Source organism: Flavobacterium sp. XN-5, assembly GCF_008033395.2.
In the GTDB taxonomy this organism is placed as follows: Bacteria; Bacteroidota; Bacteroidia; order Flavobacteriales; family Flavobacteriaceae; genus Flavobacterium; species Flavobacterium hiemivividum.
In genome coordinates this window covers 1-57,671 of sequence record NZ_VOGZ02000005.1, presented here as the reverse complement: position 1 = coordinate 57,671, position 57,671 = coordinate 1, and the positions used below count along the sequence as shown (strand labels likewise).

General features: G+C 35.7%; 40 protein-coding genes (1 of these 40 running past the window's edge). 20 read left to right on the top strand and 20 right to left on the bottom strand.

The window, feature by feature from the left end:
- From FQU23_RS10070 to FQU23_RS10015, 12 genes are all read left to right on the top strand, one after another.
- Positions 1–533, top strand: the 3' end of a protein-coding gene (locus FQU23_RS10070; RefSeq protein WP_147673701.1) for a RagB/SusD family nutrient uptake outer membrane protein. The gene continues 877 nt to the left of window position 1, outside the view; the window shows 533 of its 1,410 coding nt (coding positions 878–1,410); the start codon falls outside the window, past its left edge; the stop codon is at positions 531–533.
- Positions 534–613: 80 nt separating this feature from the next.
- Positions 614–1,744, top strand: coding sequence for a TlpA disulfide reductase family protein (locus FQU23_RS10065; RefSeq protein WP_147673700.1), 1,131 nt, complete (start codon positions 614–616; stop codon positions 1,742–1,744).
- Positions 1,745–1,829: 85 nt separating this feature from the next.
- Positions 1,830–4,622: a M16 family metallopeptidase gene (locus FQU23_RS10060; protein ID WP_147673699.1), complete on the top strand. Its 2,793-nt coding sequence runs from the start codon at positions 1,830–1,832 to the stop codon at positions 4,620–4,622.
- Positions 4,623–4,742: 120 nt separating this feature from the next.
- Positions 4,743–6,683 (top strand): protein-disulfide reductase DsbD family protein, encoded by a 1,941-nt coding sequence (locus FQU23_RS10055; RefSeq protein ID WP_147673698.1) that lies wholly within the window; start codon positions 4,743–4,745, stop codon positions 6,681–6,683.
- A gap of 24 nt (positions 6,684–6,707) precedes the next feature.
- Positions 6,708–8,207 (top strand): aminotransferase class V-fold PLP-dependent enzyme, encoded by a 1,500-nt coding sequence (locus tag FQU23_RS10050; protein WP_147673697.1) that lies wholly within the window; start codon positions 6,708–6,710, stop codon positions 8,205–8,207.
- A gap of 141 nt (positions 8,208–8,348) precedes the next feature.
- Positions 8,349–9,479, top strand: a complete 1,131-nt coding sequence (gene hppD / locus FQU23_RS10045; RefSeq protein WP_147673696.1) for a 4-hydroxyphenylpyruvate dioxygenase — start codon at positions 8,349–8,351, stop codon at positions 9,477–9,479.
- Entirely contained in the window at positions 9,476–10,711 is a 1,236-nt protein-coding gene (locus FQU23_RS10040; RefSeq protein WP_147673695.1) for a pyridoxal phosphate-dependent aminotransferase, read from the top strand. The genes hppD and FQU23_RS10040 overlap by 4 nt, the downstream gene beginning before the upstream one ends.
- A gap of 271 nt (positions 10,712–10,982) precedes the next feature.
- Positions 10,983–12,470, top strand: coding sequence for an aminotransferase class V-fold PLP-dependent enzyme (locus tag FQU23_RS10035; RefSeq protein ID WP_147673694.1), 1,488 nt, complete (start codon positions 10,983–10,985; stop codon positions 12,468–12,470).
- A 55-nt stretch (positions 12,471–12,525) separates the two neighbouring features.
- On the top strand, positions 12,526–13,518 hold the full coding sequence (gene trxB / locus FQU23_RS10030; protein ID WP_147673693.1) for a thioredoxin-disulfide reductase: 993 nt from the start codon (positions 12,526–12,528) through the stop codon (positions 13,516–13,518).
- A gap of 434 nt (positions 13,519–13,952) precedes the next feature.
- Positions 13,953–15,053 (top strand): NAD(P) transhydrogenase subunit alpha, encoded by a 1,101-nt coding sequence (locus FQU23_RS10025; protein ID WP_147673692.1) that lies wholly within the window; start codon positions 13,953–13,955, stop codon positions 15,051–15,053.
- An 11-nt stretch (positions 15,054–15,064) separates the two neighbouring features.
- Entirely contained in the window at positions 15,065–15,367 is a 303-nt protein-coding gene (locus FQU23_RS10020) for an NAD(P) transhydrogenase subunit alpha (protein WP_147673691.1), read from the top strand.
- A 7-nt stretch (positions 15,368–15,374) separates the two neighbouring features.
- The gene (locus tag FQU23_RS10015) at positions 15,375–16,781 is read left to right on the top strand and encodes an NAD(P)(+) transhydrogenase (Re/Si-specific) subunit beta (protein WP_147673690.1); all 1,407 of its coding nucleotides are present in this window, start codon (positions 15,375–15,377) and stop codon (positions 16,779–16,781) included.
- An 832-nt stretch (positions 16,782–17,613) separates the two neighbouring features.
- Here FQU23_RS10015 and FQU23_RS10010 read toward each other — a convergent pair.
- The gene (locus FQU23_RS10010; protein WP_147673689.1) at positions 17,614–17,964 is read right to left on the bottom strand and encodes a winged helix-turn-helix transcriptional regulator; all 351 of its coding nucleotides are present in this window, start codon (positions 17,962–17,964) and stop codon (positions 17,614–17,616) included.
- A 98-nt stretch (positions 17,965–18,062) separates the two neighbouring features.
- Between FQU23_RS10010 and FQU23_RS10005 the strand changes: the two genes are divergently transcribed.
- Positions 18,063–18,782 (top strand): NADPH-dependent F420 reductase, encoded by a 720-nt coding sequence (locus FQU23_RS10005; RefSeq protein WP_147673688.1) that lies wholly within the window; start codon positions 18,063–18,065, stop codon positions 18,780–18,782.
- Between the two features lie 117 nt (positions 18,783–18,899).
- Positions 18,900–19,181, top strand: coding sequence for an SOS response-associated peptidase family protein (locus FQU23_RS10000; protein WP_147673687.1), 282 nt, complete (start codon positions 18,900–18,902; stop codon positions 19,179–19,181).
- Positions 19,182–19,387: 206 nt separating this feature from the next.
- On the opposite strand, the gene FQU23_RS09995 is transcribed toward FQU23_RS10000, so the two are convergent.
- Both FQU23_RS09995 and FQU23_RS09990 read right to left on the bottom strand, forming a co-directional pair.
- Complete coding sequence (locus FQU23_RS09995) at positions 19,388–20,638, bottom strand: type II toxin-antitoxin system HipA family toxin (protein WP_147673686.1); 1,251 nt, start codon at positions 20,636–20,638, stop codon at positions 19,388–19,390.
- A 105-nt stretch (positions 20,639–20,743) separates the two neighbouring features.
- Positions 20,744–21,034, bottom strand: coding sequence for a helix-turn-helix domain-containing protein (locus tag FQU23_RS09990; protein ID WP_147673685.1), 291 nt, complete (start codon positions 21,032–21,034; stop codon positions 20,744–20,746).
- A gap of 467 nt (positions 21,035–21,501) precedes the next feature.
- On the opposite strand from FQU23_RS09990, the gene FQU23_RS09985 reads away from it, so the two are divergent.
- Entirely contained in the window at positions 21,502–22,125 is a 624-nt protein-coding gene (locus tag FQU23_RS09985) for an SOS response-associated peptidase (RefSeq protein ID WP_147673684.1), read from the top strand.
- Between the two features lie 114 nt (positions 22,126–22,239).
- Here the strand turns inward: FQU23_RS09985 and FQU23_RS09980 are convergent, their stop codons facing one another.
- The 12 genes from FQU23_RS09980 to FQU23_RS09925 form a co-directional block, all read right to left on the bottom strand.
- Entirely contained in the window at positions 22,240–22,725 is a 486-nt protein-coding gene (locus tag FQU23_RS09980; RefSeq protein ID WP_147673683.1) for a YqiA/YcfP family alpha/beta fold hydrolase, read from the bottom strand.
- An 88-nt stretch (positions 22,726–22,813) separates the two neighbouring features.
- Positions 22,814–23,839 carry a PorP/SprF family type IX secretion system membrane protein gene (locus FQU23_RS09975; RefSeq protein ID WP_147673682.1) on the bottom strand — a complete coding sequence of 342 codons (1,026 nt, stop codon included), beginning with the start codon at positions 23,837–23,839 and terminating at the stop codon, positions 22,814–22,816.
- Positions 23,840–23,853: 14 nt separating this feature from the next.
- Entirely contained in the window at positions 23,854–30,750 is a 6,897-nt protein-coding gene (locus tag FQU23_RS09970) for a PKD domain-containing protein (protein WP_147673681.1), read from the bottom strand.
- 352 nt (positions 30,751–31,102) lie between these two features.
- Entirely contained in the window at positions 31,103–32,149 is a 1,047-nt protein-coding gene (locus tag FQU23_RS09965; protein WP_147673680.1) for an HNH endonuclease domain-containing protein, read from the bottom strand.
- 218 nt (positions 32,150–32,367) lie between these two features.
- Positions 32,368–33,492 (bottom strand): phospholipase D family protein, encoded by a 1,125-nt coding sequence (locus FQU23_RS09960; protein WP_147673679.1) that lies wholly within the window; start codon positions 33,490–33,492, stop codon positions 32,368–32,370.
- A gap of 2 nt (positions 33,493–33,494) precedes the next feature.
- Entirely contained in the window at positions 33,495–35,285 is a 1,791-nt protein-coding gene (locus FQU23_RS09955) for a DUF262 domain-containing protein (RefSeq protein WP_147673678.1), read from the bottom strand.
- Between the two features lie 769 nt (positions 35,286–36,054).
- Complete coding sequence (locus tag FQU23_RS09950; protein WP_147673677.1) at positions 36,055–38,247, bottom strand: DNA/RNA helicase domain-containing protein; 2,193 nt, start codon at positions 38,245–38,247, stop codon at positions 36,055–36,057.
- Positions 38,244–38,582, bottom strand: coding sequence for a nucleotide pyrophosphohydrolase (locus tag FQU23_RS09945; protein WP_147673676.1), 339 nt, complete (start codon positions 38,580–38,582; stop codon positions 38,244–38,246). The genes FQU23_RS09950 and FQU23_RS09945 overlap by 4 nt, the downstream gene beginning before the upstream one ends.
- A 344-nt stretch (positions 38,583–38,926) precedes the next feature.
- Complete coding sequence (gene mobC / locus FQU23_RS09940) at positions 38,927–40,909, bottom strand: conjugal transfer protein MobC (protein WP_147673878.1); 1,983 nt, start codon at positions 40,907–40,909, stop codon at positions 38,927–38,929.
- A gap of 17 nt (positions 40,910–40,926) precedes the next feature.
- A complete protein-coding gene (locus tag FQU23_RS09935) occupies positions 40,927–42,243 on the bottom strand; it encodes a relaxase/mobilization nuclease domain-containing protein (protein ID WP_147673675.1) in 1,317 nt (438 codons plus the stop codon).
- The gene (locus tag FQU23_RS09930; RefSeq protein WP_147673674.1) at positions 42,231–42,620 is read right to left on the bottom strand and encodes a plasmid mobilization protein; all 390 of its coding nucleotides are present in this window, start codon (positions 42,618–42,620) and stop codon (positions 42,231–42,233) included. Before FQU23_RS09930 ends, FQU23_RS09935 begins: the two co-directional genes overlap by 13 nt.
- A gap of 223 nt (positions 42,621–42,843) precedes the next feature.
- A complete protein-coding gene (locus FQU23_RS09925) occupies positions 42,844–43,746 on the bottom strand; it encodes a toprim domain-containing protein (RefSeq protein ID WP_147673673.1) in 903 nt (300 codons plus the stop codon).
- Between the two features lie 155 nt (positions 43,747–43,901).
- Here FQU23_RS09925 and FQU23_RS09920 point away from each other — a divergent pair, with 155 nt between their 5' ends.
- The 3 genes from FQU23_RS09920 (at position 43,902) to FQU23_RS09910 (ending at position 46,401) form a co-directional block, all read left to right on the top strand.
- Positions 43,902–44,195, top strand: coding sequence for a hypothetical protein (locus tag FQU23_RS09920; RefSeq protein ID WP_147673672.1), 294 nt, complete (start codon positions 43,902–43,904; stop codon positions 44,193–44,195).
- Positions 44,196–44,513: 318 nt separating this feature from the next.
- The gene (locus FQU23_RS09915; RefSeq protein WP_147673671.1) at positions 44,514–46,025 is read left to right on the top strand and encodes a MauE/DoxX family redox-associated membrane protein; all 1,512 of its coding nucleotides are present in this window, start codon (positions 44,514–44,516) and stop codon (positions 46,023–46,025) included.
- 100 nt (positions 46,026–46,125) lie between these two features.
- The gene (locus FQU23_RS09910) at positions 46,126–46,401 is read left to right on the top strand and encodes a DUF6520 family protein (RefSeq protein ID WP_147673670.1); all 276 of its coding nucleotides are present in this window, start codon (positions 46,126–46,128) and stop codon (positions 46,399–46,401) included.
- A gap of 103 nt (positions 46,402–46,504) precedes the next feature.
- On the opposite strand, the gene FQU23_RS09905 is transcribed toward FQU23_RS09910, so the two are convergent.
- The 3 genes from FQU23_RS09905 to FQU23_RS09895 form a co-directional block, all read right to left on the bottom strand.
- The gene (locus FQU23_RS09905; protein WP_165425755.1) at positions 46,505–49,084 is read right to left on the bottom strand and encodes an alpha/beta hydrolase family protein; all 2,580 of its coding nucleotides are present in this window, start codon (positions 49,082–49,084) and stop codon (positions 46,505–46,507) included.
- A 65-nt stretch (positions 49,085–49,149) separates the two neighbouring features.
- Positions 49,150–50,577: a RagB/SusD family nutrient uptake outer membrane protein gene (locus FQU23_RS09900; RefSeq protein ID WP_245181103.1), complete on the bottom strand. Its 1,428-nt coding sequence runs from the start codon at positions 50,575–50,577 to the stop codon at positions 49,150–49,152.
- Between the two features lie 16 nt (positions 50,578–50,593).
- On the bottom strand, positions 50,594–53,626 hold the full coding sequence (locus FQU23_RS09895) for a SusC/RagA family TonB-linked outer membrane protein (protein WP_147673668.1): 3,033 nt from the start codon (positions 53,624–53,626) through the stop codon (positions 50,594–50,596).
- Between the two features lie 1,493 nt (positions 53,627–55,119).
- On the opposite strand from FQU23_RS09895, the gene FQU23_RS09890 reads away from it, so the two are divergent.
- Positions 55,120–55,542 carry a helix-turn-helix domain-containing protein gene (locus FQU23_RS09890; protein WP_147673667.1) on the top strand — a complete coding sequence of 141 codons (423 nt, stop codon included), beginning with the start codon at positions 55,120–55,122 and terminating at the stop codon, positions 55,540–55,542.
- Positions 55,543–55,619: 77 nt separating this feature from the next.
- Here the strand turns inward: FQU23_RS09890 and FQU23_RS16240 are convergent, their stop codons facing one another.
- The gene (locus FQU23_RS16240; protein WP_317165201.1) at positions 55,620–56,489 is read right to left on the bottom strand and encodes an IS3 family transposase; all 870 of its coding nucleotides are present in this window, start codon (positions 56,487–56,489) and stop codon (positions 55,620–55,622) included.
- Positions 56,444–56,962 (bottom strand): transposase, encoded by a 519-nt coding sequence (locus tag FQU23_RS16360; protein WP_317165197.1) that lies wholly within the window; start codon positions 56,960–56,962, stop codon positions 56,444–56,446. Before FQU23_RS16360 ends, FQU23_RS16240 begins: the two co-directional genes overlap by 46 nt.
- 310 nt (positions 56,963–57,272) lie before the next feature.
- On the opposite strand from FQU23_RS16360, the gene FQU23_RS09880 reads away from it, so the two are divergent.
- Positions 57,273–57,650 (top strand): hypothetical protein, encoded by a 378-nt coding sequence (locus FQU23_RS09880; RefSeq protein ID WP_147673666.1) that lies wholly within the window; start codon positions 57,273–57,275, stop codon positions 57,648–57,650.
- The last annotated feature ends 21 nt before the right edge of the window (positions 57,651–57,671 follow it).

The following is a 57,671-nucleotide window of genomic DNA, read 5'->3' as shown; positions in this document are numbered from 1 at the left end:
TAACAACAGAGCAAAACGATGTTCCGGTAGAACGCGCTCTACGTTTTGAAACTGGAGACGCACGTTTTATGTCGCGTTGGAAAATAAGAACAGTTGGTACAGAGACTTCTTATAGAAGAACAATGGCCGGAAGTTTTAATTATGGCGGAATTACAACTGTAGAGATTTACTTAATCAAAGCAGAATGTCTAGCCCGTGCAGGACAAATTAGTGATGCATTGAGTTTATTAAACACAGTTCGTAAAACTCGTATACTTCCAGGTTCTTATCAAGATATAGCAACTTCAGATAAAACGACAGCTCTGAATGCTATTTTTAAAACTAAAAATAATGAGCTGATTATGTCAATTGTTCCTTTTGCAGATACTCGTCGATTAAATGCTGAAGGCGTTTACAAAGTAAGTTTCTCAAAAATGGCAAATGGAACCACGTATACTTTGTCTCCGGAGTCTCATTTATGGACCATGCCCTTTCCACAGGGCGCTGTAAAAAACCCAGGAAATGGAACACTAACTCAAAATGTAGATAAATAATGAAACAAAGCTTCCTGATTAGGAATAATTTTCGATAAGGAAGCCTTGTTATAAAAAATAATTAAATACAATTAAAAATCATGAAAAATACAGGTTTAAAATCAGCTTTATTAGCATTAGCACTAGTAAGCACAATCTCATCTTGTTCTAAAAAGGCAGAAGGTTTCACAATCAATGGAAAGTTTTCCGATGTAAAGGATGGAATCGTTTATTTAGAGTTTGAAGATGGGGATAAAAAAATCACAGATTCAACTAAAATTGTTGGAGGAAGTTTTACTTTTAAAGGAAAAGTAGATGAACCTCTATTATATAAAATAAAACTTAAAGGTTCTGAAACAGGAGTTGTTTTTTTATTAGATAACGAAAATATTGCTTTCGAAGCCAAAAAAGATTCCATGTATTTGGCAAAGGTTTCGGGGGCCACTCAGGATTCTATTTATAAATCTTTTTATAAAAATGAATTCAAAAAAATATCTGGTATAGCAGGTCCAATCTATAAAATTTCAGATTCTTTGACTCATGGCGGAAAAGTAGAAATGACTGCCGAGCAAAAAATAATGATGGATAAACGTTGGGATGATATACAAAAATTTGCAGATGATCTAACAGGCAAATTTATTAATTCACATAAAGATAAACTGGCAGGAGCTTTAGTAACTCAAGATCGAATTGCTTCTTATGGTACCCCTGAACAGCTTAAAAAATACTTTGCTATTTTGACTCCAGAAGTGCAAAAATCATTTTATGGTAAAAAGTTAAAAGCAACAATTGCCCTTAATGATAAAACGGCTGTTGGTGCTGTCGCTCCTGAGTTTTCTCAAACAGATGTAAATGGAAAAATCATAAAATTATCCGATTACAAAGGGAAATATGTTTTAGTTGATTTTTGGGCAAGTTGGTGTGGCCCTTGTAGAAAAGAAAATCCTAATGTAGTACTAGCTTATAAAACTTTTCACGATAAAGGATTTGAAATATTAGGGGTTTCTTTAGATGATAAAAAGAATCTATGGGAAAAAGCCGTCGAGAAAGATGGTTTAACGTGGACACATGTTTCGGATTTAAAGGGTTGGAAAAATGAAGTAGCAATTTTATACGGTGTAAGTTTGGTTCCAACTAACTATTTAATAGGACCTGATGGTAAAATTGTGGCTAAAAATCTTCGCGAAGAAGCACTTCAAACTAAATTGAAAGAAATTTTCAGTAAATCATAACACTGTTCTTAGGTGTAAACTATAAAGCGATTGTTAAAATGATGATCGTTTTATAGTCTTAGATATAAATCTCTCAATCATAAAAATGAAAAAAAATATTTTTGTGGGCATTTGCTCACTAGCATTCTGCACTCTAATTTCTGCACAGGATAAATCAGTTAATTTTAAAAAAATCAAGGAGTTAGGTGGTATAGAGGAATATTTGTTCCAGCCAAACGGCATGAGTCTACTACTTTTGCAGGACAATGCATCGCCTGTCGCAACTGTGCAGATTGTATATCGCGTAGGTTCTAAAAACGAGGTTTTAGGTAACACAGGTTCTACACATCTTTTGGAACATTTGATGTTCAAAGGAACGACTACTTTTAATAAAAAAAATGGTAATGATATTACCAATTCTTTGCAAAACACTGGAGCGAAGTTAAATGCTACAACTTGGTACGACCGAACTAATTATTTCGAAACATTGCCAAGTGATAAAATTGAATTAGCACTTCAAATTGAAGCCGATAGAATGCGAAATTCTTTATTACTTAAAGAGGATAAAGATGCTGAAATGACGGTAGTTCGTAATGAGTTTGAACGTAATGAGAACGATCCCAATAGTTTATTAAATAAGGAAATTTGGTCAGCGGCCTATATTGCACATCCGTATCATCATTCTACCATTGGTTGGTTATCAGATATTGAAAAAGCACCAATTGAAGTTTTGCGTAATTTTTATAATACCTATTACTGGCCTGATAATGCAACTTTAACTATTATTGGAGATTTTAAAAAAGACAATGTTTTCGAATTAATCGAGAAGTATTTTGGAAAGATTACCAAAGCGCCTAATGTAATACCACAACCCTATACTGAGGAGCCTGTGCAATATGGAGCTCGTAAAATTGTAGTTAGAAAATCAGGGGAATTGGGAGTTATAAACAAAGCGTATAAAATCCCAGGTGCTTTGCACGAAGATTTACCAGCATTGAATATTTTGGGTCAAATTATCGGATCTGGTCCTTCAGCTATTTTAAGCAAAACTTTTGTGGATAGCGGGATGGGGATTTATACCTATGCATCCGCTACTAATTTTAAAGAAGTTGGCCTTTTTTCTATTGGAGTTGGCTTTCCAACCACATCAAAACATGAGGATGTCGACGCTAAAATAAGTGAGGTTATTGCTAAAATTCAAAAAGAAGGAGTAACTCAAGAAGAAGTGAATCGTGTAGTTGCTGAAATTAGTGCACAAACGATTTTAAGCCGCGATGGTTCGGGAGTTATTTCTTCAAGTCTAAACGAAGCCATTGCCTCTGGTGACTGGACAGATTATGTTACAGGAGTTGACAGACTTAAAAAAGTTACACCAGCAGATGTTTTACGTGTGGCTCAAAAATACTTGATAGAAGATCAAAGCACGACTGGGTATTTTATTCCGAAACAAAGCGGTACACAAGGCCAAGGTGTCGCACATGCAAATAATGTCATTCCTGAAAATGCTCCGTTTTACTACAGACATCCAGAGGGTGGACATTCAGGCGATGGAATTTTGTCAGCTGTTTCAATGGAACAAAAAAACAATGCGACAGAAATAGCATTAGATGAAAATGTAATTAAAAAAAGTACTTCGTCATATAAACGAGAAAAAGTCGTTGGTATTGATGTAGTTTCAATTAAAACTTCGGCTAAAGATTTTGTAACGGTAGAGGCTAGCATTTCGTTAGGAAATTTTGTCAATGAGAATAATAACTCGATGATTCCATCTTTGTCCATTTCTATGTTATCAAAAGGAACTACAAAAAACAACAAATTTAAATTCTCTGAAAAACTGCAAAAATTGGGAGTTTATCTTCAGCTTGATGCCTCTACTAGCAAGATAAGCATTGGTTTTAAATGTTTGAAAAAAGATTTAGATCAGGTAATTGCTTTATTAGCAGAAGAATTACGCTATCCTTTATTTGATGATAAGGAATTTGAAAACTTAAAACAGCAGTTTATTGGAAACACGAGACAAAATTTAAATGATCCTAATCAAAGAGGACGTATAGCTTTATCTCAAGCAATTTATCCAAAAGGAAATCCAAATTACAATTTAAGTGTTGAAGAGGATTTGGCCAATATCAAAAATGCGACCCTTGATGAAATAAAGGCTTTTCATAAGAAATATTGCGGTCCAGCATCCATGCATTTAGTAATTGTTGGAGATACGGATGGAGCTAATTTAAATACTTCTTTAAAAAAATCATTTAATAATTGGAATGGTGGAGTTTCTGAAGAATTAAAATCCGATGAAATCAGCAAAGCAGAAGTAAAAACAGAAGTAGTTACCATTGCAGAAAAACCAAGTGCCGAATTATTCATTGGACAATACACCGGTTTAAAAAAAGCAGATGCTGATTATATTCCATTTTTCATTGCCAATTATACATTAGGAGCTGGTTTTGCTGGTCGTTTGATGCAAACCGTTCGCGATATTGATGGTTTAACCTATAGCATTTCATCAAGTTTAGCCGGAAATATTACTACTGGTGGCTATTGGTTTGTAAATGCATCTTTCAATCCAAAATTATTCCAAAAAGGATTAGACGCGAGTATGGTTCAAGTAGAGAAATGGGTAAAAGATGGAATAACTGAAGAAGAATTAAAAAACAAAAAAACTAATTTAATTGGGAGTTTCAAAGTAGGTATGGCCACAACAACTGGAATGGCTAGAGCAACTCTAAGTTTTGTTGAAAGAGGTTTAGATCCAAGTTATATCGAGCAATACCCAAAGGATATAGAGAAAGTGACATTGAAACAAGTCAATGATGCTATCAAAAAATACATTCAATTGGATAAAATGATCATTATCAAGTCAGGTTCAATTGATCAGGACGGCAATCCGTTACAATAAATTTTAGTAGTTGTCTTTCATTATTTTTCATTTTAGAATTGAATTAGTTATTATTTCTGTGAAAGACCTAAAAGAGCTGTTTGCCGACAGCTCTTTTTAATAAACAAAAAAAAAAAAATCATGAAAAATAGTCTAGTTACCTTACTATTATTGCTTAGTTGCAGTATGTTTGGACAAATGTACCATCCAGTGAAATGGAGCACTTCTTTTGAGAAAATTTCTGAAAAGGAATATATTTTAAAAGCAGAAGCCACGATACAATCAGGATGGCACTTGTATGGCCAATATATTGAAGAAGGAGGACCATCAAGAACGATTTTTACTTTTAAAAATCCAGAAAAAAGTTTCGAACTTATCGATAAAACTACCGAAGAGCAAGGACATGAAGTAGTTGATAAGATTTTCGATATGAAAATTAAATATTTTGAAGATAAAGCACTCTTCACACAGAGAATAAAATTTACTTCTAACGATATTACCAACATTGCAGCCGAAGTTGAATTTATGGTTTGTGATGACACCAATTGTTTGCCGCCATCTTCGGAGGAATTAGCGTTTAAATTTCCAAATGCTAAAAAAGTAACAGTTGTTGAAACATCGGATGCAAAAGGCGCAATAGAAAAGCCTCAAAAGAGCTCAGGAGGATTAATTAACCTTTTTATTATAGCCTTTTTATCGGGTTTTGCAGCCTTATTAACACCATGCGTTTTCCCGATGATCCCTATGACGGTAAGTTTTTTTACGAAACAAAGCAAAACTAAAGCAGCAGGAATTAGAAATGCTTTGATTTATGGCTTTTCTATTATCATTATTTACGTTTTATTAGGTTCGATTGTAACTGCTGTTTTTGGAGCCGATTCGCTCAACGCACTTTCAACGAATGTTTGGTTCAATATCATTTTCTTTATTTTGTTGGTGGTTTTTGCCTGTTCGTTTTTGGGAGCTTTCGAAATTATGTTACCAAATGCTTTAGCGAACAAAGTAGATTCGCAAGCTGATAGAGGAGGACTTATCGGTATTTTCTTTATGGCTTTGGCATTGGCAATTGTTTCTTTCTCTTGTACAGGACCTATTGTAGGGACTTTATTAGTAGAAGCAGCTTCGAAAGGTGGTATTGCTCCAATTATTGGAATGTTGGGATTTTCATCTGCTATTGCTTTGCCTTTTGCTTTATTTGCTGCTTTCCCAGGTTGGCTGAATTCATTGCCAAAATCAGGAGGCTGGTTGAATACGGTTAAGGTAGTTTTAGGATTTTTAGAATTGGCTTTGGCTTTTAAATTTTTATCTAATGCTGATTTAGTTCTACAATCACACCTTTTAGAAAGAGAAGTGTTTTTAGCAATTTGGATAGCGGTTTTTGGAATTTTAGCCTTTTACTTATTCGGTAAAATTACACTGCCACATGATTCACCAATCAATCATATTTCCGTAGGAAGATTAAGCTTCGGACTATTAGTTTTAACTTTTACCATTTATCTGATTCCGGGACTTTGGGGTGCGCCTCTTAAAATAATTAGTGGATTTCCGCCTCCAATGCATTATAGCGAATCGCCTAATGGTCTAGGTCAATCCAACAATCAAGGAGTGGGATCAGCTTCAGATTTACCTGAAGGCGCTGAATATGGAGCTCAAAACATAATCACTTTTCATGATTATGATAAGGGAATGGAGTTTGCAAAAAAAGAAGGAAAACCAGTTTTGTTAGATTTTACAGGATATGCCTGTGTAAATTGCCGAAAAATGGAGGAACTGGTTTGGTCAGATACTAAAGTTTTAGGAGTTTTAAAAAATGATTTGGTTTTAATTTCACTTTATGTAGATGATAAAAAAGAATTACCAGAAAATGAACAATATGTTTCTGAAACTACCGGAAAAAAAATTGAGACAATTGGTAATAAATGGAGCGATTTACAAATTAAAACCTATAAGGCTAACGCACAACCTTTTTACGTAATTGTAGATCATAGTAGTGCGAATCTAATAGAACCTTCGGCTTACAATCCTGACATCGAGAATTATTATAATTGGCTGAAAAGTGGAATTGGAAATTTTAAAAAATAAGATTTTTTAATAAAAATTTAAAAAATGGAAACGCAGTTATATAAAGTGCCTTTAAAACCATTAGAAGAGCATTTTTCAAAATTCAGAGAAAATACAATAGGAGTGAGTTGCCAATTCCTGTCGCACTACGGAACACAAAATCTTCTTTATGCTGACTGGATTGCCAGTGGAAGATCATACGGACCAATTGAGGATATAATGCGAAATAAAGTGGGGCCGATGATAGCCAATACGCGTTCCTTTTCAAGCCAAACTGCTAAAGCATCTACTTATGCTTACCAGTATGCTAGAGACTTGATTAAAAAGCATGTCAATGCCGATGATAATGATGTTTTAATAACTACTGGCACAGGAATGACTGCCGCGCTAGCTAAGTTACAACGAATTATGGGTTTGCGATCCATGGATAATATACTCAACGTCAAATTGTATCATGAAAATGAACGTCCAGTGGTTTTTATTACCCATATGGAACACCATTCCAATCAAGTTCCCTGGTACGAAACTATTGCTGATGTAGTGGTTTTAGCTCCTGGTCAAAATAATTTAGTTGATCCAAATGAACTTACTAAAGCACTTGAAAAGTATGCACACAGAGAGTTGAAAATTGGGTCTTTTACCGCTTGTTCTAATGTTACGGGAATCATTACGCCGTATCATAAATTGGCTAAAATTATGCATCAATACGGAGGCTATTGTTTTGTTGATTTTGCAGCTTCGGCACCGTACGTAAAAATCGATATGCATCCTGAAAATCCTGATGAACAATTGGATGCCATATTCTTTTCACCTCATAAATTTCTAGGTGGGCCTGGAACTTGCGGAGTTTTAGTATTTAATGAAAAATTATATCAGGCAAATTACCCTGATAATCCAGGAGGAGGAAATGTAAAATGGACAAATCCTTGGGGAGGATATGCGTACAATGATTCTGTAGAAGTTAAGGAAGATGGTGGAACTCCCGGGTTTTTACAAGTAATTCGCACCGCTTTATGTTTTGAACTTAAAACACAAATGGGTATTGAAAACATTAAAAACAGGGAGATTCAGTTAGTACATCTTTGTTTTAATGAATTGCAAAAAATAGATGGTTTGAAGATTTTAGGAGATACCGCAGTCGAAAGAATAGGCTGTGTTTCTTTTACGATTGAAAACATTCATTACAATTTAATTATACGGATTCTAAATGATCGTTTCGGAATTCAAGCACGTGGTGGTTGGTCATGTGCGAGCACATACGCGCATAGTCTTTTTAATATTGATGATGAAAAATCTGCAGTAATAGCAAAAGGTATAGCTGATAAAAATTTGACTGACAAGCCAGGTTGGGTACGTTTGTCGTTACATCCAACGATGACAAATGAAGAACTTTTATTTATTTGCAATGCGATAAAGGAAGTAGTCGATAATTATCTAGACTGGCAAAAGCCTTACAAATATAACTCGAATAGGAATGAGTTTGAGTTACCATTAAGTAAGGAAGCCATTTATTCTGATGTAGAAAAATGGTTTTATATTGAATAATAAAACTTGAATACAAGTTTATTCATTGAGTGTATATAGATAAAAAGTAAAATTGATTTTTGTTATTATCGTCCTATGGGTACAATGGTGAAACAGAAGTTGTTAATCATAAGTTTAAAACAATTATTTAGAAAATATAATATGGACACAACACAAATATTTTTAAAAAATAAAGAGGAAGAACAAGATTTTCTCCCTTTGCAAGGAACAGATTATATAGAGTTCTATGTGGGGAACGCCAAACAAGCAGCTCATTTTTACAAAACAGCTTTTGGTTTTCAAAGCCTCGCCTATGCAGGCCCAGAAACGGGTGTGAAAGACAAAGTGAGTTATGTAATCCGACAAAATAAAATAACGTTTGTGCTAACTACTCCTTTGCGAACAGACAATGAGATAGCCGATCATATTTATAAGCATGGTGATGGTGTAAAAGTAATAGCATTAAAAGTAGATGATGCTACTAGTGCCTGGAAGGAAACTACGAGCCGTGGTGCCCAGAGCTACCTAGAACCCAAAGTAATGGAGGATGAAACGGGTGAAGTTATTATGAGTGGCATTCACATCTACGATGACTCAGTTCATTTATTTGTAGAACGAAAAAATTATACCGGTTTGTTTATGCCTGGTTTTGTAAAATGGGATAGTCGATACAATCCAACCTCGACAGGGTTGCTTTTTGTTGACCACTGTGTGGGTAATGTAGGCTGGAACCAAATGAATAAATGGGTGAAATTTTATGAAGATGTAATGGGCTTCAAAAATATTCTATCGTTTGATGATAAAGATATTTCTACGGAGTACTCTGCCTTGATGAGCAAAGTAATGAGTAATAATAATGGCTATGTAAAATTTCCGATTAACGAACCTGCCGAAGGCAAGAGGAAAAGTCAAGTAGAAGAATATCTTGATTTTTACAAAGGAGCTGGTGTACAACATATTGCCATAGCCACCTCAAACATTATAGAAACAGTGACGATGCTGGAACAACGTGGTGTAGAATTTTTAAAAATTCCACCAAGTTATTACGAAACAGTATTAGATAGAGTAGGCAAAATTGATGAAGATTTGATGCCCTTGAGTAAGTTGGGCATTTTGATTGATAAAGATGATGAAGGGTATCTTTTGCAGATATTTACAAAGCCTATCGAAGACAGACCTACATTATTTTTTGAAATCATTCAGCGCAAAGGAGCAAAAAGTTTTGGTAAAGGAAACTTTAAAGCATTGTTTGAAGCAATTGAAAGAGAGCAGGAGGCTCGTGGTAATTTATGAAACTCTCAACAATAGCCGAAACATTGCCTAGTTCTCAGATACTGGCAATCAGCAACTCCATAAAACAAAGGATACAAGCAGGTGAGAAAATTTACAATTTGACAGTGGGTGATTTTGACTCTCAATTATTCCCCATACCCGAAGTTTTAGAGGAGTATATCCTTAATGCTTACAAGAGCAAGTTTACTAATTATCCATTAGCCGAGGGCAACTTGGATTTAAGAGAAGCAATTGTATCATTTACAAAAACCTTCCAAGGGATGATTTATGAGCCGTCAGAAGTTTTAGTAGGTTCTGGGGGCAGGCCATTAATCTATGCTTTGTATCGCACCCTTGTTGACCCAGGAGATAAAGTAATTTATCCCGTTCCTTCTTGGAACAATCATTACTATACACAGTTCACTGGAGGAGTTCCTTTAGAAATTGAAACAACCGCTGATAATAACTTTATGCCAACAGCAGAGCAAATTGCTCCTCATTTAAAAGAGGGGGTACTATTAGCACTATGTTCTCCGCAAAACCCTACAGGAACGGGGTTCACGAAACAAAATTTAAAAGCAATTTGTGAACTCGTTTTAGAAGAAAACAAACGCCGTTCTGATGGAGAGAAAAAGTTATACATACTTTTTGACCAGATGTACTGGCCTTTGACCTATGGGGAAAATCAACATCATGATCCTATTTCGGTTTTGCCAGATATCCGCCCATATGTGATATATGTAGATGCCATTAGTAAATCTTTTGCTGCTACGGGTGTAAGGGTAGGATGGGCAATGGGATCTTCAGTTGTATTGAGTAAAATGAAAGCTATCCTCACTCATGTGGGTGCATGGGCACCAATGGCAGAACAAAAAGCTGTTGCGACTTTTCTTGTGGATACAGTAGCAATTGAAAAATATTTGCTACAATTTAAAGCAGAATTAGAGGAACGCCTGCAAATGATTTATAATGGTATTCTTTTATTAAAGCAACAAGGTGTTGCTATTGATGCCATTGCTCCACAGGCTGGGATTTATTTAACTGTTAAAATTGAGGTAGCCGACGCACACACATTATTATTGGAACAAGCAGGCATTGGTGTCTTGCCTTTTTCGGTATTTGGTACAGCTAAAGATTCACCTTGGTATCGCATAAGTGTTGGTACTTTTAAAAAGGAAGATATACAACCTATGTTAGAAATTTTAAAAAAAGTATTACTCCCATTACCGATGATAAGGAATGATACCGCATAAACATCATACACGGTTTAGAAAACTAGACGCAGGTTTGTATTCGTTCATTGCGGTTTTCTTAAAACTATATGAGTAAACAAGATAAGGAAATTGGAGTGCCATTGCAGACAACCCCAGGAAAAATATTTTAGTAGAACAGTTAAAAGCTGAAATTAAACCTTATATGATTGGGTTTGGTAAAATAAATATTGGGAAGTAATTCTCGAATTTAATTAGCCTAAGACTAAAATGACCAATTTTTTAAAAAATAAAAAATAAAATTACAAATACAGTGAATACAATAGAAAAACCAACCAAATTAGAGCTGTACTTCCGGCAGTTTCGTAACAATATTATAGGAATCAATCAGCAGTTTGAATCCCCCTATGGAGAAAAAGAAATCATCTATACAGATTGGACGGCTAGCGGACGCTTGTATCGTCCTATTGAGGAAAAACTAATGAACGAGTTTGGTCCGTTTGTCGCTAATACCCACACTGAAACTACTGTTTCCGGAACTGCCATGACCAAAGCCTATCACAAAGCACGTCACATTATCAAATATCATGTGAATGCGAGTAGTGATGATGTTTTGATTACGGATGGAACTGGAATGACGGGAGTCATTAATAAATTTCAACGTATTTTGGGTTTAAAAATACCTGAAAACATGAAAGAATTCATAAGCATTCCCCCCGAAGAAAAACCAGTCGTTTTTATTTCACATATGGAACATCATTCCAATCAAACCTCTTGGCTGGAAACCATTGCTGATGTTGTGGTCATTCCACCTTCTGGAGATGGGTTGTTTTCCGAAGAGAACTTAGAATTATTATTGGAAAAATATAAAGAAAGAGCTTATAAGATAACCTCGATTACTTCTTGTTCGAATGTAACTGGTATCCGAACTCCTTATCATCAAGTCGCCAAACTAATGCACCGTCATAATGGACTTTGTTTTGTTGATTTTGCCTGTTCTGGACCTTATGTGCAAATTGATATGCATCCTGAAGATCCAGAATGCTATCTTGATGCTATTTTCTTTTCCCCACACAAATTCCTGGGTGGTCCAGGAACCCCAGGAGTATTGGTTTTTAACAAAAAGCTATACACTAATATGATTCCAGATTGTCCTGGAGGAGGCACCGTTTCTTGGACTAATCCTTGGGGCGAGCACCAATACATTGACAATATTGAAGATAGGGAAGATGGTGGAACACCAGGTTTCTTGCAAGTGATAAAAACGGCCTTGGCAATTCAGCTAAAAGAACAAATGGGAATTGATAATATTCTGAATAGAGAACATGAGATTGTGGAATCTATTTTTGACTCTTTGGGGAATACGTCCAACATCAAAATTCTTGCTGGTCAGCATCACGATAGGTTAGGGGTGATTTCTTTTTATATTGACGATTTGCATTTTAATTTGGGTGTGAAACTATTGAATGATCGTTTCGGAATCCAAACCCGAGGTGGATGCAGTTGTGCAGGAACCTATGGGCATTTTTTATTGCACGTAGATCAGGAAACTTCCCATAAACTCATTGAGGAAATCACTTTGGGTGATTTAATAAGAAAACCGGGTTGGATTAGGATGTCTATTCATCCAACTACCACTACTGCCGAAATTGAGTTTGTCTGTGACAGCATCAAGGAATTGGCGGCAAACCATGTAGCATGGGCTTTGGACTATGATTATAATGCGATTACCAATGAGTTTGTGAATAAAAATGCACAACCTTTGGAAGACGAATTGGTAAAAGGATGGTTTTCGATTTAAAAATTAAAAGAAAAAGACCAAGAATTTAACTTCAATAATTAAATAAAATAGTATTATGTCTGATACAATCGAAAAAATAAAATGCCTTATTATAGGTTCTGGTCCTGCGGGTTATACCGCAGCCATTTATGCCGCCAGAGCCAATATGAATCCCGTTTTATACCAAGGAACGCAACCAGGCGGGCAACTGACAACTACCAACGAAGTGGAGAATTTCCCTGGATATGTTGATGGGGTTACGGGTCCCGAAATGATGGTTCAGTTGCAAAGTCAAGCGCAACGTTTTGGAACCGATGTGCGTGATGGCTGGGCTACGAAAGTAGATTTCTCTGGGGATATTCACAAGGTTTGGATAAATGATAGCATCGAATTGCATTGTGAGACTGTAATAATCTCAACAGGAGCTTCTGCCAAATATTTAGGATTGCCATCAGAGCAACATTATTTAAAAATGGGTGGTGGTGTTTCTGCCTGTGCTGTTTGTGACGGATTTTTTTATAGAAACCAAGAAGTAGTAATTGTAGGAGCCGGGGATTCAGCCTGTGAAGAAGCCCACTATTTGTCTAAGCTTTGTAAAAAAGTAACTATGTTGGTTCGAAGTGAAAAGTTTAGAGCTTCAAGAATTATGGAAGAGCGTGTCCGTAAAACGGAGAATATCACTATTTTGATGAACCACGATCCCGTTGAAGTATTAGGTGATGAGCAAGTTGTTGAGGCGGTAAAAGCATTAAACAAAACTACAGGAGCTATTGTTGATATTCCATCTACAGGTTTTTTTGTCGCGATTGGTCACAAACCCAATACAGATATTTTTAAAGAGTATATTACACTGGACGAAACAGGATATATTGTCAATACTGCGGGTTCTTCAAGAACAAATGTACCAGGTGTTTTTGTGGCTGGTGATGCCGCAGATCAGGTGTATCGTCAGGCGATTACAGCCGCAGGAACTGGTTGCATGGCAGCACTGGATGCTGAAAGATATTTGGCTTCCAAAGAGCATTCAGTTTTAAGGGTAGAGAAATTTACTCAAGAAATTATGGTTTAAGTCCTTTGAAATATCCGTGCAGTATTTTATGCGCAAAAAGAAAAATACTTTATAAAACAGGTCTCATATTAAAGAATTAATTTAAAATGATGTTGTATAATATTTTCAAAATAAAGTGCGGATATTTTGGAATAATATAAACCCAATACAGGAGAATAACCGGTATTAGTTTTTTTTCTATTTTATAGCTTGGCATTGTGTTGTTTTTTAATGGATGTTATAGCTTAAAATTAGGATTTTTTTAATTTTCTTAGAAGACCAAGTTAGCCTGTCCTCTAGTAATAAAAGAATTTTATGATCAATTCGACGAATAGTTCTGATTTTGTAAGTTATTGAAGCACAAATTCAAAAATCATCTAGAATTCATAATATGCTAATTTTTTATGCTTTTTTATTTTTTTGTAAAAAAAATTAGCCAAATAAATGTAAAATAAATGAAAATAGGAGTAATAAAAGAAAACCAAAAAGGGGAAAAAAGAATAGCCATTTCGTCAAATATTTCAAAACTGCTTATTGAAAAAGGTTTTGAAATACTTGTTGAAGAAGACGCAGGATTAGCGTCTTTATATAAAAATTCTGATTATGAATCGGTTGGAGCTAAAGTCACAAATAGAGCTACACTTTTTGAAGAATCAACAGTCCTTATCAAAATTAACCCATTTGATGAAGACGATTTAAAGATGGTAAATAACACTCACATTTTAATGAGTCAATTGTACCATAAATCGAATGCTGAATTAGTAAAAGCTATCGCTTCAACCGGAGCAACAGCATTTTCAATGGATGCCATGCCTCGTATTTCAAGAGCCCAAGACATGGATGTGTTGAGTTCACAAAACAATTTAGCGGGTTATAAAGCGGTAATTGTTGGTGCTAACGAAATGACCAAAATATTCCCTCTAATGATGACCGCCGCCGGAACAATTGTTCCTTCTAAAGTATTGATTTATGGTATTGGAGTGGCAGGGTTACAAGCCATTGCAACAGCTAAAAGATTGGGAGCTGTGGTTCAGGCTACTGACATTAGATCTGAAACTAAAGAACAAGCAGAGTCCCTGGGGGCAAAATTTATTCTAGTTGATAATTCAGGGGAGACCTCAGAAGGAGGCTATGCCAAAGAAGCTTCTGAGGACTATGCACGCCGACAGAAAGAGGCCGTTAATGACTCTCTATTTCAAGCTGATTTGGTAATCACAACAGCCATGGTTCCTGGCCGAAAAGCTCCGGTATTAATCACAGCAGAACAAGTTAGACAAATGAAAAACGGAGCCGTTATCATTGATTTAGCCGCGGCTCAGGGAGGTAACTGTGAGTTAAGTGTTATCAATGAAACCGTTGTCGAAAATGGAGTTAAAATCATGGGGTATACGATGGCTCCTGAAAGTGTTTCAACAAATGCAAGTGAATTGTACGCCAAGAACATGTACAATTTTATCAACCATTTGACCCAAAACAATGAATTCAAATGGGAATTAGAAGAGGAAATCACCAACGGTACTTTAATCGTATATAACGGAGCTATTAGACAAAATTAAAACAAAAGAAAATGAATGATTTATTGAATTTTTTAACTGAGAATCTTAACCTTATATATATTCTAATATTTGCCATATTTATTGGTGTAGAATTAATCAAAAATGTCCCATCAGTCTTACATACACCATTAATGTCTGGAGCAAATGCTCTGAGTGGTGTCGTAATTGTAGGAGCCATTCTGGTCATGTTAGAAGCCCAAACCACTTTGGCTTTAGTCCTGGGGTTTATAGCTGTAATTCTGGGAACCATAAATGTTGTTGGTGGTTATGCTGTTACTGATAGAATGTTACAAATGTTTAAAAAAAGAAAATAATCGAATAATGAACTTAGAACTTAGCTTAATATATTTAGTTTCAACCCTAACGTTTGTTTTCGGTCTGAAATTTTTAGGACACCCGGAAACAGCCAAAAAAGGAAATCTTATCTCAGGAGCCGGAATGGGCTTAGCCATTCTTGGAACATTGTTATTTCATGGTATTGATAAGGTGCCAACAATGAATTACATTCTAATTGGATCTGCTTTACTAATTGGAACTATTTTAGGTTGGATAATGGCCATGAAAGTGGCGATGACCAAAATGCCCGAATTAGTTTCTTTGTTTAATGGTTTTGGTGGTGGTAGCGCACTATTAATCGGTATTGTAGAGTTTGGCAACAATGTAGGGGTCGAAGATACAAAGAAAGCGTCTTCGGCAATTCTAGCAACAATTCTATCGGCCATTGTCATTGGCAGTATCACTTTTACTGGAAGTTTAGTGGCCTGGGCAAAATTAAACGGATCGATGAAAGATCTAAGATTACCCAAATATAATTTAATTAATAATGTGCTCTTCATTACCCTTGTAGCATTTTCAGCCTACATCGTTATGATGAATACAGATAGTATGATGTTAATTTACATTATATTAATTGCTTCTTTAATTTATGGGTATTTATTTGTCGCTCCCATTGGTGGTGCCGATATGCCCGTTGTCATATCATTATTGAATTCATTAACTGGTATTGCCGCAGCAATCACAGGCGTGCTGTATGGAAATATGGTGATGATTGTTGGTGGTATTTTAGTAGGTTCTGCAGGATTCATATTGACATTTGTGATGTGTACAGCAATGAATCGTTCACTATCTAATGTTATTTTTGGGGCATTTAGTGCCAGCTCTGATGCTTTTGCCGGCACAGCCACAAAAGTAGGTGGAACCATAAAGAAAACAACGGCTAGCGATGCTGCGGTAATGATGAATTATGCAAGCAAAGTTGTTATTGTACCCGGTTACGGATTGGCTGTTGCCCAAGCACAACATGCTATTCATGAGCTGGAAGAGCAACTGACTAAAAAAGGCGTAGATGTTTGTTATGCAATTCATCCGGTTGCGGGGCGTATGCCAGGACACATGAATGTTTTATTAGCAGAAAGTAATGTTGATTACGGTAAATTAATAGAAATGGATCATATCAATCCGCAATTTGCAAATACAGATGTTGTATTGATCGTTGGGGCAAACGATGTGGTTAATCCGGCGGCCAATAATGATCCTTCTAGCCCAATATATGGAATGCCTATTTTAGATGTGGAAAACGCAAAATACATTATCGTTAATAAACGTAGTATGAATGCAGGTTACGCAGGTATCGAAAATGAGCTTTTCTTCAATCAAAAAACTTCGATGTTATTTGGTGATGCAAAAGAGGCTTTAACGAAATTAGTGGCAGAGTTGAAGAACATTTAGCATTTATTTTAAAAAAAGGATTTAAACAAAGCCATGAGAAATCATGGTTTTGTTATTATTACTTGCAAATTCCAATGCCACTGATCATCTTATTCCAATTTGTAGTGACCATTGAATTCCAAATCATTTTATAAGTATCAATTCAGTTGTAATGTTTTGATTTTAAGTGTGATAAAGGCATGTTTGGAAATGGATTAATTACTAATTTGTACTGGTCAATTAAAACTGGAATGGGGTGGTCAGTTTGACCATTCTTTCCATATTGAGTGGATCATTAAAGCTAAATTCATGACTACTTGTGCCTCTGGGAACAGAAAAATTTTCTTTAGGCAGAGAAAGTCCCTTGAACCGTTCCAAGACTCTGTCCGGACTGGGGATTTTCAGGAAAGGATTCTGTTTTAAATGCCGGTTGAAGTTGCCCGATAGGTCTTCAATACAATCACCTCCACAGAAATAAACGCTCCAGAAAGAATACAAAATGTCTTTCCACTGATATCTTGATTGAGCGGGTAATGGTTTTAATTAAGGAGATTCCCTAATTTAAGAGTTTCAAATTCTTTTAAAACGAAATTTAAACCATCCAAATGGACTTATGTCCGAAGAAATTATTACTTTCATAATTGGTATTTGATGCAACACCAATTTAGGTGAAAATACCCAAACCACAAAGCATTTGGTGTCAAATCTTTGCGGTTATTTTTAATGTAGACATGCGGATTTAAGGTGCAATTCCGCGCCATCGGGTTCATTGTTGGCTTTACAAGCCCAACGAGCCCTTAACTATTAGCGGTAGTTTTTTTACAGTTTCTAAAAATATAACATTTTTTATTAACTAGTCAGTAGCGAATATTTTCTTTCTATGATTTACTCCCCAATCTTTTAGAGCATAAATAATTGGTGTTAGCGTGTCTGCATAATCGGTTAGTTTGTAAGATATTTTTACAGGATAATCTTCAACAATTATTCTTTTGATAAGTTGATGTTGTTCCAAATCTTTAAGTTCTTTTGCTAATACTTTTGGTGTTAATCCAACAATACTTTCTTGAATATCAGTAAATCTTTCGTTGCCAACGCCAACAGAAATTATTATTGGTAACTTCCATTTTCCATTTATAACTTCTAGTGTGTCACGTACAGGTTTTACGGTCTCAAGACAGTCGCAAAACATTTTATTTTTTGCCATAATTATTGTATTTTCACTTTCTTTAAGGAAAGCGCTATACAAAGGAAAGTAATTTTAAGTAATTTTGCAGTATAATTAATTTAAAATTTAAGAAGCAAATGAAAATAGGAATAATTGGAACTGGTGCTATCGGAGGTACAATCGCAAAAAAAATGATTGATGCGGATCATCAAGTTAAAGTTACAAATAGAGGTGGGTTTGATGAATTAGAGAAGAAAGCAAACGATTTTGGTGCGATACCAGTTTCTTTGATAGATGTTGTAAAGGATGTAGATGTCGTAATACTTTCAATTCCAACTAGTGCAATTTCTGATTTGCCTAAAAATTTGTTTGAAGAATGTAGACAAGATTTAATTATTGTGGATACCTCAAATTATTATCCATTTCGTGATGGCGAAATTGAAGAATTAAAAGCGGGTAAAATTGAAAGTGAATGGGTTTCTGAGCAAATTGGTCGTCCTGTTATCAAAGCTTTCAACAATCTTTTGGCCGAAAGTCTTGCTCACGGAAATGAGAAAATTGCTATGGCAATTTCGGGTAATGATAATAATGCTAAAAAAATAGTATCTGATTTGATAAAAGATGCAGGTTTTGATTTTGTCGATGCAGGAATTTTGTCAAACTCTTGGAGGCATCAACCTGGAACTCCTGCTTATTGTAGGGAATTAAATGCGTCAGAACTAAAAGAAGCACTCGAAAATGCAGATCAAAAAACTGCTCCTCAAATTCGTGATAATGCAATTTCAGATTTAATGAAATTTACAACTCAACCAACACACGAAGAAATCGTAGCCTATAACCGAAATTTATTTGCTTAAAACCCAAAGATGAGTTATCGATTTCGATAATTGCATAAATATCCAAAGCGGAAGTTTTAAGCTGTCCACTTTTTGTATTATTGTAATATCTTTCAAAGTGGCACCATTTCAACCGAAATGGGTGGCACGGTCCGACCGAAATACCCACAGGATGCTGAAATATTTACTTTCGCAGGTCTTTACAGTGCTTGGAATGACATTCAAACGGGAGAGGCACTAAATAGCTATACCATCTTAACAACAGAGGCTAACGAAACGATGAAATATGTTCACAATATGAAACAAAGGATGCCTGTGATGCTAAAAAAAGCCGATGAAATGGCTGGGCTAGACCATTCTAATCCAATTAACGACTTTGCTTTTCCCTACCAAGCCAATTTGATAGCGCTTAAGGTATAATTAATAGTAATTTCTTACCGTGCTAGAAGGTTATATAACTAGAGGAAATGTACCACACGAAAGGATTCGCGCCTTTACTTTGTATTTGAAGTTATCCTGATAGCATATGACTCCACTACCAATGTAGCTATCGTTTAGGCAATCTTTTAATCTTACGGTTATCGATGAAATTATTTTATCGAAAGATGATTTTATCCTAATTATGTTTAGGAATTAAATGTTTTTACCATCAATTCTTGTTCTCCTCTTGAGATTCCTATTTCTTTAGCAATCGTCTTCCAGTTGCTTGTAGCTTGAATAACTTCTTGCATAATAACTTCCATTTGTCGTTTGTTTAAACGGAAATATTCTCCAACATTTTTTGCTAATTCGAAATCGAGGTCGTTATTATCAGTATCGATATTTAAAGCCAAACCGTCCTTTTCAATTGAGGGGTTTAGGTCGTAGGCTGGTGACAATATCCAGCCTTCTTTGGTCAGGATAAAGCCGTGGTTTCTTAAATGGTCGTCTTTGTTTGAAATAGCTATGTTGAATACTATTCTGCGCCATAATTGGTGTAAGTTAGCTTCTATATTTGTTCCATGATTACTAATGAATTCGGCTATGTCTAAATAGCTTGCCGGATTGTCCCGGATGGTATCTTCATTGTTTCCAGTCATGGTCATTGCGGATGCAAAGTGTATTCTTTCGCCGTTTTCCCTGTCGAAGCGTTTTGTGAAAAATGTATGGTAGTTGCCCATTATTTTTTCTATCCTACATGGTGCCATTTCTATACCCGCATTTATTGCCAATTTATAGGATAGGAATTCCCAGGCCCCTTTGTCTGTAGTGTCGGTTTTGGATGGGAATTTAGCAATCCAAAGGCTTTTATCATTGTCTAGGATATTGGCTTTTGGTCTAGCTCCTCCGAGTGAAGATCCTGGTGCCATCAGAACAGACAACCATTTTTTTACGGCATCATTGTCATCGTCGTTTTCAAAATTAGCGGCTGCATTTTGCAGTTCGCGAATGGACGACCATGGCGGTGTTGATGCTGTTTTATTGTTGTCTAAGAAATCTCCTTCTGGATTTATTTTGAAGCGTAATGCTCCCATACGACTTTCATCGTAAACACCTAACAGAAAATCAATATCATAAAGTGTTGGTGCTTTTTCTCCTTTTTCTTTTGCCCATTGCGCCGCTCTCCGCTTCATCAGTGTTCTTCCCCAAGTGTCAGGCATACTGTCCAGAAATATTCCGAAGTTTTCTTTTTGGTTTGGGTATTGTGGTCCACCATATAATTGAATGTCTGGATCTAACAGGAATTTTTGTTCCGATTTTATCCAGTCTTTGTTGTATTCAAAGCTGAATGCTTTTTTACCTTTAGCTTGCTGTGCGGACAGGATGCCAATGATTTTGGGTTCATTTATACCCTTCCAATGTGCATAAACGTATATATCGGTTTTGTTTTGAGCCATTTTAGATTGATGTGATTTCTGATTAACTACCCCGCTCTCCGAACATCTCTCCAATCCCGATAGTTATCGTGAGGAGAATTTTAGTTTGGATTAAATGGTATAATTTTATTTTAATAGTTCGAGATCCTGAAGTTTTCTTCCGAGTTCATCGTCTGAAGCCAGTTTTAGGAAATCGTCCTGAAGGCCTAATACTCTGAGTACATTGAAATAAGCACCCATTGCCACACTTGAGTTTCCCAACTCGATTAGGTGTAATGTGGATCTTGAAATGTCGGCTCTCTCCGCTACCTGTATCATAGTGAGTTTTCTTCTTTTACGAGCCATTTTTATGTTTTCCCCCATTTGCTCCAATATCTTGTCATACTTTGGGAAAACAGTCTGCTTTTTTGTTGCCATTTATTTTAAAATATTCGTTATTCTAAACAAAAATAGCTTTTATGTTTTAAATAACAGACATTTTGTCTTTTTTAATTATTTAAAAATGTTTATGGTAGCAACCGATGTCGTAAGATTCTTTTTTTTGTTTCCAATTTGAATAGGAACGAATTATAAATCCGCGGGAACTGGGCAATTTGGTAATTGTTAGATTATTTGTTTTAGATTTTGATAGCTTGGGTTATCGTGTTGATAGTACAAGGCATGTACTTTAATGTATATTTGGCGCTCGTCATAAACGATTCTTTACTTAATACTTAATTAAAAATGTTAAATTTTTTCAAAGAAAAGCAGAGGTGAACTTTCAGACGAGCTTTTATAAAAAACAATCTGGTGCATTATTCCAATAGATATAATTAAAGCTAAGTTCCACAGTTATTTCTTAAATTTATCTCTGAATATTTTTCTAAATTTTAACTACAATAATTATGTGTTATTATACTCAGCAACATGCCTCAATGAAAGATGTAACAAAACGATTTAAAGCTACTGTTGATGATCCAGATGCTTTTTTAGTATCAGATATGATTAATGGGTTTGCTCACTTGAATACACCCATCATAGTTGATAAAACACCTGATATAATATCTACTAACTACAGTTGGGGATTAATACCCTCGTGGGCCAAGAATAAGGATTTTAGAAAAAACACCTTGAATGCGAGAATTGAAACCATTGACGAAAAGCCTTCTTTCAAAAACGTAGTTAATAACCGATGCTTAATTATTGCTACTGCCTATTACGAATGGCGCTGGATCGACCCGAAAGGAAAGCTAAAAGAGAAATACCAAATCAACTCACAGGATACCGAAATATTTACTTTCGCAGGTCTTTACAGTACTTGGAGTGACATTCAAACGGGAGAGTCGCTCAACAGCTATACCATCTTAACAACAGAGGCTAACGAAACGATGAAATATGTTCACAATATGAAACATAGGATGCCTGTGATGTTAAAAAAAGCCGATGAAATGGCTTGGCTAGACCATTCTAATCCAATTAACGACTTTGCTTTTCCCTACCAAGCCAATTTGATAGCATTTAAGGTATAATTATTACTAAAAGCTTAGCGCGCTACTATTTGTTTTACAACTGGTTTGATGAAGAGACTACATATTTAAAATGCTTAAATGTTCTGATGAGGTACTCCTCAATAACAGAGCTGCTCAAAAAAAGGTTTTTGTTTCTTGTTCGAAAATTTCAATAGGAATTTGATGTGCTAGTTCTCTCCTGATGCTAATGTGATAATCAGTTGTAGGATTAGTGTTTTGTGCCAAGAAGTTTAGGTTGTCTTTTGCTTTGATCACCTCATCCTGGGCACCCAAAACAAATCGCATAAAAGGACTGTTTTTTATAGGTAGTGTTGTAGGAATTATTTGTTCGATATCACTGCGATAGGGTAGAGCAGGATTGTACAGTAAAGCACAAAGACCTAGACTATTTGCCAGATGGTAAGCTGCAAAACCACCCATGCTGCTTCCGATTATGACATTGATATCCTGATTGTGATACACATTATATAAGTTTTGAATGGCATTGTGATCCGATTTATAATTGATGTCGGGAGCTATTACGGTACCATAGGTTTCAAGAATGGCTCTTTTTGTGTCACTTAATTTACTTTCGAGACCGTGTAGGAAAAGGATGTTCATAGTATCTTTTTAAAATTAAATAGTGTGCTAGGTATGGAAGTTCAATAATTATTGCTTTTAGTAAATATGTAATGTCAAAGAAATGCTATTAGTAATTTCTTCCCCAAGGTTTTTTTACCAAATAATTTTCACAACTCGAGCACTCGCGACCAAATTGCCATGTTAGTGAAAGTTCATGTACGCCTTGTGTATTCCCTAGTTTTGAGGTGTTTATATCATATGAATAACCCAAAACAAAACGATCTAACTGAATAGATCCAAATAGATTTACAGACGTTAGAAAGTGACTGTTATCACTTCGTCCTTCTGGGTTAGTTGCTGCAAGAACTCCCACAATTAATGGTTTTAATTCTAATGCTGTTCCGAAATCTAATCTGTTGTATTGTGCTTGACGCATATAACTAGCTGTCAATAATAAATTTGTTTGATCAGGGAAAAAATTTAAATGACTCTCATTTAAACTTAATGAATATCCGGTATGAATACTTAGAAACATATCTAAAGGAACGGCACCATTTGCAGTAAAAGCAATATTGGGTTTATTCAAATGTTTTAATGAAGCACCAAACCAAGCTTTGTCACTATACAATATTATTCCAGAGGATATATCCAGTAAGTCAATTTTCTCATTTGCATTCAATGCACCTGGATCAACGCTGCCTCCGCTGATTGTGCCATCATTGGTATTGATTTGATCTTCGAATAAAAGGCTGCTGAAATTAAAGTTTTTTCGACCATATCCAGCTTCAATGCCTAAACGAAGTTTCCAATCATAATTTAGATTAACATTGTAGGAGTAGACCGCATTGACTTGAACATAATTATAATTTGTAAATACTTCACTTTGATTTAAAATAGACAAGCCTAATCCCATGTTCCTTTCCGGGCCTATAGGACCGTTGACAAACGCATATTCTGAATCTATTCTGCGGTTCTCATTTGGCCATTGAGAACGGTGTATAAGACCAGTATAACCAGTTACTAAAGTTCCAGCGAATGCAGGGTTTAGTGTTTCAGGAACCAAAAAATATTGGGTAAAAACGGGATCCTGTGCTTTCACTTCTGTAATAGATAGAGAAGTGAACACTATAAATAAAATAAATTTTAATTTCATTCTAATTTGGGGGCTTATTTTATTAATACAAATGGGTGATTGACATTGACAATAGTTCCGTAAAACGTTTCGCCACTGACTTTACAGAAGTAATTACCGTTTTCAGCTTTATAGCCTTTTATTTTAGCATCCCATCCTCGCAAGACATCCGCTTTTTCTGAATATATCAATGAACCCCAGGTGTCATATATATCCAGACGAACGTTTTTTAAAGCCTTAATTACGGGTCTAAATGTGTCATTGATATTATCATCGTTTGGAGTAAAAGCATTCGGAACAACGAGCAGATAGCCTTTGCCAACAGTAAAAGTGATCTTTTTAACATAAATACAACCAAAAGGATAGGTTACTGTTTGTGTCACCACGTAATCTTTTGGATTGATGAAGGTATGTACCGGGTTCAATTCGGTTGAAGTAGTGCCATCACCGAAATCCCATAGCATACTCACGTAATCTCCAGTTGCTGTGTTAGTGAACTGAATGGGATCATTTATGGAATAATTACCATAAGTAGAATATGAATATGAACTTGCATTGAATGAAGGTGTTCCAAGTGATTGCAATTTAACATTGAAAGAGTAATTGGATTTACATCCAATAGCATCTGTTACAGAAAGTATAGCAGTTCCATTTTGACTGGTATTCATAATTTCGTTGTTGGCGCCGCTAATGGTTCCGCTTGACCACTCGAACAAGTAGGGCGGAACACCACCCGAAGCTTGGGCTACAAAATTTTGTTTGATGTATTTGGTATCGCAGTCGAAGTCCGTTTTAGTGACTACTTCTATAACAATAGGTGGTGGCCTATTGATACTGTATTGCGCCTGTTGTGAACAACCATTAGCGTCTTTTACAGTAACCAAATAGTTTCCTGCGGGAATATTGGCCAAATCTTCCGTTGTAGCACCGTTAGACCAGGCATAGGTAAATGGAGCGGTACCGCCAGCAACAAGGAGGTTTATCGCCCCGCTATTGGCATTGTCACAATCAAAGGCATTGGTGACATTGGCCGAAAGTACTAATAATTGAGGTTCTAATATGATAAAAGTTCTTTTGATCGTACAAGGCTTGCTGTCAACAATTGTTACTGTGTAAGAACCAGGCCCCAAATTATTTCTGACATTTCCAGCCGTGGCATTATCATCCCACACCAGTTTCACGGGAGTGATACCACCCACTAGATTTAGATTAATACTGCCATTATTATTACCAAAACAACTGATGTTTTTGACAACCGGATTGATTGTGAAAATGGGCGCTTCGGGGATATTTACATTCAATGTTTTTACACAATTATTTGAATCTGTAACGGTAATCAAATAATCACCAGCGGATAGATTGTCCTGGAAAGTACTACTTCCTAGATTACTCCATACTATTTGATAGGGTGCAAGACCGCCATTTATAGCAAGAGTTATAGAAGCATCATTAGAACCATAACAGATAATGGGAGTTGTGGTCGCGGTAATAATAATTTCAGATGGTTGGGTTAAGGTAACACTTAATGTTTTTGAACAACCCGAATTATCGGTTACTGCCAAATTATATGTTCCAGCTGCAATGGCGTCTAAGTCTTTATTGGAACTTGTAAAACCATTTGGTCCTGTCCAGGCATAGTTATAACCGGAAATTGCGGGTGTTCCTCCAACTGCCGATATATTTATAGCTCCTGTAGATTCGCCAAAACACAATATGTTGGTCTTGCTAATCAGACTAACCGCTAATACAGGTGGTTCAGTGATGGTAAATGTCGCAGTTTTTGGGTTGCAATTTTTTGCATCTGAAACCGAAACAACGTATACTCCAGGACCTAAATCTGATAAGTCTTCTGTGGTTGCATAAGGGGTTCCGTTTTTCGTCCAGGCGTAAGAATAGTTCAAGTTACCGCCCGAGACTGTGATTGCAATTGAACCATCTGCCTTATTAAAACAACTAACATTTTTATGCAAATCAGTGCCAATAATAATATCATTAGGTTCTGTGATCGCATAGGTTTTAGTAATAGGACAACCACCAGCATCTGTAATGGAAAGGTCATAATTTCCAGGAGCCAAATTTGAAATGTTAGATGCAGATGAGGTAAATCCGTTTGGTCCTGTCCAACTGTAGGTATAAGATGTTCCTGTACTGAATGGTATTCCTCCGGTGCTACTAGTTTGGATTTCACCATTATTGGCACCGAAACAACTGCTGTTTGTTAAAGTAACAGTAGATGAAATGGAAGGGTTTACGGTAACCATAATTGTAAATACATTTCCAGGACAACTACCCGTAATTGGAGTTACATTATAGGTGACAGTAACAGGATTTGAAGAGGAATTTACTAATGTTTGGCTTATTGTCGGTTGAGGCGTTGGTTGAGATATTGCGCCTGTAATTACACCAACTGGAGAAACAATAGGGGTTGTCCAACTGTATAAAGTGTTATTTGGAACGATATCCCCAGCAGAATTTAGCGGGTCTACTGTAAATGAATTTCCGCTACATATTAGTGTTGTTTTTGAGGATATAACAGGGTTTTGATTGATTGCGACCTCAGCAATTGAAGATGTTAAATTAGAACAGCCGCCTGATGACAGTGTGATGACACAGTAATAATAAATGGTTCCCACTGTAGTTTTTGGCGGGTTGTAAGAGTTAGTTGTAGCGGCAGAAATAGGGCTGCTTCCAGTGATTGAATTCATACTATTTGAGTACCATTGGTAAGTGGGGGGTCCCGCACCGTTATTATAGCTTACATTTAGAATTGTAGGGTTTTGTCCTAAACATACTGTACTGGAAATTGGTTGTGTCACAATTGTAGGTGCAAGACTTATGATTACCTCAGCAGTTGTACTTGTCACATTACAACCATTAGCTGTTTGTGTAATCAGGCAATAGTAATACTTTTTTCCAACTGTATTTGAGAGCGGAGTGAAGGTGTTATTAATTGCTCCAGTAATTAGTATCCCCGCAGTATTGGTATTAGTATTAGATGAATACCATTGATAGTTAAAAGTTCCAATTCCACCGGTTGCCGTAACAACTAAATCAGTTGGTGTGGCACCTTGACATAAGGTTTGAGAAGCAATAGGCTGCGTATCAACGATGGGATCACTCACGACCACAATTTCGGCTGGATTACTTGTTATTTGGCCACAGCCATTACCAGAGAATGATAAGGTAACAAAATAGTAATAAGTACCGATTGCTGTATAAACAGCTGGCTTATAGTTAGCAGTGGTTGCAGCTGGAATTGGTGTTCCTCCTATTGTAGAATTTGTGGTATTAGAATACCATTGGTAATTAGCGGTTCCTGTTCCTCCAGTATAGGTTATAGTTAAAGGAGTAACAATAGTTGCCCCAACACATAAACTTTGCGTTGCCGTAGGCTGCGTATTGATGGTAGCTCCCTCATTGATGGTCACTGTGGCGGTATTAGAGATAATGCTAGAACATCCTCCTGAAGGTAAAGTAATGATGCAATAATAATAAATTGTCCCCACAGTTGAAGCCGATGGAGTGTAAGTAGAAATGGTTTCTCCTAAGATTGCAGAACCAGTAGTTGTATTATTAGCAGTATTTGAATACCATTGATACTGAGGAGTTCCAGTAGCACCACTTATTGTGATAGACAAAGTAGTTGGAGTGCCTCCTTGGCAAACAGAGCTTGAAGCAGGTTGTGTAATTGTGGGTGCAGAAATTACAATAATAGCAGCTGTTGCACTGGTAACACTACAACCAGAAGTACTGTTTTGGCGGACAATGCAATAATAATATTTTGTACCGACAGTATTTGTTGGTGGAGTATAACTATTGCTTGTTGCTCCTGCAATTAATGTACCTCCAGTATTGGTATTTGATGAATGGCTGTACCATTGGTAACTAAATGCGCCATTCCCTCCAGTTGCAACAATTGTTAGAGCTGTTGGAGTTGCATTTTGACACAAAGTTTGTGAAGTAATTGGTTGGTTACTTATTGTAGGATCAACAAACACAATAACTTCAGCTATATTACTGGTGGCTGGCAAACAACCATTCCCGTTTAATGAAACTGTTGTAAAGTAATAATAATTGCCTGGGGTATTATAAACTGGAGGTGTGTAGTTTACGGAAGTTGCTCCTGCTATTAATGTACTACCCATTGTAGAATTTGTGGTATTAGAATACCATTGGTAACTAGCAGTGCCGGTTCCACCTGAATAAGCAACAGTTAGGGGAGTGGGTATTGTTACACCAACACAAATATTTTGAGTGATAGTTGGTTGAGTGGTGATGGTAGCATTGGGTAGTATGGTTACCGCTGCAGTGTTAGACTTAATTTCTGAACATCCTCCAGAGGGCAAACTAATAATACAATAGTAATATAATGTTCCTACCGTTGTTGCGGTGGGAGTATAAGTAGCATTGGTTTCTCCTGAGATTGCAGTTCCAGTTGTTGTGTTATTAATACTATTCGAATACCATTGATACATTGGAGTACTAGTAGTCCCACTAACAGTAACAGACAGAACATTGGGAGTTCCTCCTAGACAAATGGTACTTGAAAGCGGTTGAGTTATTGTAGGTGCCGAATTTACTGTAAACACTTCTGTAGTTTTACAATTACTAGAATTGGTATAAGTAATGGTTGTGGTTCCTCCCGAAATTCCTGTCACTAAGCCAGTCGAATTAATTGTTGCTACTGATGGATTGGAAGATGTCCAAGGACTAGTTGTAGCGGCAGTTGTCGAACCCGTTAATTGTGAAGTGAACCCAACACATGAAAATAGATTCCCTGTTATTGTAGGGGAAGGATTGATTGTAAAAGTTTTATTAGTTGCTGTCGTTGTTCCACATTCATTTGTAACTGCCAATGAAACAGTGAAAGTTCCTGTGGTGGCATAACTAATTGTTCCAGGAATTGCAGAAGTTGAAGTTTCTGGTGAACCTCCTGGAAAACTCCAAGCATATGTTAGGGCTTGAGTACCGCAATTAGTGGTACTTGCCGTTGGAGTAATAGATGTCGTTGGTTGTGATTGACAAACAGAGGCAATTGGATTAATACTTACTGTTGGTGGTTTTTTTACCGTTACAACTTGTGTTGCTACTTGCGGAGGAGAACAGGCATTTGTTGCTGTAAGTTTAATGGTATATGTTCCCGGTTCCGTGAAATTGAAAGAAGCATTTGTTGTAGTTTGATTTAGAATAGGTGTAATGCTGGTGCCACAATAAGCAGAAGCATAGGTTACACTCCAAACATAGGATGGAGGACTACAAGAATTTGTTGGTACTGTTGTGTTTGTTGTGGTAACTGCAATTGGCGAACACCCTGAATTAGGAATAATCGTAAATTGAGGAGTCAACGGTGGTTCAATACAGATTTGTTGTGTTTTGGTAGTTATTCCACAGAAATTTCTAGCAGTTAATGTTACAGTATATGTTCCTGAATTGGTATAGGTATGGCTAATGTTTTGAGGAGCAGAAAGGGCTGTTGTGACTAAAGCTGAACCATCTCCAAAATCCCATGTAAAAACTGAACCTTGGCTACAATTTTGCCCATATCCAGAAACAGTTGTGTTTGTAAACAAAACGCTACTGTTAATACAACTTTTAGCTGGAGCTGTGAAATTTGCTGTTGGTTTAGTTAGTATCGTTATATTACCTAATGTAAATGGTGTAGTACCACATGCATTAGTTACATCTAATTTTACTTCAAAACTGTTGGCAGGACAACTACTTGAAGTATAAATATGTGGAATGGGATAATTAGCTGAATTTGAAGGATTAGCTGAATTGAAGTAACTGGAACTATTTAATTGACTTTGAGTTAAAACCAGTATTGGAGAACCATCACCATAATTAACTTTATAAGTAGTATCAAGCGAGTTAGTTCCCCAATTGGATATTGAAAATTGTAAGTCTAGAGTTGGAGCGCACAAATTTTGGGTGGAACCGGGACTATTTAAGCCACCAAGTGGGTTGGAAACATTTTTGATAATGTAGGTTTTTGAATTTGCACAACCATTGTCTCCATTTGCGGTAATAGTCATTGAATAAGCCCCTGCGGCTAAGTATGTATGAGAAATAGGGAAGGATACATTATTTTGCAAATTACCATCCCCCCAATTAATAGAAAAGGATGAAATGCAAGTCGATGCTGAAGCATTTCCTACAGTAATCGAATACTCAGAACTTGATGATGCATTACCACAATTATTAAATGGATCAGAAAAAGGATTAATAACATCGATAAAGTTTATATCTGGTTTTTGTATTACTGTCACGATCTTTGTTTCTGTAACTGTACATCCAGCCCCTGTGACTGTTAAACTAACATTGAATGTTGCAGTACCACAGCCTAAGGAATTGAAAGATTGTGTTGGGTTTTGTTGAGAGGAAGTGGTACCATCTCCAAAATTCCAAGTGTATGTATATGTACCAGATCCTGTAACAGAAGATGAAAATTGTATCTCAGTTCCAGAACAGGCACTATCATTATTAAATGTAAAGTCGACTGCAGGAGGTGAACTTACAGTGACAATAGCACTACCAGAGCTTGTTTGTTCTGTAATAGGGGTAGTAGCGTCACGAACACTAATTAAATTATAATTTAGGGTGGTTGCTATTGCTGTATTGACAGCAACAGTCACCGATGAGGTTGTTGCGTTTGTACTGACAAATAGTGAAGGTCCCCCATTAATATTATAGGTAAAAGTATAGGGCGCAGTTCCGCCAGATCCAGTAAACGTTATTTGTGGTTGTGTAGCATTTTGACAAACAGTTGTTGTTCCTGAAATAGTTGCGGAAGGCAATGCTAAATTACTCAAAATACTTAAGTAAGTTCCGGCCTTTTTCGTTTTCTCGATGTTTGGGTCACTATTTCTAGCACTTAAAACACATCCGTTATTAACTAGGATGAAAAAAAATATAATCTTGTAAAGGATTTTCATAAAGGTATCTTGCTGCTAGGGTAATTATATTTCAATCTTAAATATTAGTGTTCAAACTTACGGTTTAAAATAACGTTTCTTTTACGGTTTGCCGTAAAATGAGTTGATTATTTGTATCCGATTTTTTACTTGATGTATTTTATGATTTATTACCCACTAGCTTGGTTCATAAAATATATCTTTTTTGGTTAATTCTGACTTTTTAAAAAGTAATCATTTACATAAAATGATTACTTCTACAAAGATATGAGTCAGGAGACTTCGGAGAGCAGGTTCATGTTTCCATTGTTTTAAGTTTAGAAAGTGGTCTATCTACTCAAATTTAAAAATTATGGAAAAACTATAACTGGAGTTAATCTTTCATAAAGGAAAAACCATTGTTACTGGCAATAGTAATCAAGGGTTGAATGCTTTCTTTGTATCGCAAATAATCGAAATCATTTTCATCCTCCAGGTCGGGGAAAATAGTTAGGTATTCTTCTAAATATTTATTTTTAGAATTATGACTTTGTACGATTTCAAAGGCTGTTTTTTGGAGATTAAAAAACTTGTCAAAATATTTGTTCACCGATGGAAGCTGATCACTTTTAGATGAATTAAAACTTTTGTCAATGGGGATTAAATTCCAAATTAAATCATGAGAAACAAAGGCGTATGGAACGAAATGGTCTATTGCATATTTTTTTTCGTCGAATATCAATTTATTCTCTGTGAAGATGCATTCGATAGATCCCAATTCATTAAACACCAATTTCCAATATTCATTGGTTTGTTTGGTCAAGGAATTTCTTGTGATTGATTTGTTTATTTTATTTGGAATGTCCGGAACATTTGGATTTCTTTTTTGCAAAAATAGCGATAGATTCCAATAACAAAAGTCTTTCAGTAACTTAGAATTGGATATTAAATAAGAGATCCAAATGGGGTTAATATTTATGCAATCTTTTTCTAAACTGTAGAGACATCCATTATCAAAGTTTTGTGATTGTAAGTAAATACTATTACGATTGCCTGAAAACCAGGGAGAGATGAACCAATGTGGTACATTTTTATCGAAATGATATAAAATTTTAATGGTTTGCGTATTAGTGGTGTTCTCTAAAACAGCATTTATTTTGTTTTTATTTTCATCGATAGTAAGGTTTTCAATTTTCAGAATAGATCTTACGGCCTCTTGAATAAGATCCTGTTTGCCAAAAGAGACATGAAAATAATTTACTGTGTACCAAGAATTACTTATCATTCTTGAGAAAAGTTTTCTTTTGGAAATAGCTGAGTTTCCTTCTTCCACTAATTCAAGGATAGCCAAAAACCAATAAAACTTATAGGTAGCCGAAGTATTTGCAAATACTGAAGCTAATCTATTTACTGGCAGATTTTCGGAAAACTGTAAGTTCATATAGCAGTGGGTTTTTAATTGCTTTTTCGATGCTATTCAGTTTTTTGAAAAACATTCAAAAGGTTTTGCCGTTAGTCTAGATTCTGAATTAAACAGTAATACTTAACTTATGAGCTTAGAAAGTAACACTTCTCTTATTAGTTATGAGTACTAGCGAGACATTCTCACCAGCGGGGGAACAAAGGCAAAGTATTGCATTATGATTTTATTTATTGTGTTTAGATTATCGATTTCGTTTTATCTAAAATAGTATTTGTCATAAAAACATAATCATAAATCAATTTTTGAATATCTGTTACTTCTAGTGGTATAAATGCATAGGAACTTGGGCCGTTGTTATTTGAGTTCATTTCCCTTTTGTATTTGTAATGGTTAGCTTCAAATTTTATATTCTCTAGAACTTTTATTATTTGATTCAAGTTTTTCGACTGAAAATTAAATCGAATCTCAAGACCATCTCTGAACATAACATCAGCATAAGGCAATAATTTTTTGCAAAAAACATATGTATTGGTGCTATTTATTTTAACTCCTGAATACCTTTCTTGAAAGTATTGATGAATTCTTATAAGGTCCTTATCTATTAATGGAAAAATAGTTTTATTGACTTTTATGATTTTATCAACTTCTGCTTCGATAACAATTGTTTTGTCAGTGGGATTAGGTTTAGTCGAGTTTAAAACACCTAAGTATTTACGATCATGAGTATAATTTTCTCTAGTAGGTTTCTCAGCAGCTTCTACCAATTCAGTCTCAAATTCATTATGATATTTTTTCTCAAAAAAAGTGTTGTTATAGAGTAACTCGGTAACATCATAAATTACTTTAGACTCAATATATCTTTTAGTTTTGTCTTTACTGGTTTCTATAAATACAGGTCTTTTAACATAAATACATGGGTTTTTTGAGAGCAATTCTTTAGTATAGTTTAGGGAGTCTTCATACAATTTTTCAGATTTGGATTCTTCCTTTTGAAAACAGATACCATATTCAATGTTTCCTGTCATAGATTTACCAAGAAGATTCAGAGAAGTCAATAAGGCTTCACTTTCATTGGAAAAATATTTAGCATGTAAATTATGGCAATAAATTATAGTGACATGGCTAAACTTTTTGAATAATTCTAAATTTTCTGGATTCAAACTTTTACTAGTTTCTCTTTCGTTTTTACCAAAAATGATCACAATTTTAAGTTCAGGATTGTTCTTTAATTGTTTAAATATTTTTTTACAATACTCATCTAATATGATATAAGGGGAAAGAATAATAAGTTCTTTTTTTGCATTCCAGATGATGTCAGTAAGTTTGTCATCTAATTGTTTTTCGGTAATAAACTCTGCCATTTCTAAAGTGTAAAATAATAATTTTTAATTTTTTGAGCCATCAATTTTCGTCTTAAAACAAGGAATTCGTGGTAATCATCGATCTCCATGTTCATAATAGAATCAGGAACGCAATTACACTTTAAATTATCTAGGAGTTGACTTTGTTTAGAAATACCGCTAACCAATTTGTTATCGCCTTCAATTTTTGAGTTGATTAATTCAAAGTAATTTTTAGGAGGTTTGTTTCCTACTTTAATATTGATTTCAGACTGCATATAAACATAGTTGGCAATTTGATTATATTTCCCTCTTTCTAGTCCATTTTTTCTTAAATAGTCTTTGGGGAATAAATGATGAATGTCTCCTCTCAAAGATATTAAATCACCTACCAGAACATCTTTAGATAGAAATCCTTTGTCATTAGCTTTTACTTGTGAAGCCAGGAAGACATTAAAATAAGGGCTACTTGCTACTGAAGTGTCAAGACTTTGAGGTAGCGAAGCATTCCAAAAAGCTTCTGATAACTCTCCCTCTTCTTTTTCTTTTAGGTATTCATCAAAGGGTCTGTTGTTGATTTGCTTGATGTCAAAGTCAAAAAAGGATTCAGCAGAACCAGAGTACCTTCCTGTTAATACAGAATATACAAACCATCGTCTCACATAACTTTCTATTTCAACCGAATTTACATTCAACTCCTTTAGTTTCAAATAAAGAATGTAAGCGAAGTTTAAAGCATTTTGAGAACGTATCAATTTTGGAGAAATAAAACCTGCGGATTTAATTATCATTAAAAATCGTTTAAAATTGGTTTCGTTCATAAAGTTCATGATACCTATTTTAAATTTAGCAAAGGATTGTTCGGCTATTGCATCTTCAAATGTTCTGGTTTCAAAATTCCGTCCTGAAAGTAAACTTACCAAATCCGAAAGTTTTCCTCTGTTAAACTGTGATGTAAATGCAACACGAATCATATCTGTATAAGTTGGATCATATAAATCTTCAGTTTCAGATTTTAACCATTTCATTTTTTGAAAAAACTCTGTTTTTGCAAACTCATCGTCATTGTCTTCAATATGCTTATAAAACTCTGGAGAGATTGCCAAATGACAGAAATAATCGATCGCTTTTCTTAGTTGATTTCCGTTGTATTCTGTATTGGAAGCAATTTTACTCATGGCAAAATCTGCCTGACTTAATACGACTCCTTTTGAGTTGATACGAATAAATATTTCTGTTACTGTTTCAATATCCAAATCATGAGCCAGTTCGATAATTCCAATTTGTTTTTTAGGGATGTTGATTAGATTCGTAAATGACTTCTCCACTACGTCTTCATCAACATCAGGGTTTTGAGATAAATACTGACGTACTAATTTCAAAATACTAACCTCGCCATTAATAGCTTGCGAAATATTTGGAAGCCAACTCACATCTTTTAAAATAGCTGGGTTTTGAACTTCAAATTTTTGAAGAATAGGGTTAAAAGCAATTTTTATTTTTACTCTCTTATAGGTTTTGTCAATCACATATTCGCCAAGGATGGCAGCCGTTAATGCCGTAACTCTTTGCTGACCATCAATTAGTATTTTCTTGCCCTCGCTCATGCTGCCGTCTTTCAAACGGACATTGGGATTGCGCCATGCAATGACATAGCCAATAGGGAAACCTTGATACAAACTATCCATTAAATCTCTCACTTTGGAACTGTCCCAAACGAAAGGTCTTTGTATTTCGGGTATTGCTATTTCTCCTGATTTTACCCAAGTTAAAAGGGTTTCTATTAAATGTTGATTTACTGAGTATTTTTGCATTAATCTTATATTATTAAATCAATTAATTTTATTCGTTTTTACACAGTCTTTATTCTTAATCATAGTATTTGCTAAAATATCATACAAGTTATGTTATTAAATCAATCCTAACTCTTTTGAAATATCCGCTGTTAGTTTTGCTAAAGGTCTTTTAGAATAGCTCTATTGGTCTATGTAGTTACCTTAGAAAAATCACTTTACATCATCTTCATTTTAAATAGTGTTCCTCCAAAAGTTTGATATAAACTATTTATATAATCTTGGTTATAAATTATTGATTTTTGAATAATTTCATAAACATAATCTTTATGCATATTATACAATTTAGTTAGCTGAAATGTTGAGGTGTTTTCAAATACAGCTTTAACATTATTCCACGTACTTAAATTTCCTTTTTTAAACTTTATCCTATATGCAGAATGATTTCCATTAATAAAATTAATGTTTCTTGGTTTGATTGAGAAAACCATGTCGCTACTAAACCCCTCTATATAAGGATGAATGTTTTTTGTTATATTAAACTTCTTTTTTGCTTTAAAATTTGAGTTGCATATATGACAACTAGGAACCAAATTATAGAAACTTAATATATACATTACTGACAATATCTTCATTGTACTCAACTTCGACTGATTTTTGACCATTTAGATAAATAAATTTTTTACTCATAACCTATTTTAAAATTGTTTAATTATAGCAATCTCTTCCTCACTGAAACCAGATAATTCATAAACCATTTTATTGATTTATGGGTAACGAAATTATTTTTTTACAACACACACTCAAACACCCCAATTACTTTCAAAGTACTCACATCCTCTTCTTCAAGTATGATATCTTCGTAATCCATATTATCTGAAAGCGGTTTTAAAATAATGGATTCATGACTCCACAGTTCACCTTCAATTTTTTTCTTGCTTCTATATTCTTTTACGGTATATCCCGAACCAAAATCAGGGTCTTGTATATTAGTATGTTCAACCAGTACTATTTTACCATCTCTAGAACCAGCTGAATATTTTCTGAACATACAAATTGATCCGTTTGGAATTATTTTATTCATAGACTCACCAATAATTTTACAAGCAAATAAATCTCGTGATGGTTTATAAGTTGTAGGTAATGCCATCCACTCACAATTATCTACGGTTTGTAATTCACTGAAGTTTCCTGCTGCAACTTTTAAATCATATAATGGAATACTATTTACATAGGGAATAACTTCATTATCTTCTAAAAGCACTTTTTCTTTTTCAGTCTTATATTTTGGAATAAATTGAGAGAAATAATCCCTTAGGTTTTTATCACAAACATATACATACGTCCCTTTAATACCTCTAAGCATTATCGTTTTGTATATATTTAGTATGAAATTTTTTAACTCATCTGGATCAACAATGGATTGTTTTCCATTTACATCGTAATAATTTTCTTTGAAAATTTTAATTTGATTGTTTTCTTTGTCATATGTAATTTCATTTCCAAAAATTATTCCTGTATAATTTAAATCGTAACCTTGGGTAGTATGAATACAACCCACTTCATCTCTAGAATCTTTGGAATTAACCCAATCAATATTTGTACTATTCCATTTTAATCTTGTGTTTTCAATTTCAATATCATAATCTTGCTTGGCATCTTTTTTGTTAGTCGTCCAAGGCCAAGAATAACCAGCTACTAATCTTGAAAGCCCGTTCTCGATATCTCTAGATTTTATTTCATTTACGATGTCTTCTATAGAATCAAAAAGAATAAATTCATACTCTTTAGAACTAAAAACTGTGTCTGAAGGATTTAAATTACATTTTAATAGTTTATCAATATACTTGACATAATCATTGCCGCCTCTTGCTCTAAACTGAGATTTTAAATGTTCAATTTTTGTTAAACCATTTACTTTTAGTTTATCAAAATCTTCTTTCTTTACATCTGATGGTTTAATGGATTGGTTTTCATCATAAAAATAAACAGCACTTTCAGATTGTTTCATTATCCAGTCTAATTCATTACAAGTATGTTTGTCTAAATTTAATTTTTCACAGACAACATCGAACGCTCTAAAGTAGGCGCCTAAATTAACTCGTCTTCGTAATCGATGTGACTCGTCTACAATAACAATATCAAAAGTGTCCTTTACGATTTCTGCAGGACCAATTACCATATTGGCATTTAATCCCTTAATATTTTTAAAAACTTTTTTTAAAGTAGTTCTAAAAGACGACATCGGAACAACTAATGCCATTTTTGGGTTTGGATATTTTATTTTCAATTGAAAGACAATTTCCATGAATTCAAATTCATCATTTCCGAATTCCTCAAAATTAAAATCTTCGTTTGTAGTATTAAGTAACTTAAATAAGAAGATGGCTAAAATTGTTTTCCCAGTTCCTGCACCACCTTCAATGATAATATTTTTATATCTATTATCCAGAAGATTTTTCATAATAACCAGTAGACCGCTCTTTTGTTCTGAGGTTAAAGTTTTGTAGGGTGAATATTTAAATAAATCAGAATTATCAATATAATCAATAGGGTGTTTAGCTATTCCAACCGATCTTAAGTTATCCCAAATGGATTTAAATATATCCCAATAGACTTCTTTCTTTTGGTAATAATTGTGATTAGCTAATCCAACGTTTCCGTTAATTAATTTATATTGGCCATCACCAGAAATATATTTAATGAGATTAGATTCTATATCTAATGTTGCAGATTTATTAAACTTTTCACTTGAAATTAAATGGACCGCTGCTAATTTATTTTTTATGTTATGCTTTAAATGACTACTCATCCTAGCATAGGCATCTGTAGTTTCACCAACATAGGCTTCGTTTACATTTCCATCACTTAAAATATAAACAACAGGCCACAAATCTTTAACGTAATGAATATTATTAAATTCACTTACCAGGCTTGAATCAAAATCGAATTTTTTAATAGAGAAAACAGGGTTTTGACTCATAGTTCATTGTATTTTTTCGCAGTGCCTTTTGCTTTTTCAACAGGATATTTTAGAGCATTTTTTTTAATTTTTTCTGAAACAATATCAAAAATATCTAAATCATGTTTTTCAGCAAGTAAAAAAGCAAAAGATAATACATCAGCAAGCTCTTCTTTTAATCTGTCTTTATTGACGTTTTCTGCTTCATCTCCTTTTTTCCACAAGAAAATTTCATTGAGTTCAGCAGCTTCAATTGAAATGGCAAGCGCCAAATTTTTTGAATCATGAAATTGTTTCCAATCTCTTTCATTTCTAAATTGGATTAGTTCCTCAATTACTTCTCTATACTTATCCATAGCTTTGAAATTACATTTTTAAGATACCCAAACTTAAGGATAATAAAAGTCTTACACAATTTCTATTTAAGAGATATTTGCTATATAATTTGTTAAGGTATTGAACAAAACTCTTATAGAATATGATAAGCTATAAGGTGAAAACTATTTTAATCATTTTGAATTATAAAAGTCAATATATTAGTGTTTTAAACTGTCGAACTGTAAATAAACAAGAATTAGTCTACTAGATCTATTACTTGTTTGAATAATTCCTTTTACTAGTACTGAAATGTAAATAAGTGTTTAATCTGGCTTTTTCAACTAAAAATAAAGCCAATAATTCATTTGTAAGCTGTTGTATCTCACTTCTTCAAAACCAAATAAGCCCGGCTTGGATCCTGCAACAGTCGCCCAATTTCAGATTGCATGATCTCTTGAACATCTTGTTTTACTTGCAGATAATTTCGCTGTACTATTGTGGTATCAATCTTTCTGATTACATCAATATCAATATAATTATCCTGTTCTTTTTTTAGCGCTTCATGATCGTTGACGATTTCACAATGAAACGTTTTTAGTTCAATTTTGCAGTCAGGATCATCGGCAACCATACCCACAAATTCACCGGAACTCAAGGAAGAAATCTTAGAAGGAGGAACGGCAGACTCTAATTGTTTAGAACGGCTGATGGAGGTGTCACCGCTATTTATAGATAGTGATTCTCGATCCTGCATGATTTTTCCAAATCGTTCAGACAGTTGCTTAGCTGTGTCACCAGTAACTTGACCACTAATAATATTTCCCGTGATGTTTAGAATCACATCAGCCTGTTCTCGGCCGTAATCTTTACGGAGCTGGCTAAAGTCCTGAATGCCTAAACAGGTGGCTACTTTATTGCTTCGAGCTGTTGCGATCAAGCTATCCATATTGTTAAGATAGATAGTTGGAAATTCATCGAAGATCAGACTGCTTTTTAGTTTTCCTTTTTGATTCACCAGTTTTACCAAGCGGGAGACGTACAAAGATAAGACAGCGCCATAAATTTGTATTTTCTGGGGGTTATTTCCCATGCAGACAATTTTGGGTTCGGCTGGATTATTGATGTCTAAAGTAAAGTCATTTCCGGATAGTACATAATACAATTGGGGCGAGGAAAGCCTAGCCATTGCAATTTTAGCAGAAGCAATTTGTCCCTCGAGCTGTTCCATTGCATCATTGAGGTAGGCATTGATAAACGGATTGATGAGTACTTCAATTTCTTTCTCCGTCCGTAAGATGGTAAACAGACTATCATAGTCGAGCTGCATGAGCTCAATAACATGCGGCAGCGTACAGAATTGCCCTTCCTTGTACTTCCTTAAATACCATATGATGGCAGTCAGAAAATTGATAGGCGACTCCACAAAAAAGTCACCCTGTCTTTTGATCCATTCTTTGTTGAGTCCCAATAAAATCGTTCGTGCCGATTCTGCTGCATCCGTGATATCGGTCATAGCAGAAGGCTCCAGTGGATTGCATCGATGTGTACGACTCAAATCATCAAAATTAATCACATAAAATTGCGGTGGAATAGGATAGAGGTGCTTGTATTTCAGCCAGGTATTGTAGGTGATTTTAGAAAGGTCATCAAATTTAAAATCATAAATGAACATCGTAAACCCTTTGCGAATGTGCTGGGTGATCACATGCCGAATCACAAAATAAGATTTACCAGAGCCAGGTGTACCCAAAACCATTAAGGCTCGAAAGGGATTGATAATGTTAATCCAGCTGCTTCGAACTTTGTCTTTCAAATGATAACGAGCTGGAAGATTAATCGAATATTCATTTTCTAGCAATCGCTCTTCCTGTGGGAACGTTTCATTTTCTTTATTGAAAATATCTTTGTTATTCAACCTGTTTTTTATAATCCGTGAGAGTAATGTGCCTCCTGAAAGCATCAATAAAAATCCGATGCAGCTAATACTGATATAAGCAATCGCTACTTCAGTAGTTTTTGCTTTTAGGTAAAGCGATAGATAACTTAAAAAGTAAATCAACACACCCGTAATGATGTAGGCAAAGGCCGTTTTGTGATTCAATTTTTCGTCTTTGCGTCCTTTGGCTCCAAGTAAGGAAATCAATAAAAAGAATAATGCAAAAACCTTGGATTTATGAAAATTACTGAACATTCCAGTACGGTGTATATTGCCCAAAATTGTATCGCTGAAGGTGCTAACAAAACTCCATTCTTTGAAAGCGGTATAGCAGTAATAATAAAAATGGAGCAGTAAAATTACGATACTAATTAGTCGGGTCATATCGAGTATTTTACGTAATGCCTGTTCGTTCTCTCCCGTTTGCATAGCCATAATAATTTTCTTTATTGGTTATCAGATTGTCCTTTTCGTTTCTTCTTTTTCTTCTTGGCTTTCAATTGATTTGGCAGATACGAGGAATCCTGTTCCGACTGTGTAAATGTGTTTATCAATTTGCCAATCTCCAAAGTGGGTTTAGTAGCAAAATTCTTTAGTGAATCAGGAGCGCTTGATGCAAGGAATATTTCTTTGGAATCTTTTTGTATTGAGACTCCATGCGATTTTTTAATTTTAGAAATGCTTGCTTTTTGTTGCGCTCCATCATTAAAGCCGCAACGTTCCTGAATGGCTTTTGCACTATACTGTTTTCCTAAAGTACTTCCATTAAATACACATTGCGTTTGGTGATCCACATACGTAATACCATAGAGTAAACCTTCTCCATTTTGCCGAAAAACCATATTGATTCCAGATAGTGCCAAAGTTTTTTTAAGTTCCTGAATTGATATTTTTTGTGGATTGAGTAACGCCATATCAATTGTGTTTTTTATTCTGGACTTGTGGGGTGTTCGTGCTTTTTCATTTACAATAAATCGTTCTTCTAAAAATTTCAGTGTTGGATGGCTATAAAAATCACTGGCTTTTATTGGAACGCCTACTTTTTCACCACTTTCATTTAGGATGCGATACACTAAACCTCCATTCTGAAAAATCCTTGAATTTTCGCTTCCTCGATCCGCTGTAACATTATACTGTTGGAGTACCGCATTTAATTCGGGGAGGCTGGTGTATTTATAATTTTTAAGAACTTTATCCAGTACATTGGTTATGGCTCGTCTGGTATCGGTACGTCCGTATTCTACTTTGCTGGCATTAACTGGTTTTGCGACTAATTCTTTTTCTCTTTTATGTTTTTCAGCCGGAACTAATCCATACGATATTTCAATTTCTTTTCTTGCTTTTTCAGATTGGTTTCGACCAATATTCTGCATATCAATCCTGCTGCCATCAGCTCTGACTTTTATAGAAATAATATGAATATGTGGATGTCCAGCATCATGATGTTGATAGACCAAATACGGCTGCTCGCTAAAACCAATTTTCTCCATATAGGTATCCGCTATTTCCATCAGTTTCTCTTTTGAAATTCCTTTTTCGGTCACATCAAAATTGAGCGAAATATGGACACTGTTTCGTTTCACATTTTCATTTAAAGCAGCCTGTTTCAAGAACCGGTTTAGTTTCATGGTAAAGCTCATTTTGTCAATATCGACCGGGTAATTTCCAGCCCCAATACAGTGCGCAACTTCTTGCTGCACTTTGTTTTCATTGTAGTTTAAAATTCGATGGATGGAGTGTCCGGTTTTGATTATTGCAACCATGATTCCGCCATTTTTTGAATCTGTTTCTTTACTTCATCCACCTTATTAAAAAGTATTTTTTTCTCCAACTCATAACTGATGAGCCAGTGCTTAAAATCGGTAATTTGATTCAGGGTATGTAACTTTTTTACAGCCTGATTAAAGTTGTTTCCAATAGCGTTCAATTCGCCTCTCAGACGCATCATTTCCGCCATAAAATCATCTAAAGATTGATTTCGATAGGTTTTGACGATTGGTTTCTGCAACAGGTTTTTTCGGGCATAATCACTTAGTTTTCTGCAGGTTGATTTGCTGAATTCCTTCACTATTTTTTTGTGTTCATCAGGACTCAAACGCAAATGAAGCCACTTTGTTCGGTTGTTGTTTTGCTCTTTCATTAGTTCTCATGTTCATATTTACAAACTCTATTAATCTTTCAGTGTCACTGGCCACGAGTCCCGAGTGAATAGGCAGCAAGAATCGGTTGTGATACAACCGGACATCTTGCCGATTGCAGGAACCTGGCAATCTTTTAGCTAATTATAATGGCATTGGTTATTGTAGTCGTTTTTTAGATAGTATATTGCACAGCAATAATTTATAGGGGAATTGGTACTGCAGCTAGCTATTTTTTTGCCGTAAATTAATTTTCTTTGATTTTCCAAAATTCATTGCCCAGTCGTTGAGGTCTTTATAGTTTTTATAGAGGTTACTTTCATCTTTGTATTTTGTACTCAGAGAAAGTGCACGCTTCGTATAGCTTTGTCCCGTTTCATCCCGGTCAAGATAAAGCCGAATGGATTCATGTTTTTCCATAAAAGGACGTGCTCTTTCGAAAAAAGAAACAGAGTTTAAAATGACAAAATTCTGACTGTTTTCAGGAAGGTTTTTGGTTATCGCTTTAAAGGATAAATAGTCAAAAAAGCCTTCAAAAACAACTACCTCATTACTGCCATTTTCGCAGGTGGATATTCCCTTAGGAGAAGCTGTTGTTTTGAAATAAGGATTGCGAATCTCATAGCCTCCCAAGTCATTTTGGAAACCAATTCCGTAGTAAGTATTATCATTTAAATTGTAGTGAACTTCCTTGCAAAACTGTTGTGCAATTACAACTGGAATAGTACGCTGTTCGAGATAGCGTAATAGCGGATAAGAAGTAAGCTTAGTCACTTCTATAATTTTAATTTTAGGTTCTTGTTGGACACTATTTTCTAAAGAAGAAAGTATTGGCTGTTGAAGAGATAGATTTCCACTTAAGTTGTGTAGTAATTCAGGAATGCTACACTTGTAAAATTCGATACCAAAATCAACCAAGTTTCCGCCTTTGCCAAGGCCATGGTCATACCAACGATTTAATCTGCGATTGATTTTAAAGGAAGCTTCTTTTTCATCTCTCAATGGTGACAGGTACCAGTAGTCATTGCGCCTAATTTTTTCAGGTTCAAAACCCAATGACTTTAAGTAATTAATTATATCTATTGCTTTGGCTTGCTCTATCGAAAAGCTATTGTTGCTGAAATTCATAACATACATTTTATCAGGTTCATAATTCAGATTCCGCTTACTAAAGTAAAAAAGCTAAATCCTTTGTCCAATCCTCATCATATTTTGACTAGGATAAATTGAAGCAAGCTTCTTATTTTTGGAGTACTGAATTATTAATTTAAAACGAGAAGATTATGCTAACAACAAATGATGTAGCCCAGGTTTTTGATACGATCCTTAGTATCCCTGGTATGAATGAGCTGGTGAAGATTGATTTGAAAATCTCCCGTAAAAATGTATTGTTATTAAACCATGTAATCGAACGTGGATTATTGGCTAAAGTCGATGATAAAGTATCAAACTTATTGACAAGTGTTCCGCAAGAAAATTTGGAAGAGTTGAGGTCGCTAGGAGGGGAGTGTCTCTTAAAAGCTGGATTGATAGAACTAAGTGAAAAACTGAATGCGTTGAGTGGAGCCACGAAGTAGAAAGGATTATTAAATAGAAACATTAGAATGCCAAATGAACTGATCTTGTTTATTTGGCATTCTTTGGTTTTAATCATCTTTGGTTCTAAGAGTAATTGCTGTTTCTCTTCATTATTTGAAAAACGGCTTGATTTTCAAATATTTTGGCTTGATTTTCAAACCATGTTTCCAAGAAAACGGCTGTAATTTTGGTACGTCTTTAAGAATGATTGTTTTAAATAATCGGAAAGACTTTGAATCTTTTAAATCCTTATCCATAGAAACTTCAAAGTTGTGAACATTTAGAATTCATTCGGTTTAACCCTATAAAGAACAGATATGAAAGTAAGTACTGCAATAAAGAAGGGAATCTTAGAGGTAATTTGTCTGTTGTACATACTACTATTTGTTTATGCTGCAGTGAGTAAAATATTGGATTTTGAGAACTTTCAAGTGCAACTGGGACAGTCACCATTACTAAGTGCTTTTGCAGGGTCGGTTTCTTGGGGTGTTCCAACTGTGGAACTACTCATAGCCTTATTACTGCTTATTCCGAGATTTCGTTTTATAGGATTGTTAGCTGCCTTTAGTCTGATGGTTATGTTCACGACTTATATTATTGTCATTTTAAATTTTAGTTCTTTTGTTCCATGCTCTTGTGGTGGGATTTTGGAGAAGATGGGGTGGACGGAGCATCTTATATTTAATATTGTTTTTGTGGTGTTGGCACTAATAGGCATTCTGCAGTTAACATCTACCAAATTAACCGACAATACAAGAAAACGCAACAGCATTTTTATTACAGTTCCAACTTTATTGGTTACTAGTATTGCCGTTGTAGTTTTACTTTTTGTATTATCAGAAGATATTATTCATCATCGCAACAATTTCACCAGACGCTTTCCTCATTATCCCGCAACTGAAATACGACAACATGATCTTAAATACAATTCTTACTATTTTGCAGGAACCAATCCTGGAAAAATATATCTGGGTAATTATACAACACCATTCCAAATTACAGTGGCGGACACTCTTTTAAAAACAATTAACAAGCATAATATTCAGCTTGATCGAGTCGATTTTTCTTTTCATAGTGCCGAAGTACGTGTGCTTGATTCCTCTTTCTACTTATTTGATGGAACCGTTCCCTGTATTTATAGAGGGAAAACAGCAAATTGGAAAGCAAAATTACAAGCACCTATAGCGATTAGATATACTCTGGCAGAGCCAGTAGATACTAACACAGTTGTTTTCCGTGCTTTTGGACCTAAAACTGGAGAAAATATCTTAGGACTATTTAAACTTGCAACAGAAAATACTACAGATTTTAAACCGAAACTTTTGGAAAAACAGATTGATGGGATCTTTGATACAGATGGTGTGCTTAAATATGACAAAGTAAAGCGTAGTGTCGTCTACATATACAAGTACAGGAATCAGTTTATTACAACAGACCAAAGTCTTTCAGTTGTTAGTCGAGGTAAAACTATTGATACGTTTAGCAAGGCAAAAATTCAAGTAAAATACCTGCCTGCTTCCAAAGAACTAAAAATGTCTACCCCTCCTTTTGTAGTTAATAAATCAATTGCTGTTCACAATAATCTGCTGTATGTGGCGTCTGCATTACCTGGGAAATATGAAGCAATAGAACTATGGGACACGGCAACTATAATAGATGTTTATGACCTTTCAAATAATAGTTATCTTTTTAGTTTTCCTATATACAATGTAAAGAAAGAAACAATGAAAAGCTTTATCGTTCAAGGCAATCTACTGTTCGCTATCGTAGGCACACATTTGGTACTTTACAAGTTGAACACCCTCTTTAAAAGCAATCCCAAAAAATAATGACAGGAGTTCTATCTGTCTAAAATTATACTGCGCAGTATCAGGGATACGATCGAAAACCTGTTAACAGAGTAGATCATCAATTTTTAATTCTATAATTATGAAAACAGAAATTTCAAAAATGATTTTGCCTATGGCAGTCATTGCAGTTGCCGTAGCTGGCGCATTCAGTTCAAATGCTATGAATAAAAATTCAAAAGTATTTGCTGCAAAACAAGGATACACACATACCAGTCCTTCATCGGCTTGTAATATTTCTAACATGTGTTCTGATATTGGTACAGACTTTTGCACTATAGGAGTGGAAGAGGTAAGATTGTGGGGTAAAACTAATCCAGAGGCTACAACTTGTAATGTTCCACTTTACAAGCAATAGGTAAAAGCGATCAGTTCTAATCTTAGGAAATACCCGATGGCAATGCGGTTTCTTTTAAATAGAAACCGCATTGCTTTTTTTAGAAATTAACATCGGTTTATTTTCAATTAATTGGCGACTTTATATCGGCTAGCCCCTTCTTCTTTAAATAAGAATCAAACCACCTTTCAATCTGTTGCGTTAAATGCTGTTGATTCATCCGCTGTGATAATGCATGCCCTTCATTTGGATAGAGTAACATCGTGCATGGCTTTTGCAGTCTCCTTAACGCCATGTAAAAATGCACAGTTTGTAAGTAATGTATTTGTGGATCGGTATCTCCTGACCAAGACAAAAGAGGCGTAGTCACATTTGCAGCATCTAGCACGGGTGAATTATCAAAATAGCCCTGTTTGTTTTGAAATAAGGACGTGCCCATTCGGAACTGTTGTAGTTCAAAACGAAAGTAATTTGCTTTGCCTGTTGCACCGTTAATATGCAAATAAAAACTAGTGAAATCAGATATGCCAGCCCCTGATACAGCCCCTGCAAATCTATTACTATGCGAAATGATGAAATTAGTCTCGTATCCACCAAAAGAATGACCGATAAGGCCTATATGCTCAGGTGAAATAGACGCTTTCAAAAGCGCTGCATCGGTGGCTGCCAAAACGCAATCCAGTGCCGATTGTCCGGGCTGACCTTCTTGGTAAACGATATCTGGATACAATACGAAATAGCCCTGAGCCGTTAAATTACGTACATTAAATCCTACTGTATTATGTAGAGAAGGATTTACATACCAGTGTAATTCTTTCGACTGTTTCTCGTAAATATGGACTACCATTGGATATTTTTTTTGCGGATCATAACCTGCAGGATAAAACAGTACCCCTTGCAAAGGGATGCCTGAACTGTTAGTATAGGCAATATTTCTCGCGGTACTCCACAAATATTTTTGTTGTTGGCTATTGCTTTGATGAACAAGAGTAGGTCGTATCTGAGTACTTGATTTAAAAATCAGAGCAGGCGAGTGCTCAAAGGTTTCTTCGCGATAGACATAGGCGTTTCCTTTTTTGGAACTCATCAAATAACTAATTTTCTTTTCTTCGAATACGATTGATTGTAAACCGGTATTACGCTGCCACAGAGAGTAACCACTGGATCTATAATCGGTACTATGAACCTGTAAAAAGAGTTTTTCGTCCAAATTGAAACAGGCGCTGGTCAAACCGCTGTAATTGTAAGCACTGCGTTGTGCTTGCTCTTGCAGCGCTATTCTATAAACATGATTGTTTTCCTTTCCACTAGTTAAACGCTTGGCTCTACTACCATCGGGAGTAATTTCCCAAAGATCAAATTGGTCATAAATCAGCAATGATTCGTCGTTTGCACTCCAGCCTACAAGTCCAAAAGGTTCAGCATCTTCTTGTACAACATAGGGCTGCTCTGAAAATACAGACCTGTTTTGGGTAACGTTACTATGCTTGGCTTGGGCAATATTGTATACCCACCAGTTTCCATCTTTAAAATAACTAAAATAGCCACCACCAGGGGAGGCAAGGATAGGATAATCTAAACTGGGATGCTTTTTCAGGAAAAGTTGCTTTTTACCTGTATCCAGATTAAGTAACCACGAAGTTACATCACCATTGTCTTTGAATTGGGGATGGTAGGCTCCATCATCAAATAAAAGGGCTATTTTTTTATTACCATTTAGCATCATCGTCGATAGTGTAGTATCGGTTATTTGTACATAGCGATTGCTTTTTGGCCACCATAGTCCGTAAAAAACGGTGTTTCCCATTTGCTTTCTTTCGGGATACAACAAACGATCGGTAGTTTTCCAAACCATAGCAGTATCCGTCGCCGTTGCCGTTGGATCGTTTTTACAGATTTTCATAAATACTCTTTCTCCATCATCCGATAAAACCAGTGGAGCTAAATCAGTGGACAATTGCATTGCTTTAGGAAATGCTGCACGGTTGGAATCAAAAAACACCAACTTCTTTTGGGCGATAGTATAGTGATAAAGAGTTGGTTTTAAAGGATTAGCTAAAGAAGTGCTATAAAAACTCAAAGCTTTACCGCTTTTACTCCACGCTATTTTTTCAAAGTTTTCATCTAGGCTGTGTGCCATTTTTAATTGTGGGAATTGTTCCTGCATAAATACTAATTCCGCAACAGATCCTTTCTCACTTTTTGTGATAATGCCCAGCATAGTCTGGTCGGTACTCCAAGCGTAAGAAAGTACGCTATCGAAGCTTTTAAGTACTTGTCCATTATTTTTACAAATCACTATCTTTTGCTGTTTTTCGTCACGAATGCTAAGAATAAGATATTGATTATCAGTAGTGAAAAGGAAGTCCGTAACATTGTCAAATGTAGTTAGTTGACTCGTTTTTAAATCGACTAGTTGCAGAGTATTTGGAGCAGGAAAATAGGCGAAAAAATCATCTTTGCTAAATTTTCCATTTTTTCCCTTCGGAAAAACATGGGTATTTAAATTGTGGGTATTGCGCACAAATAAGGTGTCTTGATGCGATTCATAATTTACGCTGTAGCTCACCCATTGGCCTTTATCTGAAAGTTGTTGTGACACCAGTTTTCCCCACAAGTGGTAATCAGCAGCAGTCAATGGCTTTTTTTCATTGGTCTGTCCTATGGAGAGGTTGGAAACCAAAAACAATAATAATGCAATCATTCGATAGCAATGCCGGTAAATGATCATCGAGGTATATCTTTTTTTATTTATCATAATATGTTTTATTAGTAGCCTGTGTTTTGGGGGGCAAGGTTGGGGTTCAGCAGTATTTCGGTTTCTGGAATAGGAAGCAATGCATCGGTCGAGTTCCAACCAATTTTACTTCCCAGCACTTCACTGAGTTTTTCATATCGTTTTAAATCAAAAAAACGATGTCCGTGTTCGCTGAATAATTCTATGCGTCGCTCTTTTAAAATAGCATCTAAAATCTGCTGTTGTGAAGTAGCCAGGGTCGAATCGAGTCCCGCTCTATTTCGAATCACATTCAAATCTTCTTTCGCACCAATAAGGTCTCCAGCCCGTGCTCGTGTTTCGGCTCGAATGAGGTACTGTTCTTCAATTCGAAAAATCACGGAATACTCCGTGGAGACAGCAGTACTATTATTTTCTTTATATTTATTAGCATGATACCAGGTTGTTGTTCCATCAGTTACTGCCTTGGTCCAGTAATTTTTGCGCTGGTCCATTGGCTCAAAATCGGCCATAAGTACATCACTTAAAGCCGTAAAATGAGGTGGTCCTGCAGTAAATATAAATAGGCCTCCCTCTTGCGTGCTATTACCATAGTAGGCAGGTGAAAATTGCCATATTGTGCTGCGACTGCTATTCAAAAAAACAGCATTAAGATCGTCTGCTATGGCATAATCCGCGGTATTGTTAAGGACAGCAGAAGCGGCATTGGATGCCTCTGACCATAATCCGGCATACAAGTAGGTTCTTGCCAGTAAAGCCTGAGCTGCGTAGCGATTGGGTCTGACCCGTTCTCCACTTGTGTCTTCTTGAGGAAGCAACGGAACAGCACGATTTAAGTCAGCAATTATCGATTCGTATACATCGGTCACAGCCATGCGACTGACAACTCTATTTTGCCTATAATCTGTTGAGGTGATATAGGGAATATTTCCATATAAATTGACCAAATAGAAATGAACTAGAGCCCGTACAAAAAGGGCTTCTCCAGTCAGCCGTTGGCCTATTTCATTTGGTAAGTCACTGGAGACAGCAACGCCTTCTAGTATCGCATTAGTAGTATAGATAACATGGTAACTGTTAGTCCATAATCCGGCAACAGCATCGTTGGATGCCAACAGACTGTTGGTGTAAAATCCAAAGGTTGAATTTTCAGTATCGCCATAAAAAGTGAGCTCGTCTGCATAATGCCCCAACTGATTGGACAGTCCAAGGGGGGATCCAGTTAATAGTGTAGAACTACGCAATTGCGCATAAATAGCGACCATAGCTGCGTTAGCAGTAGCGGAGCTTTCGAATAGATCACCAGCGGCAAGCTGTGAAGATGGTAGTTCAGTTTCTACAAAATTTTCACAAGCCATAAGTGACAAGAATAAGGCTATAGAAAATGTTAATGTAAGAGAACGCATCTGTTTTTTAGGTACCCTAATTAAAAAACTTCCTTTAGTAAATAGATTTTTCATTTCAGTGGATTTAAGGTTAAAAAATGAATTCGATGCCAGTAGTAATTATTTTCAAAGGAGGCAATACTCCTCTTGTTTTAAACTCAGGGTCAGCTCCTCGATAGGAAGTCAGGGTAAGTACGTTTTGTGCCTGAATATTGAGTTTACACTCGACACCTTTTAACCAGCTAGGGGGAAGCTGATAACTCAAGGCCACATTCTTCAATCGAATGTAAGAAGCATCTGTAATCGTTGCATCACTATCCCTATATTTAGTATAAGCACTGGCAACTGCAGCATTAGCTCCCGTGCTGTATTGCTGAAAAGGACCTATATCACCTGGATTTTGCCATCGAGCTAGTACATCAGTAGTCTGGTTGTTTCGACTTCCTGGCAAGCCAAGAGTTGAAGCCGAATTGTAATTCAGTTGTTTGACAAACTGGAATAGAAAATCGAGTTGTATCCCTTTATAGTGTAACTGGTTTTGCAACCCTCCATAAAACTCAGGATTCAAGTCTATTAGATACTGCTTATCGTCTTTTGCCGATAGTTGTCCATCCCCATTAAAATCTTCAAACTGATACAGTCCTGTTGCTGGGTCAAGTCCCGTAAAATGATATACTTTTACGATGTTTAAAGGCGATCCAATGATGTACTTGTTGGCGTAGGTGGAGCTATCTAAATCGGGAAATCGCAACAGTTTATTATTCAAAACACTGATGTTGAAATTTGTACTCCATCCAAAATTCTTCTTTTGAAAATTTACGGTTCGCAAGGTCAATTCGACCCCGTCATTCTGCACACTAGCATCAAGATTAGCTTGTATGCTGTTAAATCCTGTTGTACCAGGCAAGGGAATCCCTACTAACTGGCTTGATGAGGTATTGCGAAACCATCCAGCGGTCATGAAAATACGGTCGTTAAATAAACCGAGTTCTGTTGCTATCTCAAATTTCTTATTGCTTTCCCATCCAAAATCAGGATTAAAAAGGCGAGTAGGTTCTAGTCCAACAATTCCTTGGTAAGGATTTCCTGAGGAGCTGTAGGTATCTAAAAACTGGTAATCCCCAATTTGGTCATTTCCTGTTGTGCCATAACTGGCACGTAGTTTTCCAAAACTTAAAAAAGAAGTACTACCGTTGTCAAAAAAGGATTTCGAAAAAAGCCAGGCTGCACCAACGGCACCAAAATTGGCAAACTTATTACCTGGTCCAAAACGACTTGAACCATCCCTTCTACCCGTAACATTCACAAAATACTGGTCCTGCCAACTAAAATTGACTCGTCCAAAAAAAGCTTGGTATTTGTATTCAGTCGTACCGCTACTCATGATACTAACAGTGGAGGCTGATGCCAAATCATAAATTAAACTGTTGCTGGTAAATCCTTCGCCCGCCAAAACAAGCTGTTGACCAGTTAGCTGGTTAAAAGTACTTCCCACCAATACTGCGATCTTCCCTCTACCAATAGTGGTATGCCAATTGAGTTGGGGCTCCACAATCCAAGATTGACGGGAAGTCGTATTAGTAAAAATCGACGAAAACACACTGTCCAGCCCGTAAGCAGGATCATAAATGGTCGATGGAAAAGTACTACTCTCTGTATGCTTGAGGTCAGTAAAACCAAAACTAGATTTTAGTTCCAAATGGTAAGGCAAGGCATAGGATAAAATGGAATTGGCCACAAAATCATAGGTTTTGCTCAGCGATTTACCTTTTAGATTACTCAAAGGGTTTTCCCAAGTGCTATTTTCCCAGTTTAGCTGCCCTTCAGTATCATATAGTGCTGGGGCATTTGGCGCTAGTTTTCTCGAAATAGTGGTAAGATCGGTAGAGGGCTGATTATTGTCTTGTACGGTATATCCAGACGAAAAAGTAATTCCAAACTTTTTATCAGTGGCTAGATGGTTGAGATTGATACGGACATTTCCTTTTTTATATCCAAAATCACCAGGAAAAACAGTGGTTTCCTTCCCATAATTTCCATTGATGATAAACTGAGTTTGCTCATCACCACCTGAAACGGATGTTTGTAGGTTCGTGATCGTCGAACTCCCTCCTGTGAGCTCTTTTTGCCAATTGGTATTGCGGGTTTGATCCCAAGTACCATTGACTTCATAAGCAGAAGCGGGATACTTCGTATAGCCATCATTTGCATACGCTTCCTTACGCATTTGTACGTATTGATCTGTATTCATTAAATCCATAAAACGGGTTACTTTCCCAAAACCATGCGAGTAATGGGCTGTATAGGAGGTTTTGCCCGCCTTTCCCTTTTTAGTGGTAATGAGTACTACTCCATTGGCGCCGCGCGAGCCATATATGGCGGTGGCATCGGCATCTTTGAGCACTTCTATGCTTTCAATATCCCCGGGATTCAAGTTATTCAACGGACTTGTTAAAGTGGGCATAATCGTAGCTGAGGCGTTAAATCCAACAGGATCGCTGGCATAGGGGACACCATTAATAATATATAGCGGTCGGTTTCCATCCGGTCTAAGACTATTTTGTCCCCGTATCTGAATATCGAACCCACCACCAGCCACTCCTGTGGTTTGTGTAATGCTAACTCCTGCCATCCTGCCCTGCATGGCAGCAAGTACATTGGTTACCGGTTGCTTCTCAATATCCTTTGCCGTGATTTTTGCAATACTTCCCGTGCGTTCGCTTTCTTTTACGGAATAGTAGCCTGCGTTGACACGCACTTCTTGCAGTTGGGTAGCATCCTCTTGTAAGTGCACGCTGACTACAGTGCGTCCCGCTACAGGAATATTTAAGGTGGTATAGCCTACAAAGGAAAAAACAAGAATATCAGTAGGAGAGGCGGAAATTGCATACTGACCATTGTAATCAGATATTGAAGTTGTAGAGTTTCCCTTAACGGTAACAGTAACTCCAGGTAAGGGGCCGCTACCATCAGTGATTGTACCACTAATTTTAAGTGTTGGTTGTTGAAAACTTGAAAAGAGTAGGTGGTTCTTGGCTACAGCAGAGGAGGAGAACAGGCAAATTCCTAAAATTAAGGAATATACCGTTGTCCTTATCCCCTTGATTAATGAATTATTTTTCATAATATTGGTTTAGTTAAATGAAATGTGAGTTTTGTTTGCGAGGGTTCTCTATACTAGTTTGCAGACGGGTTAGAGGGCCTTTTTTTATGAGTCTTAAAGTCATCAAGTTGAATGTCTTAAAGTCTTGATGTAAGGTTTTTTATTTTGTCATAGTTGATCTTTTGTTAGTGGTTAGGAATTAAACATTAATTTATTTTTATCTATAAGCAGTTGAATTTTAATTGTTATTTGTTCTTTTTTGCATCGCCCAAAAAAGAACCAAAAAACGCTAGCCTGACTATTTTTATCCTGAAAATCTTCGTATTTATTTCCCTATCGCGACCCCAGCCGCTCGTGCTACGCACTCGACTCGGGGGTCACTCCCTTCGGCCAAGGCTTAAATCCATTCTTCGATTTTCTGGGATAAAAATAGAAGGGCGGTTTTTGAATACTAGTTCGTGCTTCTAAATTTTTCAACCATAAATCCAATTGAATATTAGCGTTATTAGTGCGAGCATTAATGCGGTTAGTATTTGTTTGTAATATTTCATGTTATTTAGTAGGTTATGGGTTATCGGTTATCAGTGATCTGTAATCAGTTGTCGGTTTTCTGTTATCAGTTATGGGTTATCGGTTGTCGGTTATGGGTTATGTATAGGTTGTCAGTCCAGATAGTTATCACGATGGGTTTTGGTTGTTCGTCCATCGTATTTCGTCCATCATCTATCTTACTTCTATACTCTATATTCTCACATCTCATCGTCATCCTGAGCTGAGCCAGTCCTAATCTTTTGTCGAAGAGTCGAAGGACACATCTAACATCTCACGACTCACATCTCACTATAAAAAAACATCCTGCACCATTAATAAATTCAAATTAAATTAATGAGACCTTTTGTTCAAAGAGGCTGGCGGTGCAGGTGTTTCTTAGTTTAGTAGTAACCCTTTATTTCATCATAGGCATTTTATAGTTAATGGTTAATAGTTTAAAGTTGGCATAGGTATTGCACACCAGTTTAGAAAATGCGGTTTTCCTGACTGGGATTGTTGTGGTTTAGTGACATAAACCACTGTTAACGCTGGGCGTTGGCTGTTTTAGGTGTGTAGCTGTAGTTTACTCATAGGCATGCGGGTTTTAGCGGGTTAAACTGCTGCGAGACTATAAAAAAAGGAAGCGTTGCTAAGAATGGAAGTTGAGTTTTGCCTAATTAATGGCCAAAAAAAATGGCATGGAACTCAGCTTACTGCACTAGAGGTATTGGCCATACCTTACCACAAATAAGTGAGCCCACGCCATGGGACGTGAGCATCATACTTATCATCTCGTGGTAATTTGAAAAGGCCAATTTTCTAGTACGAGATTCAAAGCGAATGCTTCAAATATTTTTACATGAAGAAACGCAAAATTACAATTCATTACTTAATTTTAAACAAATATATAAAATATTATCACATATCCATAGGCATGTGATAATAAATTTTAAAATTCCTTCATTGCCAACTAATTTATAATCATGATTGTAGAAATAGTAACAGCAGAAATCGATTTTCAAATCAAGGAAAATATTAGGTATGCAAGAATAAAAGCAGGCATTGATCAAGTTACGCTTGCTCAAAGAATAGGTGTGTCAGAAGGTTATATTGGAGGTATTGAAAATCCAAAAGATTCTGCTAAAGCGAATATAAGGTTACTTTCTAGAATTGCAGTAGCATTGGGACTTGATTCTTATAGTGAAATAATGCCAAAAGAAATAATAGAAAATGATATAGTCAGATTAAGACTTGATTTATTTAATATTAATACTAGAAGTCAGGTTGTAGATGCTAATGGAAATGTACCTGAAAGATTAAAAGTACTCTCTAAAGTTAAACTTTCGGAAAAGGAATATCAATTTTTTAAGGATAGAAAGCAAGCATATTGCACTATAATAGAATAATTATACAAGTTTTTACTGATAACATATAATTTAAAAAAGATACCTATGGACTTACCCCCAAAAGTTGGACGGTTAAATTAATTAAGATTTTCTGAATGAGCTCGGTATTGTACTGGGCTCATTCCTTTTAAGTTAAGTCTGATTCTATCATTGTTATAGTATTTTATATAGTCTATAATATCTTTATTTAATTCTGCTATGGAATTATACTTTTTAAGATAAAACATCTCAGATTTTAATGTTCCAAAGAAGTTTTCTATAATTGCATTATCCAAGCAGTTTCCTTTCCTGGACATACTTGCGCTGATATTTTTTCTTTTGAGCATAAATTGGTATGCCTTCATTTGATATTGCCAACCCTGATCTGAGTGTAGTATCAATGTTTTACCGTTTTTATTTCGCTTACACTTTTTAAGCATATCTATAACCTGCTTAATATTTGGGTTTTCCGAAGTTGTATAGCTGACAATCTCTCCATTAAATAAATCAATCACAGGAGACAGGTAAAGTTTCTTGTCTTTAACCCTGAACTCCGTTATGTCAGTAGCCCATTTCTCATTAGGCCCGGACGCTTTGAAGTTTCTCTGAAGTAAGTTTGGTGCTATCTTGCCTAGTGCCCCTTTGTAAGAAACATATTTCTTGCCTCTAATCAGACTTTTTAGCCCTTGCTCTTGCATAAGTTTATAAACAGTTTTGTGATTGATCACATATCCTCTTTTCTTAACTTCCAACAATATTCTTCTATATCCGAAGCGACCTTTGTGCTGATGGTATATAAGCTTGATTTCTTTCTTAACAGACGTATACTTATCTCCATTACCCAATTTTTTTATATGGTAATAGAAAGTACTTCTGGCCATCCCGGCATGTTTGAGTAGTCTAGCTAATCCATGCTGATGCCTTAGTTCCTGGATGATCTCCGCTTTTCTTCTTTCTCTTTTTCTGATTGAACTAAGGCATGAAGCTTTTTTAAATAGGCATTCTCTGCTTTTAAGTCGGTCAACTCTTCCAATAGTTGTTCCTCACGTGTTAACGGCTTTTTAGGTTTTTTAGGCATAGTTTTACGTTTTCCTCTTCTTTCTAATGCTAAACCTGATGGGCCTTCACTGTCATAAATCGCTATCCACTTCATTAAGGTACCAATACTTGGGATTTTGAAGTGTATGCAGGTTTCAGATAAAGATAAGTATTTATTTCTCATCTCTTCAATAGCTTTTAGCTTAAAATCAGCAGAATAGCTATTTTTAATAGGCTTAAGTCCTTCAAGGCCATACCTACGGTAAAAAGAAACCCACCGCCTAACCATACCGTGTTGTAAGGAAAACTCATATGCTATTGACTTACAGCCAGATTTTCCATTAATAACTCTCTCAACAACTGACTTCTTAAAGTCAATGTCATACTTGATTTTTCTACTCATAAAAATGCCCCCAATAAGTGTCTAACTTTTTGGGGGCAGTCTACTAGGTATCTTTTTTAATGGCCTATAATCAGGTATTATTAGCGGTGAGACTACTGAAATGTAAACCCATGTAAGCACGAAAGGCCTGCAGTGAATTAAAAGCTCAGTTGATAATTTGTAATAAAATATTTATATATTTGATTAATAATACGCTACTTTATAGCGCCAATCTACCCAATTTTGGGTGTATATGCGATAGTTTATAGCGAGTATATACAAGTTACCAGCCATATTAGCGCACCGAACTAAAAAAACAAACATCTCAATTATGAAAAAAAATATCCTATTACTTCCTTTTATTTGTTTCTTATTTATTTGTTGCAACACGATTACCGGACCATTCGAAGATATAAATTTTGGTAATATTTCTAAAAAAACCTTTTTGAATGAAATGGTTGGTAATGGAACATTTCAAGTTTATAAAGAAGATAAGGAAAAAATTAATGACACAACTTCTATTGGTTTTATTCTAAAAAAGGATGACAAAGAATTCCCTATGAGAGTTCATCTTAACGAAGAATTTTACAAAGGAAACGAATTTAATTTTGGTTCTTTGAGAAGAATGGAATTTAGAATTGGGGAAAACACAACAGAATACGGAAGAATATATGTATCCGCCCGAGCAAGCACATATTTCATGGGCTGATGTAAGGTAGTAGTTTTGTCC

Excerpts from the sequence above, each read along its gene's own strand:
- FQU23_RS10065 (WP_147673700.1), top strand. The coding sequence starts at position 614 with ATGAAAAATACAGGTTTAAAATCAGCTTTATTAGCATTAGCACTAGTA.
- FQU23_RS10060 (WP_147673699.1), top strand. The coding sequence starts at position 1,830 with ATGAAAAAAAATATTTTTGTGGGCATTTGCTCACTAGCATTCTGCACT.
- FQU23_RS10055 (WP_147673698.1), top strand. The coding sequence starts at position 4,743 with ATGAAAAATAGTCTAGTTACCTTACTATTATTGCTTAGTTGCAGTATG.
- FQU23_RS10050 (WP_147673697.1), top strand. The coding sequence starts at position 6,708 with ATGGAAACGCAGTTATATAAAGTGCCTTTAAAACCATTAGAAGAGCAT.
- hppD (WP_147673696.1), top strand. The coding sequence starts at position 8,349 with ATGGACACAACACAAATATTTTTAAAAAATAAAGAGGAAGAACAAGAT.
- FQU23_RS10040 (WP_147673695.1), top strand. The coding sequence starts at position 9,476 with ATGAAACTCTCAACAATAGCCGAAACATTGCCTAGTTCTCAGATACTG.
- trxB (WP_147673693.1), top strand. The coding sequence starts at position 12,526 with ATGTCTGATACAATCGAAAAAATAAAATGCCTTATTATAGGTTCTGGT.
- FQU23_RS10025 (WP_147673692.1), top strand. The coding sequence starts at position 13,953 with ATGAAAATAGGAGTAATAAAAGAAAACCAAAAAGGGGAAAAAAGAATA.
- FQU23_RS10020 (WP_147673691.1), top strand. The coding sequence starts at position 15,065 with ATGAATGATTTATTGAATTTTTTAACTGAGAATCTTAACCTTATATAT.
- FQU23_RS10015 (WP_147673690.1), top strand. The coding sequence starts at position 15,375 with ATGAACTTAGAACTTAGCTTAATATATTTAGTTTCAACCCTAACGTTT.
- FQU23_RS10010 (WP_147673689.1), bottom strand. The coding sequence starts at position 17,964 with ATGGCAAAAAATAAAATGTTTTGCGACTGTCTTGAGACCGTAAAACCT.
- FQU23_RS10005 (WP_147673688.1), top strand. The coding sequence starts at position 18,063 with ATGAAAATAGGAATAATTGGAACTGGTGCTATCGGAGGTACAATCGCA.
- FQU23_RS10000 (WP_147673687.1), top strand. The coding sequence starts at position 18,900 with ATGGGTGGCACGGTCCGACCGAAATACCCACAGGATGCTGAAATATTT.
- FQU23_RS09995 (WP_147673686.1), bottom strand. The coding sequence starts at position 20,638 with ATGGCTCAAAACAAAACCGATATATACGTTTATGCACATTGGAAGGGT.
- FQU23_RS09990 (WP_147673685.1), bottom strand. The coding sequence starts at position 21,034 with ATGGCAACAAAAAAGCAGACTGTTTTCCCAAAGTATGACAAGATATTG.
- FQU23_RS09985 (WP_147673684.1), top strand. The coding sequence starts at position 21,502 with ATGTGTTATTATACTCAGCAACATGCCTCAATGAAAGATGTAACAAAA.
- FQU23_RS09980 (WP_147673683.1), bottom strand. The coding sequence starts at position 22,725 with ATGAACATCCTTTTCCTACACGGTCTCGAAAGTAAATTAAGTGACACA.
- FQU23_RS09975 (WP_147673682.1), bottom strand. The coding sequence starts at position 23,839 with ATGAAATTAAAATTTATTTTATTTATAGTGTTCACTTCTCTATCTATT.
- FQU23_RS09970 (WP_147673681.1), bottom strand. The coding sequence starts at position 30,750 with ATGAAAATCCTTTACAAGATTATATTTTTTTTCATCCTAGTTAATAAC.
- FQU23_RS09965 (WP_147673680.1), bottom strand. The coding sequence starts at position 32,149 with ATGAACTTACAGTTTTCCGAAAATCTGCCAGTAAATAGATTAGCTTCA.
- FQU23_RS09960 (WP_147673679.1), bottom strand. The coding sequence starts at position 33,492 with ATGGCAGAGTTTATTACCGAAAAACAATTAGATGACAAACTTACTGAC.
- FQU23_RS09955 (WP_147673678.1), bottom strand. The coding sequence starts at position 35,285 with ATGCAAAAATACTCAGTAAATCAACATTTAATAGAAACCCTTTTAACT.
- FQU23_RS09950 (WP_147673677.1), bottom strand. The coding sequence starts at position 38,247 with ATGAGTCAAAACCCTGTTTTCTCTATTAAAAAATTCGATTTTGATTCA.
- FQU23_RS09945 (WP_147673676.1), bottom strand. The coding sequence starts at position 38,582 with ATGGATAAGTATAGAGAAGTAATTGAGGAACTAATCCAATTTAGAAAT.
- mobC (WP_147673878.1), bottom strand. The coding sequence starts at position 40,909 with ATGCAAACGGGAGAGAACGAACAGGCATTACGTAAAATACTCGATATG.
- FQU23_RS09935 (WP_147673675.1), bottom strand. The coding sequence starts at position 42,243 with ATGGTTGCAATAATCAAAACCGGACACTCCATCCATCGAATTTTAAAC.
- FQU23_RS09930 (WP_147673674.1), bottom strand. The coding sequence starts at position 42,620 with ATGAAAGAGCAAAACAACAACCGAACAAAGTGGCTTCATTTGCGTTTG.
- FQU23_RS09925 (WP_147673673.1), bottom strand. The coding sequence starts at position 43,746 with ATGAATTTCAGCAACAATAGCTTTTCGATAGAGCAAGCCAAAGCAATA.
- FQU23_RS09920 (WP_147673672.1), top strand. The coding sequence starts at position 43,902 with ATGCTAACAACAAATGATGTAGCCCAGGTTTTTGATACGATCCTTAGT.
- FQU23_RS09915 (WP_147673671.1), top strand. The coding sequence starts at position 44,514 with ATGAAAGTAAGTACTGCAATAAAGAAGGGAATCTTAGAGGTAATTTGT.
- FQU23_RS09910 (WP_147673670.1), top strand. The coding sequence starts at position 46,126 with ATGAAAACAGAAATTTCAAAAATGATTTTGCCTATGGCAGTCATTGCA.
- FQU23_RS09905 (WP_165425755.1), bottom strand. The coding sequence starts at position 49,084 with ATGATTGCATTATTATTGTTTTTGGTTTCCAACCTCTCCATAGGACAG.
- FQU23_RS09900 (WP_245181103.1), bottom strand. The coding sequence starts at position 50,577 with ATGAAAAATCTATTTACTAAAGGAAGTTTTTTAATTAGGGTACCTAAA.
- FQU23_RS09895 (WP_147673668.1), bottom strand. The coding sequence starts at position 53,626 with ATGAAAAATAATTCATTAATCAAGGGGATAAGGACAACGGTATATTCC.
- FQU23_RS09890 (WP_147673667.1), top strand. The coding sequence starts at position 55,120 with ATGATTGTAGAAATAGTAACAGCAGAAATCGATTTTCAAATCAAGGAA.
- FQU23_RS16360 (WP_317165197.1), bottom strand. The coding sequence starts at position 56,962 with ATGAGTAGAAAAATCAAGTATGACATTGACTTTAAGAAGTCAGTTGTT.
- FQU23_RS09880 (WP_147673666.1), top strand. The coding sequence starts at position 57,273 with ATGAAAAAAAATATCCTATTACTTCCTTTTATTTGTTTCTTATTTATT.